49 protein-coding genes and 12 tRNA genes are annotated in these 50877 nt (G+C 38.1%); 54 read left to right on the forward strand and 7 right to left on the reverse strand.

Annotated features, from left to right (window positions below; translation table 11 throughout):
* The first annotated feature begins 21 nt into the window (after positions 1–21).
* Together POF52_RS27820 and rocF are read left to right on the forward strand one after the other, a co-directional pair.
* A tRNA-Ala gene (locus tag POF52_RS27820) sits at positions 22–97 on the forward strand.
* Between the two features lie 163 nt (positions 98–260).
* A complete protein-coding gene (gene rocF, locus POF52_RS27825; protein ID WP_013054967.1) occupies positions 261–1160 on the forward strand; it encodes an arginase in 900 nt (299 codons plus the stop codon).
* Between the two features lie 82 nt (positions 1161–1242).
* Here the strand turns inward: rocF and POF52_RS27830 are convergent, their stop codons facing one another.
* On the reverse strand, positions 1243–1404 hold the full coding sequence (locus POF52_RS27830; protein ID WP_013081390.1) for an aspartyl-phosphate phosphatase Spo0E family protein: 162 nt from the start codon (positions 1402–1404) through the stop codon (positions 1243–1245).
* Positions 1405–1568: 164 nt separating this feature from the next.
* Between POF52_RS27830 and sigW the strand changes: the two genes are divergently transcribed.
* The 12 genes from sigW to POF52_RS27890 all read left to right on the forward strand — a co-directional run bounded on the left by sigW (position 1569) and on the right by POF52_RS27890 (position 17950).
* Entirely contained in the window at positions 1569–2132 is a 564-nt protein-coding gene (gene sigW / locus POF52_RS27835; RefSeq protein WP_013054969.1) for an RNA polymerase sigma factor SigW, read from the forward strand.
* A 14-nt stretch (positions 2133–2146) separates the two neighbouring features.
* A complete protein-coding gene (locus POF52_RS27840; protein WP_013081391.1) occupies positions 2147–2752 on the forward strand; it encodes an anti-sigma factor family protein in 606 nt (201 codons plus the stop codon).
* 192 nt (positions 2753–2944) lie between these two features.
* A complete protein-coding gene (cdaA, locus tag POF52_RS27845) occupies positions 2945–3766 on the forward strand; it encodes a diadenylate cyclase CdaA (RefSeq protein ID WP_013054971.1) in 822 nt (273 codons plus the stop codon).
* Positions 3759–5321 (forward strand): CdaR family protein, encoded by a 1563-nt coding sequence (locus POF52_RS27850; RefSeq protein WP_271997003.1) that lies wholly within the window; start codon positions 3759–3761, stop codon positions 5319–5321. The genes cdaA and POF52_RS27850 overlap by 8 nt, the downstream gene beginning before the upstream one ends.
* Before the next feature lie 28 nt (positions 5322–5349).
* Entirely contained in the window at positions 5350–6696 is a 1347-nt protein-coding gene (gene glmM, locus POF52_RS27855; RefSeq protein WP_271997005.1) for a phosphoglucosamine mutase, read from the forward strand.
* A gap of 430 nt (positions 6697–7126) precedes the next feature.
* The gene (gene glmS / locus POF52_RS27860; RefSeq protein WP_271997007.1) at positions 7127–8929 is read left to right on the forward strand and encodes a glutamine--fructose-6-phosphate transaminase (isomerizing); all 1803 of its coding nucleotides are present in this window, start codon (positions 7127–7129) and stop codon (positions 8927–8929) included.
* Between the two features lie 893 nt (positions 8930–9822).
* A complete protein-coding gene (locus POF52_RS27865; protein WP_013054976.1) occupies positions 9823–10539 on the forward strand; it encodes a YebC/PmpR family DNA-binding transcriptional regulator in 717 nt (238 codons plus the stop codon).
* 143 nt (positions 10540–10682) lie between these two features.
* The gene (locus tag POF52_RS27870) at positions 10683–12023 is read left to right on the forward strand and encodes an SH3 domain-containing protein (RefSeq protein ID WP_334314420.1); all 1341 of its coding nucleotides are present in this window, start codon (positions 10683–10685) and stop codon (positions 12021–12023) included.
* Between the two features lie 160 nt (positions 12024–12183).
* Complete coding sequence (locus POF52_RS27875) at positions 12184–14076, forward strand: PTS mannitol transporter subunit IICBA (protein ID WP_271997013.1); 1893 nt, start codon at positions 12184–12186, stop codon at positions 14074–14076.
* 60 nt (positions 14077–14136) lie between these two features.
* Positions 14137–16227 carry a BglG family transcription antiterminator gene (locus POF52_RS27880; RefSeq protein WP_271997059.1) on the forward strand — a complete coding sequence of 697 codons (2091 nt, stop codon included), beginning with the start codon at positions 14137–14139 and terminating at the stop codon, positions 16225–16227.
* A gap of 5 nt (positions 16228–16232) precedes the next feature.
* Entirely contained in the window at positions 16233–17375 is a 1143-nt protein-coding gene (locus POF52_RS27885) for a mannitol-1-phosphate 5-dehydrogenase (protein ID WP_271997015.1), read from the forward strand.
* An 89-nt stretch (positions 17376–17464) separates the two neighbouring features.
* A complete protein-coding gene (locus tag POF52_RS27890) occupies positions 17465–17950 on the forward strand; it encodes a VOC family protein (protein ID WP_205662080.1) in 486 nt (161 codons plus the stop codon).
* A gap of 37 nt (positions 17951–17987) precedes the next feature.
* On the opposite strand, the gene POF52_RS27895 is transcribed toward POF52_RS27890, so the two are convergent.
* On the reverse strand, positions 17988–18521 hold the full coding sequence (locus tag POF52_RS27895) for a L,D-transpeptidase (protein WP_034654880.1): 534 nt from the start codon (positions 18519–18521) through the stop codon (positions 17988–17990).
* A 280-nt stretch (positions 18522–18801) separates the two neighbouring features.
* Between POF52_RS27895 and mscL the strand changes: the two genes are divergently transcribed.
* From mscL to POF52_RS27945, 10 genes are all read left to right on the forward strand, one after another.
* Positions 18802–19197 (forward strand): large conductance mechanosensitive channel protein MscL, encoded by a 396-nt coding sequence (gene mscL, locus POF52_RS27900; RefSeq protein WP_013081402.1) that lies wholly within the window; start codon positions 18802–18804, stop codon positions 19195–19197.
* A gap of 195 nt (positions 19198–19392) precedes the next feature.
* A complete protein-coding gene (locus tag POF52_RS27905; RefSeq protein ID WP_271997021.1) occupies positions 19393–21462 on the forward strand; it encodes an LTA synthase family protein in 2070 nt (689 codons plus the stop codon).
* Positions 21463–21657: 195 nt separating this feature from the next.
* Positions 21658–22200 carry a helix-turn-helix domain-containing protein gene (locus tag POF52_RS27910; RefSeq protein WP_013081404.1) on the forward strand — a complete coding sequence of 181 codons (543 nt, stop codon included), beginning with the start codon at positions 21658–21660 and terminating at the stop codon, positions 22198–22200.
* A 20-nt stretch (positions 22201–22220) separates the two neighbouring features.
* Positions 22221–23330, forward strand: coding sequence for an ABC transporter ATP-binding protein (locus tag POF52_RS27915; RefSeq protein WP_016762744.1), 1110 nt, complete (start codon positions 22221–22223; stop codon positions 23328–23330).
* Positions 23320–24120 (forward strand): ABC transporter permease, encoded by an 801-nt coding sequence (locus POF52_RS27920; protein ID WP_271997026.1) that lies wholly within the window; start codon positions 23320–23322, stop codon positions 24118–24120. Before POF52_RS27915 ends, POF52_RS27920 begins: the two co-directional genes overlap by 11 nt.
* Position 24121: 1 nt before the next feature.
* Positions 24122–24928, forward strand: a complete 807-nt coding sequence (locus POF52_RS27925; RefSeq protein WP_013054988.1) for an ABC transporter permease — start codon at positions 24122–24124, stop codon at positions 24926–24928.
* Positions 24925–25998, forward strand: a complete 1074-nt coding sequence (locus POF52_RS27930; protein WP_271997029.1) for an ABC transporter substrate-binding protein — start codon at positions 24925–24927, stop codon at positions 25996–25998. Before POF52_RS27925 ends, POF52_RS27930 begins: the two co-directional genes overlap by 4 nt.
* 218 nt (positions 25999–26216) lie before the next feature.
* Positions 26217–27329 (forward strand): acyltransferase, encoded by a 1113-nt coding sequence (locus POF52_RS27935; RefSeq protein ID WP_271997031.1) that lies wholly within the window; start codon positions 26217–26219, stop codon positions 27327–27329.
* Positions 27330–27474: 145 nt separating this feature from the next.
* Positions 27475–28152, forward strand: a complete 678-nt coding sequence (locus POF52_RS27940; RefSeq protein WP_013081410.1) for a response regulator transcription factor — start codon at positions 27475–27477, stop codon at positions 28150–28152.
* The gene (locus POF52_RS27945) at positions 28145–29380 is read left to right on the forward strand and encodes a sensor histidine kinase (RefSeq protein ID WP_074893811.1); all 1236 of its coding nucleotides are present in this window, start codon (positions 28145–28147) and stop codon (positions 29378–29380) included. Before POF52_RS27940 ends, POF52_RS27945 begins: the two co-directional genes overlap by 8 nt.
* A gap of 16 nt (positions 29381–29396) precedes the next feature.
* On the opposite strand, the gene POF52_RS27950 is transcribed toward POF52_RS27945, so the two are convergent.
* The 3 genes from POF52_RS27950 to POF52_RS27960 are packed head-to-tail and all read right to left on the reverse strand — an operon-like array spanning position 29397 to position 31724.
* Positions 29397–30284: an RnfABCDGE type electron transport complex subunit D gene (locus tag POF52_RS27950; protein WP_271997036.1), complete on the reverse strand. Its 888-nt coding sequence runs from the start codon at positions 30282–30284 to the stop codon at positions 29397–29399.
* On the reverse strand, positions 30268–31197 hold the full coding sequence (locus POF52_RS27955) for an FAD:protein FMN transferase (RefSeq protein ID WP_271997039.1): 930 nt from the start codon (positions 31195–31197) through the stop codon (positions 30268–30270). The genes POF52_RS27950 and POF52_RS27955 overlap by 17 nt, the downstream gene beginning before the upstream one ends.
* A gap of 14 nt (positions 31198–31211) precedes the next feature.
* Positions 31212–31724 carry an FMN-binding protein gene (locus POF52_RS27960; RefSeq protein WP_097825547.1) on the reverse strand — a complete coding sequence of 171 codons (513 nt, stop codon included), beginning with the start codon at positions 31722–31724 and terminating at the stop codon, positions 31212–31214.
* 293 nt (positions 31725–32017) lie between these two features.
* On the opposite strand from POF52_RS27960, the gene POF52_RS27965 reads away from it, so the two are divergent.
* The 4 genes from POF52_RS27965 (at position 32018) to uvsE (ending at position 37353) form a co-directional block, all read left to right on the forward strand.
* A complete protein-coding gene (locus tag POF52_RS27965; protein WP_013054995.1) occupies positions 32018–33100 on the forward strand; it encodes a D-alanine--D-alanine ligase in 1083 nt (360 codons plus the stop codon).
* Positions 33101–33196: 96 nt separating this feature from the next.
* Entirely contained in the window at positions 33197–34579 is a 1383-nt protein-coding gene (locus POF52_RS27970; RefSeq protein WP_016762752.1) for a UDP-N-acetylmuramoyl-tripeptide--D-alanyl-D-alanine ligase, read from the forward strand.
* A gap of 196 nt (positions 34580–34775) precedes the next feature.
* Positions 34776–36287: a DEAD/DEAH box helicase gene (locus POF52_RS27975; RefSeq protein WP_016762753.1), complete on the forward strand. Its 1512-nt coding sequence runs from the start codon at positions 34776–34778 to the stop codon at positions 36285–36287.
* Positions 36288–36381: 94 nt separating this feature from the next.
* A complete protein-coding gene (uvsE, locus tag POF52_RS27980; protein WP_176586356.1) occupies positions 36382–37353 on the forward strand; it encodes a UV DNA damage repair endonuclease UvsE in 972 nt (323 codons plus the stop codon).
* 8 nt (positions 37354–37361) lie between these two features.
* On the opposite strand, the gene POF52_RS27985 is transcribed toward uvsE, so the two are convergent.
* Positions 37362–37964, reverse strand: coding sequence for a rhomboid family intramembrane serine protease (locus POF52_RS27985; protein ID WP_013081417.1), 603 nt, complete (start codon positions 37962–37964; stop codon positions 37362–37364).
* Positions 37965–38028: 64 nt separating this feature from the next.
* On the opposite strand from POF52_RS27985, the gene acpS reads away from it, so the two are divergent.
* The 14 genes from acpS to POF52_RS28055 all read left to right on the forward strand — a co-directional run bounded on the left by acpS (position 38029) and on the right by POF52_RS28055 (position 48938).
* Positions 38029–38394, forward strand: coding sequence for a holo-ACP synthase (gene acpS, locus POF52_RS27990; protein WP_025753519.1), 366 nt, complete (start codon positions 38029–38031; stop codon positions 38392–38394).
* A gap of 58 nt (positions 38395–38452) precedes the next feature.
* Positions 38453–39511, forward strand: coding sequence for a LolA family protein (locus tag POF52_RS27995; RefSeq protein ID WP_016762756.1), 1059 nt, complete (start codon positions 38453–38455; stop codon positions 39509–39511).
* 143 nt (positions 39512–39654) lie between these two features.
* On the forward strand, positions 39655–40815 hold the full coding sequence (gene alr, locus POF52_RS28000; protein ID WP_412761895.1) for an alanine racemase: 1161 nt from the start codon (positions 39655–39657) through the stop codon (positions 40813–40815).
* Between the two features lie 200 nt (positions 40816–41015).
* On the forward strand, positions 41016–41297 hold the full coding sequence (locus tag POF52_RS28005) for a CopG family ribbon-helix-helix protein (protein WP_013055003.1): 282 nt from the start codon (positions 41016–41018) through the stop codon (positions 41295–41297).
* A gap of 4 nt (positions 41298–41301) precedes the next feature.
* Positions 41302–41652 carry a type II toxin-antitoxin system endoribonuclease NdoA gene (ndoA, locus tag POF52_RS28010; protein WP_013055004.1) on the forward strand — a complete coding sequence of 117 codons (351 nt, stop codon included), beginning with the start codon at positions 41302–41304 and terminating at the stop codon, positions 41650–41652.
* Positions 41653–41815: 163 nt separating this feature from the next.
* On the forward strand, positions 41816–42652 hold the full coding sequence (locus POF52_RS28015) for an RsbT co-antagonist protein RsbRA (protein ID WP_013055005.1): 837 nt from the start codon (positions 41816–41818) through the stop codon (positions 42650–42652).
* 2 nt (positions 42653–42654) lie between these two features.
* Complete coding sequence (locus POF52_RS28020; protein ID WP_013055006.1) at positions 42655–43011, forward strand: STAS domain-containing protein; 357 nt, start codon at positions 42655–42657, stop codon at positions 43009–43011.
* Positions 43012–43014: 3 nt separating this feature from the next.
* Entirely contained in the window at positions 43015–43416 is a 402-nt protein-coding gene (locus tag POF52_RS28025; RefSeq protein WP_013055007.1) for an anti-sigma regulatory factor, read from the forward strand.
* Positions 43417–43429: 13 nt separating this feature from the next.
* Positions 43430–44440 carry a PP2C family protein-serine/threonine phosphatase gene (locus POF52_RS28030; RefSeq protein ID WP_013055008.1) on the forward strand — a complete coding sequence of 337 codons (1011 nt, stop codon included), beginning with the start codon at positions 43430–43432 and terminating at the stop codon, positions 44438–44440.
* Between the two features lie 59 nt (positions 44441–44499).
* On the forward strand, positions 44500–44832 hold the full coding sequence (locus POF52_RS28035) for an anti-sigma factor antagonist (RefSeq protein WP_013055009.1): 333 nt from the start codon (positions 44500–44502) through the stop codon (positions 44830–44832).
* Positions 44829–45314, forward strand: coding sequence for an anti-sigma B factor RsbW (gene rsbW / locus POF52_RS28040; RefSeq protein ID WP_013055010.1), 486 nt, complete (start codon positions 44829–44831; stop codon positions 45312–45314). Before POF52_RS28035 ends, rsbW begins: the two co-directional genes overlap by 4 nt.
* Positions 45280–46074, forward strand: a complete 795-nt coding sequence (sigB, locus tag POF52_RS28045) for an RNA polymerase sigma factor SigB (RefSeq protein ID WP_013055011.1) — start codon at positions 45280–45282, stop codon at positions 46072–46074. Before rsbW ends, sigB begins: the two co-directional genes overlap by 35 nt.
* Positions 46074–46679, forward strand: coding sequence for a PP2C family serine/threonine-protein phosphatase (locus POF52_RS28050; RefSeq protein ID WP_013081423.1), 606 nt, complete (start codon positions 46074–46076; stop codon positions 46677–46679). The genes sigB and POF52_RS28050 overlap by 1 nt, the downstream gene beginning before the upstream one ends.
* A gap of 84 nt (positions 46680–46763) precedes the next feature.
* On the forward strand, positions 46764–48938 hold the full coding sequence (locus POF52_RS28055; RefSeq protein WP_271997053.1) for a Tex family protein: 2175 nt from the start codon (positions 46764–46766) through the stop codon (positions 48936–48938).
* 57 nt (positions 48939–48995) lie between these two features.
* Here POF52_RS28055 and cmpA read toward each other — a convergent pair whose 3' ends face one another.
* The gene (gene cmpA / locus POF52_RS28060; RefSeq protein WP_013055014.1) at positions 48996–49112 is read right to left on the reverse strand and encodes a cortex morphogenetic protein CmpA; all 117 of its coding nucleotides are present in this window, start codon (positions 49110–49112) and stop codon (positions 48996–48998) included.
* A 109-nt stretch (positions 49113–49221) separates the two neighbouring features.
* Between cmpA and POF52_RS28065 the strand changes: the two genes are divergently transcribed.
* From POF52_RS28065 to POF52_RS28120, 12 genes are all read left to right on the forward strand, one after another.
* The gene (locus POF52_RS28065; RefSeq protein ID WP_013081425.1) at positions 49222–49671 is read left to right on the forward strand and encodes a SprT family protein; all 450 of its coding nucleotides are present in this window, start codon (positions 49222–49224) and stop codon (positions 49669–49671) included.
* A gap of 134 nt (positions 49672–49805) precedes the next feature.
* Positions 49806–49880: transfer RNA gene (locus POF52_RS28070), tRNA-Asn, on the forward strand.
* Between the two features lie 3 nt (positions 49881–49883).
* Positions 49884–49974, forward strand: a tRNA-Ser gene (locus tag POF52_RS28075).
* Positions 49975–49983: 9 nt separating this feature from the next.
* A tRNA-Glu gene (locus POF52_RS28080) sits at positions 49984–50058 on the forward strand.
* A 24-nt stretch (positions 50059–50082) separates the two neighbouring features.
* Positions 50083–50158: transfer RNA gene (locus POF52_RS28085), tRNA-Val, on the forward strand.
* A gap of 28 nt (positions 50159–50186) precedes the next feature.
* A tRNA-Asp gene (locus POF52_RS28090) sits at positions 50187–50262 on the forward strand.
* Positions 50263–50273: 11 nt separating this feature from the next.
* Positions 50274–50348: transfer RNA gene (locus POF52_RS28095), tRNA-Gln, on the forward strand.
* Between the two features lie 4 nt (positions 50349–50352).
* Positions 50353–50425 (forward strand) — tRNA-Lys (locus POF52_RS28100).
* Between the two features lie 12 nt (positions 50426–50437).
* Positions 50438–50520: transfer RNA gene (locus POF52_RS28105), tRNA-Leu, on the forward strand.
* A 22-nt stretch (positions 50521–50542) separates the two neighbouring features.
* Positions 50543–50628, forward strand: a tRNA-Leu gene (locus POF52_RS28110).
* 90 nt (positions 50629–50718) lie between these two features.
* Positions 50719–50795: transfer RNA gene (locus POF52_RS28115), tRNA-Arg, on the forward strand.
* Positions 50796–50799: 4 nt separating this feature from the next.
* Positions 50800–50873 (forward strand) — tRNA-Gly (locus tag POF52_RS28120).
* Positions 50874–50877: the final 4 nt, after the last annotated feature.

A 50877-nucleotide genomic window follows, 5' to 3' on the forward strand; every position in this document is an offset into this window, starting at 1 on the left:
TTCTATATAAAAAAAGATATTGGGGCCTTAGCTCAGCTGGGAGAGCGCCTGCCTTGCACGCAGGAGGTCAGCGGTTCGATCCCGCTAGGCTCCACCATACATATAAACGTACAACCTTTAAGCAATTTGCTTAAAGGTTTTTTTGTGTAGTTTTTACAAATTAGAATTGTATATATATTCAAAAAAGTGTCGAGTTGAGCCATCGCTCATTTAGCCGTTACAATAGGAGAGTAGCAACATTTGTGATGGGGGGACATATTATGAATAAGCTTTCAATTATTGGAGTACCAATGGATTTAGGTCAAACACGCCGAGGGGTCGATATGGGGCCAAGTGCGATACGATATGCAGGTGTTATTGAACGCATCGAGAATATTGGATATAGTGTAGAAGATAAAGGGAATATTGAAATTGCCTTAGCTGAACGAGTACATAGTGATGAAAATACAAACTTAAAGAATTTAAAAGCTGTAGCAGATGCTAGCGAGAGGCTTGCTCAGACCGTAAGTGATGTTATTACAAATAAAAGGTTTCCTTTAGTGCTAGGGGGAGATCACAGCATCGCTATCGGAACACTAGCAGGAGTAAGTCGTCATTATAAAAACTTGGGCGTGATTTGGTATGATGCACACGGAGATTTGAATACAGCAGATACGTCTCCTTCAGGAAATATTCACGGTATGCCATTGGCGGCAAGTATAGGTATAGGAGACGACGCATTGACTCGAATTGGCGGTTACACACCTAAAGTCAAGCCTGAAAATATTGTGATTATCGGAGCACGTTCTTTAGATGAAGGAGAAAAAGAGTTAATAAAGGAAAAAGGGATTAAAGTGTATACGATGCATGAGATAGATCGAATGGGTATGACAAAAGTAATGGAAGAAACAATTTTATATTTGCGTGATAAAACAGATGGCGTTCATCTATCACTCGATTTAGATGGATTGGATCCACATGATGCACCTGGAGTAGGAACGCCGGTCATCGGTGGAATAAGCTACAGAGAAAGTCATTTAGCTATGGAGATGTTAGCAGAATCTCAGCTAATCACTTCTGCTGAGTTTGTGGAAGTGAATCCTATTTTAGATGAACGGAATAAAACAGCTACAGTAGCTGTTGCATTAATGGGCTCACTTTTAGGAGAGAAATTAGTATAAAACATTAGTACCTACCAAAAGGTACATGAAATATATATCAAGATAAAAAAAAGAAGCTCTTAGTTCGGATTCGAGAGCTTCTTTATATAGAGAAAAACTTTTCATATTCATTTAATAAACCATCTAGCTCTGAACTGACTCTCACTACTGTTAGTGATGATAAAGGGTTTTCTGCTGCAAGAGTGACCATGTTATTTCTGCATTCTTCAATTCGATTCAAAAGGTTCTCTTTTGTATGAGTCAAGCTTTCCACTCCTCTTCTTTTCATCTATACTAATTACATAACCTACGTACGATCTTTTTAAACGTATTTGACAAATTTTTGTTAAAATAATTAAGCATAAGTGAAACTTTATGATAAAGTACACGTATATATACTATCCCGCAATGGGCGGAGGTAACCGTTACATGGATTTATTATTAAAAAGAAAAATAAAAAAAGTAAAAAAAGGTGACCAGGATGCGTTTGCTGACATAGTAGAATATCACAAGGATAAACTTTTTCACCTATGTTATCGAATGTTAGGAAACCGGGAAGAAGCGCAAGACGCTGCCCAAGAAGCGTTTATTCGAGCCTATGTAAATATTCATAGCTATGACACGAGTAAAAAGTTTTCCACCTGGTTATATCGAATTGCTACAAATCTTTGTATTGATCGAATTCGTAAAAAAAAGCCAGACTATTATTTAGATGCAGAAGTAGCCGGGACCGACGGGTTAAATATGTACTCTCAAATAGCTGCCGATCAGGCCTTACCAGAGGAAGAACTAGAGCAAGTAGAATTGCAAGAATTCATTCAGTCGGAAATATTAAAGCTACCTGAGAAATATCGAACTGTCATTGTCCTAAAATATATAGATGAGCTGTCTTTAAAAGAAATCAGCGATATTTTAGACCTGCCTCTTGGCACGGTAAAGACTAGAATTCACAGAGGACGTGAAGCTTTAAGAAATCGACTTCGCCACTTGTAAGGAGTGAACTAAGAATGAAATGTCCAAAAATGTATGTAAATCTCATTCATGAGCATTTAGATGGAGATATTACAAAAGAAAATGAACTGTTATTAAAAGAGCATTTGCATCAATGTAAAGGTTGTCAGCAGCATATGCATCAGTTAAAAAGAACCATTGCATTTGTGCAAAGCACTTCTCATATAGAATTACCTATGAACTTTACAGCAGGTGTTATGGCTGGGTTACCACGTGAGAAGAATCGAATTCGAATGAATAGATGGTTTACAAACCACCCGATTCTTAGTGCAGCTGCTGTATTTGTGCTGTTAATGTCCGGCACCGTGTTTTCAGCTTGGGAAACGGATGAAGACTTTTCTGTTTCAAAGCAGCCGAACTTGGTCATTCACGATAAAACAGTCGTTGTACCAAAAGGTGAGACCGTCAAAGGTGATATTACTGTGAGAAATGGCGATATTAAAATTGAAGGAAAAGTAGATGGAAACGTTACTGTTATACATGGTGATAAGTATCTAGCTTCTGCAGGAGAAGTGACAGGCAATATTGAAGAGTTAGACAAGATTTTTGACTGGGTATGGTATAACGTCAAAACTCATGCCAAACAAGCTGTTGACTTTTAATAGTTGAAACATAAAACCGTCCGCTTATCTTGTTAGAGAGGAACAGTGGACGGTTTTATTTATATAAAAAGAAGGCTACATTATATAGGAACAAGGATTTAAAAATAAGATGTAATTTACAGTGTAATTTTGTTTTATGGTATAATAAAACGGTTATGTTATCTTTATTACATATATAGAGGAAGTGAGAAGATGCCTATTGGAGACCTGCCAATCCTCTCATATTTAGGAAAAATTGTTGATGTTCTCCTGGTATGGTTCGTCATATATAAATTAATTATGGTCATAAGAGGTACAAAAGCAGTACAGCTTTTAAAAGGAATCACGGTGATTTTAGTTGTTCGCTTTATAAGTAACTTCCTTGGACTAAATACGCTGCAATGGTTAATGGACCAAGCGTTAACGTATGGGTTTTTAGCTATCATTATTATCTTCCAGCCAGAGCTGCGCCGAGCGCTTGAACAGCTTGGGAGAGGACGTTTGTTTTCACGCAGTAATTTGCCTGAAGAAGATGAACGTACCGTTACGATTGAGGCGATTATAAAAGCAACGCATTATATGGCTAAAAGACGCATAGGTGCATTGATCTCAATCGAAAGAGAGACGGGTATGGGTGACTATATCGAAACAGGTATACCGCTCAACTCTAATATTTCTTCTGAATTATTAATCAACTTATTTATACCAAATACACCACTTCATGATGGAGCGGTTATTTTACAGCGGGATCAAGTAGCCGCTGCAGCATGTTACTTACCTTTATCTGAAAGTCCTTTTATTTCAAAAGAATTAGGTACTCGCCATCGTGCTGCTGTAGGAATAAGTGAAGTAACAGATAGTGTGACTGTCATTGTATCTGAAGAAACTGGAGGCATTTCCGTTACCAAAAATGGTGAATTGTATCGTGAATTGACAATTGATACATTGAGAGAAATGCTAGAAAAAGAATTAGTCACAACTTCTAAAGCAACTTCTTCCACTCGTTGGCAATGGAGGTTGAAGAAGAATGGATAAATTGATGAATCGATCGTGGGTTATGAAAATTATCGCGTTGCTGTTAGCCTTCATGTTATATTTATCTGTTAATTTAGATGATGGTACCAGTTCATCAAATAAGATTCTGAACCGAAGCAGTTCTGCCAACACTGGAGTAGAAACATTAACAGATGTTCCAGTTCAAGTATCCTATAATGAGAAGAACAGAATTGTAAGAGGTGTTCCGGATACGGTTATTATGACACTGGAAGGTCCTAAAAATATTTTGGCTCAAACAAAGCTACAAAAAGATTATCAAGCTTATATTGACCTTGATAATTTAAGCTTAGGGCAGCATAGAGTCAAAGTTCAGTATCGAAATATCTCTGATAATTTAAACGTAGTGGTTAAGCCTGATATTGTAAACGTAACAATTGAAGAACGCGATTCAAAACAGTTTTCAGTAGAGGCAAGCTATGATAAAAACAAGGTCAAGAATGGATATGAAGCAGGGGAAGCAACTGTTAGTCCAAGAGCCGTCACGGTAACGGGCGCATCAAGTCAATTGGACCAAGTTGCTTATGTGAAAGCTATTATTGATTTAGATAATGCTTCAAAAACAGTGACAAAACAAGCAACTGTTGTCGCACTAGACAAGAATTTAAATAAATTGAACGTAACAGTTCAACCAGAAACGGTCAATGTAACAATCCCAGTGAGAAATATTAGTAAAAAAGTGCCGATCGATGTGATTCAAGAAGGCACGCTAGGCGAAGGTGTCAACATTACGAAGCTAGAGCCTAAAACAGATACAGTAAAAATTATCGGTCCATCGGATTCTTTAGAAAAAATTGATAAAATTGATAATATTCCAGTCGATGTTACCGGTATTACGAAATCTAAAGATATTAAGGTGAACGTCCCTGTTCCAGACGGAATAGATAGTGTAAGTCCTAAACAAATTACCGTTCACGTGGAAGTAGACAAACAAGGTGATGAGAAAGACGCAGAAGAAACGGATGCAAGTGCAGCTGAGACTAAGTCATTTAAGAATTTACCGGTTTCTTTAACTGGTCAATCCTCAAAGTACACGTATGAACTGCTTTCTCCTACTTCAGTAGATGCGGATGTAAAAGGACCAAAATCTGATTTAGATAAGTTGACGAAAAGCGGCATTAGCTTGTCAGCGAATGTAGGGAATTTATCTGCCGGGGAGCACACGGTTCCTATTATGATAAATAGTCCCGACTCCGTTACATCAACTCTATCGACTAAACAGGCAAAAGTTCGTGTAACAGCGAAAAAACAATCAGGGACAAATGATGAGCAAACAGATAAAGAAACAAGTGGAAGTACGAGCGATAAAGAAACAAAGCCAGACACGGGAACTGGATCAGGAACAAATCCTGGGACGGGAAATTCAGGTGATTCAGCTGATAAACCAAGCGAAGAGACTAATACACCTGAAGACAATACAGATACACCAACAGATAGTACAGATAGTACAGAAACTGGTGACGACAGTAGTAATAATCAAAGTGATGAAAATTCTACACCCGTAGATGGACAGACAGATAATACAGCAGGAAACTAAATGTTTTGACATGAAGGAGAGAAAATTAATGGGTAAGTATTTTGGAACAGACGGAGTACGAGGAGTTGCCAATAGTGAATTAACTCCTGAGCTCGCTTTTAAAATTGGACGCTTAGGTGGTTACGTTCTAACAAAAGATTCAGAGCGACCAAAAGTATTAATCGGACGCGATACACGCGTTTCTGGTCATATGTTAGAAGGAGCGCTTGTTGCAGGATTGCTTTCAATTGGAGCAGAAGTTATGCGACTAGGTGTTATTTCAACTCCAGGGGTAGCGTACTTAACAAAAGCACTTGGCGCACAAGCAGGAGTCATGATCTCTGCTTCGCACAACCCAGTTCAAGATAACGGAATTAAATTCTTTGGTCCAGATGGATTTAAACTTTCAGATGCCCAAGAGAATGAAATTGAAGCGTTAATGGATAGTGACACAGATCAATTACCAAGACCTGTTGGGGGAGATTTAGGTCAGGTAAATGACTACTTCGAAGGTGGACAAAAATATCTTCAATACTTAAAACAAACGGTTGATGAAGACTTCTCAGGTATTCATGTGGCATTAGACTGTGCGCACGGGGCAACGTCATCTTTAGCAGCACATTTATTTGCAGATTTAGATGCAGATATCTCTACAATGGGTGCATCTCCAAACGGATTAAACATCAATGACGGTGTAGGATCTACACATCCGGAAGCATTAAGTGCCTTCTTAAAAGAAAAGGGAGCGGATGTTGGGTTAGCATTTGATGGAGACGGAGATCGTTTAATCGCAATCGATGAAAAAGGCGAGATTGTAGACGGTGATCAAATCATGTTCATTTGTGCAAAATACTTGTATGAACAAGGACGTTTAAAGAAAAACACGCTTGTTTCTACCGTTATGAGTAACTTAGGCTTTTATAAAGCACTAGAAGCTAGCGGGATTGAAAGTGCACAAACTGGTGTAGGTGACCGTTATGTAGTGGAAGAAATGAAAGCTAATCAATATAACCTAGGTGGAGAACAGTCAGGTCATATTATTTTCTTAGATTACAACACAACAGGTGACGGTATGCTTTCAGCTATTCAGCTTGTAAATATTATGCAAGCAACGAAAAAGTCTTTATCAGAATTAGCAGCTGAAATGAAGAAATATCCTCAGCTTCTTGTAAATGTAAAAGTAACAGATAAGCATCATGTTACAGATAACGAGAAGGTAAAAGTGGTTATTGAAGAAGTGGAAAAAGAAATGAACGGTAATGGCCGAGTACTTGTACGCCCTTCAGGAACAGAGCCGTTAGTACGTGTGATGGTTGAAGCACAAACACAAGAAGAATGTGAAACTTATGTAACGCGTATCGTAGAAGTAGTAAAAGAAGAAATGGGCTTAGAGTAATTCATTAATTATATGCATAAGCGGTGACGTTTCAAGCCGTTTATGCATATTTTTATATTGTTGAGAAAAATTCTTGGAAATTATCTGATGCTAAAGGCTGTTTTTACAGATAGTAAAGAAGATAATTGACGTTTTCTCACTTCTTATTGTAATATTAAATCTGTTCGTCTCTTAATTTATGTAAAGGAGTGAACAATCTAGTTTAAAAGTGAATACAAAGCGCCTGAACTAAGTAAAGGGACGGAAACGACTTAGTTGACGAGGAGGAGGTTTATCGAAGTATCGGCGGATGCCTCCCGGTTGTTGATTATCACGGCCGAAAACTTGATGTGAAAAACAATGAGGTGACTTATTGGACAAAAGCATTGAGATGATAATCATTGATGATGAAAAGAGACTCTCTTTTCATACATGAAGGAGGATTTTATCTATGTGCGGAATTGTAGGATATATTGGAACAGAAGATTCGAAAGAAATTTTATTACGTGGTCTTGAAAAGTTAGAATATCGTGGCTATGACTCAGCAGGTATTGCAGTTGTTAACAATGAAGGCGTACACGTATTCAAAGAAAAAGGCCGTATTGCAGAATTGCGTCAGGCAGTAGATAACAGTGTTGTAGCACCAGCAGGTATCGGTCATACGCGTTGGGCAACTCATGGTGTACCAAGCCAAGAAAATGCTCATCCGCATCAAAGTACATCTGGACGCTTCACACTTGTGCATAACGGTGTAATTGAAAACTATGCTATTTTGAAACGTGAATATTTACAAGATGTAACGTTCAAAAGCGAAACGGATACAGAAGTAATCGTTCAGTTAATTGAAAAAATCGCAGCAGAAGGCTTAGATGTAGAAGAAGCGTTCCGTAAGACAGTGAGCTTGCTTCACGGTTCTTATGCACTAGCTCTTGTCGATAACGAAGATAAAAATACAATCTACGTAGCTAAAAACAAAAGCCCGCTTCTTGTAGGTGTTGGCGAAGGATTTAACGTTGTAGCGAGCGATGCTATGGCAATGCTTCAAGTAACAGATCAGTACGTAGAATTAATGGATAAAGAAACAGTAATTGTTACAAAAGAAGGCGTAACAATTAAAACGCTTGATGGTGAAGTGGTAGAAAGAGCACCTTACACAGCAGAGCTTGATGCAAGTGATATTGAAAAAGGTACGTACCCTCACTATATGTTAAAAGAAATTGATGAGCAGCCTTTAGTTGTTCGTAAAATCATTCAAGAGTATCAAAATGAGAACAATGAACTGCACATTGATGCAGACATTTTAGGAGCAATGGATGAAGCAGACCGCATCTATATCGTAGCATGTGGAACAAGCTATCATGCAGGCCTAGTAGGTAAACAATTCATTGAAATGTGGGCGAAGGTTCCAGTAGAAGTGCACGTAGCAAGTGAATTCTCTTATAACATGCCGCTTTTATCTGAAAAGCCATTGTTTATCTTTATTTCTCAAAGTGGAGAAACAGCTGACAGCCGTGCAGTATTAGTTCAAATTAAAGAACTAGGTTACAAAGCGTTAACAATCACAAACGTTCCGGGATCAACATTATCTCGTGAATCTGATTATACGTTATTACTTCATGCAGGTCCGGAAATTGCTGTAGCATCAACAAAAGCTTATACAGCTCAATTAGCAGTGCTATCAATTCTAGCGGCTGTAACAGCAAAAACACGCGGCATTGAATTAGAATTTGATTTAGTTCAAGAGTTAGCAATCGTAGCAAACACAATGGAAGTACTTTGCGACGACAAAGAAGAAATGGAAAGCATTGCTCTTCAATTCTTAGCAACAACTCGCAACGCATTCTTTATTGGACGTTCTGTCGATTATTATGTAGGTTTAGAAGGTGCGTTAAAACTAAAAGAAATCTCTTACATCCAAGCAGAAGGATTTGCTGGAGGAGAGCTTAAGCACGGAACAATCGCTTTAATTGAAAACAATACGCCAATTATTGCATTAGCAACACAAGAGCATGTAAACTTAAGCATCCGTGGTAACGTAAAAGAAGTAGTAGCACGTGGAGCTAATCCTTGTATCATTTCAATGAAAGGATTAGAAACAGAAGAAGATCGCTACGTGATTCCGAAAGTTCACGAAACACTTTCACCATTAGCAGCGGTTATTCCTTTACAATTAATCTCTTACTACGCTGCATTGCACCGCGATTGCGATGTAGATAAACCGCGTAACTTAGCTAAATCAGTTACTGTAGAATAATAAGGTTCTAGACACCCTTCTATTATAGAAGGGTGTTTTTGTATGTCTGAGAAAGAGAACAAACACCGTTTATGCTAGAAGTTTCATTGAGCTAAAAAATATATTTGCTTGCTCCATTTATTTTATATAATGAAATAGGTAAAGGAACGAACCTCAGCTATTAAAAAGGATGTGGAAAGCATTAGTGGATTGGCTCAAAGTATAAAGTACGTGTTGCGAGGCATCTTTTTTGTCTTGTATTTTCCCTTTTATTTTGTATTTCAAATTTTGTGTAAGCTATGGATACATTTTATCGCTAAGCCCCTCATATGGATAGGAACAAGAATTATTCAACCTGTCATTGATTTCATTTGGAGATACATTATACGTTTCTTGTTCGTTTATCCTATTTCTTGGCTATGGAGTGTCCTCATCTATCCTTTTATTCTCTTCGTTTGGAAACGATGTTTTTTGCCTATAACTAGATTTATATGGAATTACGTTTTATACCCTGTGTTGTATCTAGTTTGTTACCCTGGTTATCTTTTCTGGAAATATGTTGTGCCGCCATTTTACAATGAAATTGTTATTCCTGTGGTTTCATTTTGTCAGCGTATATTCCTCTGTTTCTGGAAAGGAGTTAAGTGGATCGTAATTCATATGATCTACTATCCTTTACGGTGGATTTGGATGAGATGTATATACAAACCGCTTAAAAATGTATATACAAAAATCATTCAGCCGGTTATCAAATGGTTTTCTCATTTATTTAGTTAATGAAATATACCAAAAGATTGCTTGTCTTTTTTAGGTATTAAACTCGAAAGATAAGAGGGAATTGATGTATAATAAAGACGGATATATCATTGCCTATTTATTTTATTAGATTCAATTTTGAAAGAGAGTGAAACAATATGGGCCGTAAGTGGAACAATATTAAAGAAAAGAAAGCGTCAAAAGATGCTAATACAAGTCGTATATATGCCAAGTTTGGCCGTGAGATTTATGTGGCTGCGAAACAAGGCGAGCCAGATCCAGAATCAAACCAAGCGTTAAAAGTTGTATTAGAACGCGCGAAAACATACAATGTGCCAAAAGCAATTATTGACCGTGCGATTGAAAAAGCAAAAGGCGGATCAGAAGAAAATTACGATAATCTTCGTTACGAAGGTTTTGGACCAAATGGCTCAATGGTTATCGTAGATGCTCTTACGAATAACGTAAACAGAACAGCTTCAGACGTGCGTGCTGCTTTTGGTAAAAACGGCGGTAATATGGGAGTAAGCGGATCAGTAGCGTACATGTTTGATCCAACAGCTGTTATTGGTGTAGAAGGTAAGGATGAAGAAGAGACGCTAGAACTGTTAATGGAAGCAGATGTAGACGTGCGTGACATTTTAGAGGAAGAAGATTCTGTGATTGTTTATGCTGATCCGGATCAATTCCATGCAGTACAAAAAGCGTTCAACGATGCTGGTATTACGGAATTCACAGTAGCTGAGCAAACGATGCTTGCTCAAAATGATGTAACCCTTCCTGAAGATGCACAAGCTCAGTTTGAAAAAATGATTGATGCATTAGAGGACCTAGAAGATGTGCAGCAAGTATATCACAACGTTGATTTAGGATAATAGTGAAAGAGGCAGACCTATCAAAGAGGTCTGTCTTTTTTTATAGGCAGTGTGAAAAGCATCTATTGACCCTTTCCCTTCTTTTCGAATATGGTAAGATAATGAATTAAGAATAGAAAATAGTAGAATTTTATAAGAGATAAATGGAGGGAAAGCAGTTGAAAAAATTAATGGTGGGGATGGCGTTAACAGCTACACTTGCAACGGCTGTAACGCCTAGCTTTGGCTCAATCGGGGGAAATCAAGAAAAGGCATATGCATCGACGGTTACATATAAAGTGACGGCAAGCAAGCTAAATGTGAGAAGCGGAGCGGGAACGACTTATGGGATTATCGGCAGCGTAGTGAAAGGTCAAACGCTATCTGTGATGAGCAAAAGCGGAAGCTGGTACAAAATTAACTATAACGGCCGCACGGGCTATGTAAGCAGCGATTATGTACAAGCATCAGGAACAGCAACAGCAACTCCATCAGTAGAAAGCACAACGTACACAGTAACGGCAAGCACGCTGAATGTAAGAAGCGGAGCAGGTACCAATTATGCATCCATAGGAAGTGTGACAAAAGGCCAGAAGCTGTCCGTGGTGAGCAAAAGCGGAAGCTGGTACAAAATCAACTATAACGGCCGCACGGGCTACGTAAGCAGCGATTATGTACAAGCATCGGGAACAACAACGCCACCAGCAGAAAGCACAACGTACACAGTAACGGCAAGCACGCTGAATGTAAGAAGCGGAGCGGGCACCAATTATGCATCCATAGGAAGTGTGACAAAAGGCCAGAAGCTGTCTGTGGTGAGCAAAAGCGGAAGTTGGTACAAAATTAATTACAACGGCCGCACAGGCTATGTAAGCAGTGACTATGTACAGGCTTCAGCTACAGCGTCTCCAAAGCTCGTAGTCGATTCTTTTAAAACGTTAGGTAACGCTCAGCAAGTCATCTTGGTTACAGCAGATAACTACGATACGAAGTCTGCCAAAATTCAAACATTTGAAAAAGTTGATGGAAAATGGAAGCAAGTTTTAGCTGCGAACGGTGTACTTGGACAAAAAGGATTCGCTTTATCGAAAAAAGAAGGAGATATGGAATCTCCGACGGGGAAATATACAATTGGCACAGCATTCGGACGCTATGCAAACCCTGGAACTAAGCTTCCATATCGAAAGATTACAGCAAATGATGTGTGGGTAGACGATTCAAAAAGCTCTCTATATAATACGTGGCAGCAAAAGCCGGCTAATGGCCGCTGGACGAGCGCTGAGAACATGGACATCCCGGCTTACGACTATGGGTTTGTCATTAATTATAATGAATCTAGAACGCCAGGAAAGGGAAGTGCAATCTTCTTCCATGTAGGAACAAATTATACCGCAGGATGTACGGCTACTTCTAAAGAACAAGTTGTCTCTATTTTAAAATGGTTAAATCCAGAGAAAAATCCGGTTATTATTCAATCTCCTGTAAGTGAATTAGATAAATATTAAGTTAGAAAGCAGCTGAACTTTTGCAGTTCAGCTGCTTTTTTATGTAATTAAAAGCTTTGTCTGTCTATGGTACGACAAAGTTAGTTTTCCTATTTATTGAATGAAAGCGTTTAATCTCTTACGATTAAAGTATCATCACGTAGAGAAAGGAAGAGAGCAAATGGCTCAATCTAATATAAAAGTAGCTGTACAAAAGTTTGGGAACTTTCTAAGTTCAATGGTTATGCCAAATATCGGAGCATTTATTGCATGGGGACTTATTACTGCTTTATTTATTCCAACAGGCTTTTTTCCAAATGAAAGCCTTGCCAAACTAGTGGATCCAATGGTCAAGTATTTGCTTCCGTTGCTAATCGGCTACACAGGAGGAAAGCTTGTCCACGATCAGCGCGGAGGCGTTGTAGGTGCTATCGCCACCATGGGCGTCATCGTTGGATCTGATATTCCGATGTTTCTAGGCGCTATGATTATGGGGCCGCTTGGCGGTTATATCATCAAGAAGTTTGATCAGTTTATTGAAGGTAAAGTCAAAACAGGATTTGAGATGTTAATTAATAATTTCTCAGCAGGTATTCTTGGAGGAATTCTAGCAATTCTAGCCTTTTTAGGAGTTAGTCCAGCCGTGGACGGATTTACAGGCGCGCTTGTAGTGGGTGTAGATTGGATGGTTGCACATGGCCTTCTTCCACTTACAAGTATTCTAATTGAACCAGCTAAAATTTTATTCTTAAACAATGCTATTAATCACGGTATCTTATCTCCGATCGGAGCAGAACAAATTCGAACAAATGGACAGTCCATTCTATTGTTATTAGAAACAAACCCTGGTCCGGGGTTAGGAATTCTGTTAGCGTATTGCTTCTTTGGAAAAGGAACAGCAAAACAGTCAGCGCCGGGAGCGGCCATCATTCATTTTATTGGCGGAATTCACGAAATTTACTTCCCTTACGTTTTAATGCGTCCGCTTCTAATCATTGCGGCTATTTTAGGCGGAATGAGCGGCGTATTTACATTTGTTCTTTTAGGCGGAGGCTTACAAGCGGTTGCTTCACCAGGAAGTATTTTGGCTATTTTAGCTGCTACACCAGGTAATGCAGGCAGCTATGTTGCAAATATCTCCGGTGTTCTCGTTGCAGCCATCGTATCGTTTATTGTAGGTTCGTTAATTTTAAAAACGGGCAAGCAAACAGAAGATTTGGATGAAGCAGCTCGCAAAATGCAAGAGATGAAAGGCAAGAAGAGCTCTGTAGCAGGAAGCGTTACAAAACAGCAAGGTGAAGTACCAGCAAGCGTTCAGAAAATTGTTTTTGCCTGTGACGCAGGTATGGGATCGAGTGCGATGGGCGCCTCTCTTCTTCGCAAGAAAGTTAAACAAGCAAATTTAAATATTTCGGTAACGAATACAGCGATCAGTAATATTCCAAGTGATGCTCAAATCGTTATTACACAGAAAGAGCTGACGCCAAGAGCTCAAAATAAAGTTCCAGATACGTATCATATCTCGGTTGATAATTTTCTATCTAGTCCGGAATATGACAAACTAATTGATCAACTAAAAAATGATCATACTACTTCTAAAGTGGAAGAAGAAAAGAGAGTATCTGCAGAAAATAATACAGATAGTAATGATGGTTTATTAAAAGAAGAAAACGTTTTCCTGAATCAGCACTTTTCTTCTAAGGAAGAAGCAATTCGATTTGCAGGAAGTGTGTTAGTAAAAGGCGGATATGTAGAAGAAAACTACGTTGAAGCGATGATTGAGCGCGACAATATGACTTCTACTTATATGGGAAATGACGTGGCGATTCCGCACGGTACGGAAGAAGCGAAAAAGAACGTTTTAAGATCGGGTTTTACAGTGATTCAAGTGCCAGAAGGCGTTGATTTTGATGGTGAGAAAGTTCGTTTGATTTTTGGAATTGCCGGAAAAGACGGCACCCATTTAGAAATTTTATCTGGTATCGCGATTACATGTTCTGATATGGACAATATTGAAAAGATGGTTCATGCCAAATCAGTTAAAGAATTAATGGCTATTATTCAACGTAACTAACGGGATAGAAAGGCATGAAGATGCCTTTTTATCCTTTGTTTATAAATAAGAAAAGAGTTGATATTCTTGTTTATTACTTCAAGAGAAAAATCAATCATTGAGTTAATTATTAAAACGGCAGGAAAACATACAGCCCTTACACTTGCTACTTTTTTGAATGTAAGTGTAAGAACTGTTCACCGAGATTTGAAGGCAATTGAATCAATACTTGAAAAATTTGATTTGAAGCTGATTCGTACACAAGATGAAGGACTAATGATTGAAGGTAAAAATGAACAAATTTTTCGCCTTATTCAAGAGCTGATGAAGATTAAAACGACGGATCAGTCTCCACAGGAAAGAAAATTAATTCTTTTAATTCTTCTTCTAGAAGAAGGGGATTCATTTAAATTACAAACGCTGGCTAAAGACTTAGAAGTAAGTATCACTACACTAACTGCTTATTTAGATGAATTAACAGAGTGGTTAACCACATTTGACGTTCTCCTTCACCGAAAAAGAGGGGTGGGAGTAGAGGTTCAAGCTACTGAAGCCAATAAACGAAAAGCATTAGCTAATTATTTTCTTGTTCACTTTAATGAAGAGTTAATTGAGTGCTTGTTTTTAGCAGAAAATCAGCAGCATACGGATGAAACGATTTTGCACTATTTTTATCCGGATTATTTGGCAGAAGTAGACAGAATTGTACATCAAGCGATTAATCAGCATCATTCTAAGCTGGCTGACAGCGATTATATAGGGCTCATTGTTCATATTTGCATTATGATACAGCGAACGAAAAAGCAAATGTATCTAGAAGACGACGGCGGCCAAACGGAAGAACTGGCGAGTGAAATGTTTTTAATGAAGGATATTTGCCGCGAAATTGAACGGGTATTTTCTCTTTCTTTTACAGAAAAAGATATTCATTTCTTAGCAGTGCGGCTGCGTGCAGCAAAGTTCCAAACTACTAGAGACGTATATTACGACAGCGTAGTGGTTGGGCAGATTATTAAGAATATGATTGCTCACGTTTCTGTTCAGCTTAACACCGACTTAACTGGTGATTTTTCCCTTTACCAAGGGCTGCTTGCTCATATGGAACCGGCCATTTTTCGTCTTAAGCAAAAAATGGAGCTTTTTAATCCATTAACAGAAGAGATTAAGAAAAAGTACCCTGTTTTATTTATGGCTGTGAGAAACAGTATCGATCAAGAGCTGCCGGATTTAGTTTTTCCAGATGATGAAGTAGCATATCTTGTTTTGCATTTTGGTTCAACGCTAGTGCTAAAAGAAGAAGTCATGGAAATACAGGCGCTGATTGTCTGTCCAACTGGAATTGGTACCTCGAAAATGTTAGCTAGCCGTATTCGTAAAGAGATTCCGGAGATTAATTCAGTTGTCATTAAATCGGTAAAAGAAATCAAAGAAGCCGCGCTTGAAGGGTATGACGTAGTGATTTCAACAATAAGACTGCCTTTTTTAAATGTCGATTACATTTTAGTCAATCCACTCTTAACGGAAGAGGATATTCAATCCGTCCAGAATTTTTTACAGAAAAACATTCAAAAGTTAACCAAAGATAAGGACTATCGTTCGTTCCAATATAAAAATAAGACTGTTTCTACAGAAAAACCGTCTTTTGAGGAAACGATGAAGCAAATTAAAGATGTGCATGGAAGTATCGAATCAATTCTTCAAAACCTTAGGATGTATCGATTTTCGGATGAAGTGAGTCACGATCAAGTGATTTCGCACGTAGTACGCGCTGCTGAAAAAGAACGTTTAATAACCAATGCCAGCTGCGTTATTCATCAGCTTAAGGAACGAGAAAACAAAGGCGGTTTAGGCATTCCGCAAACGAGTATGGCACTGTTCCATTGCCGTGAACATCACGTGAAAGAGCTGATTTTTCAAGTTTCACATTTAGAACAGCCTTGCACAGTTAAAGGTATGGACGGAACAAACATGCAGGCGCGTAACCTTCTATTAATGCTCGCACCTGAAGAGTTAAGTGAAGCACAGCAAGAAATTTTAAGTTTAATTAGTACCAGTTTAATTGAAGACCATGAAGCAATGATGATTTTTTCGTCTTCGAACGAAGAGATAATTCGCAAAAAGCTAGAGGATACGTTTCATGAGTACCTTCGAAATAATTTGATAAAGGAATGATTTTTGTGAAGCAAGCAGTTCATTTTGGAGCAGGCAATATTGGTCGAGGATTCATTGGGGCATTGTTTTCTCAAAGCAACTATCACGTCACATTCGTAGATATTGCTGAAAAGGTTATTAATCAGTTAAACGCAGATAAAGGGTATAACGTAATAACAGCCGCAGAGCATCCCGAGACATTAGCTGTTCAAAACGTATCTGGTTTAAATAATCTGACACAAGAACAAGCAGTCATTAAAGCGATTAAAGAAGCAACGTACATTACGACGGCCATCGGACCGAACGTTCTGCCGCGAATTGCTCCTTTAATTGCTAAAGGTTTGGCTGAACGTGTAAAAGCAAGCGACGAAAATGTATATATTATTGCCTGTGAAAATCAAATCTCTGCAACAGATTTATTAAAAGGCTATATTTTTGACGCACTGGATGAAGAGACAAAAGCTCATATGATAAATAAGGTCTTTTTCTTCAATTCAGCTGTAGATCGTATCGTGCCTATTCAACATGACCAAGGTTCGCTTGATGTTTTAGTAGAATCCTATTATGAATGGGTAGTAGAGGCACCTGAAGATATTCCGTTTGTAGAAGGAATGACGATTGTGCCTGACCTTGCTCCTTTTATTGAAAGAAAGTTATTTACAGTGAATACGGGACACGCGGTAATTGCATATTTTGGCTATTTAAAAGGAAAAGAAACAATTGATCAAACGTTAAGAGATTCAGATATTTATGAACAAGTACAGCAAACGCTACAAGAAACAGGAAACTATCTAATTAAAAGATATGACTTAGATAGAGAGAAACACGAAGCCTATATTACTAAAATCATTGAGCGCTTTAAAAATCCTCATTTAAATGATTCAGTTAAAAGGGTAGGAAGAGCGCCAATTCGCAAGCTTGGACCTCAAGATCGTTTGATTCGTCCAGCGCTAGAAGCAAAAAAAGCGGGCCTTTCTTATACCTACTTAGCAAAGGCTGTCGCCGCTGCGCTTTTATTTGACCCGCAAGAAGATAAAGAGGCTATGAAGCTTCAAGCGAATATTCATGAGTATGGTATTGAGTATGTATTAAAAGAGATTAGTGGGTTAGAGGCAAGTAATGATTTAACAAAAGAAATCATTGCTCAATATAATGCTTTAAAATCGTGAATGAATTTAGTGCGTGTAAACAGTCCATTTTAAATGGGCTGTTTTTCTTTTAGCAGAAAGGGAATGTTTGTGTATAGGAGGGTGATAAAATGGTAGCCATTACGCACGTTGGATTAGCTGTACCTGATGTAGAAGAAGCTGTGCAGTGGTATGGAAAAGTTTTAGGTTTTAAGCTGATTGCCGGTCCTTATACGTTTAATGCGGAGGAAGAAAAAGCTGAAAATATGACTCAAGATTTACTGGGGTCTCATATCAAAAAAATGAAAAATGCTCACATGACAGCTGACAACCAGGTAGGCATTGAACTGTTTGAATTTAATAAGCCGCAAATGCCTCTTGTATTAAAAGACAGCGATGAGCAGTATCAAAGTTATTTTCACATGTGTTTAATAGCCGAGGACGTGGAAAAGTTAGCGGATAAAATCGAACAATCAGGTGGTAAAAAGCGAAGCCAAGTATGGAATACAAGACCTGGAAAACCTTATTACTTGGTTTATTGTGAAGATCCGTTTGGGAATATTATTGAGCTATATTCACACAGTACGGAGCTCATGTATGGGAATAGAGAAGGATAAAAGCTTATCCAGATTTCTTGGATAAGCTTTTATTTTTTCATAGCTGTCCGTAGCCGTATACTTTTGCCAGCTCTTCAAAGGTTTTGGATGAATACGTAATAGTTACAGATGTTCCTACTGCCACTTTATTGAATAATTCTTCGACATCCGCATTATGCATTCGTACGCAGCCGTGGCTTACATATTTGCCGATGCTATCTTCTGAGTTATTGCCGTGAATAGCGTATGTGTCGCCGGTTGTGCCGTTTGCATTAAGCCCTAGCCAGCGAGAGCCAAGAGGATTATTAGAAGCGCCTCCTGCAATATGCCCTGTATAGTAAGGGCGATTTTTAATTTTGTTAACAATCTTGAAAAAGCCTACCGGCGTATCGCTCCATGTTTTTCCCGTAGCTACTGAATACGTCTTTTCTAACTTTCCATTATGAAAATAAGCAAGCTGATTTGTTTTTTTATTAATAATTAAATCTCCACTTGCTGCGTTTTCACTTGCATTCGCCGCACTTGCTGTATAAGAAATGCTGATAATAGCTGCGAGGCATAAAGCAGCTGCTTGCAGTATAATTTTTCTCACGTTCTAGCCATCTCCTCTATTGTTCGTTTACATATTTAATGAATTACATGCTATTAGTGTATAAAAGGAAAATGGACTGAATATGAATCTTTCCTGAATGAAAACTGAAAGTGCATTTTATTTATAAGCGAATATAAAGTGAAAATCTGGGCAGAAATACAACTAAAGGTCTGGTACATACCTCATAAAAAAGAGAAAAATGAAAATGCACCTTGTCTGTTTAATTTAGGATGTATTATCATGAAAGTTTGAAATGAAGGGCAGGAGGTGAAAGAAACAGATGCTTAAAGAATTTAAAGAGTTTGCTTTACGTGGAAACGTATTAGATTTAGCTGTCGGAGTTATTATTGGAGCGGCATTTGGAAAAATTGTCACGTCTCTTGTAAATGATATTATTATGCCGCTGATTGGTTTGTTGTTAGCAGGGATAGACTTTAAAGATTTATCCTTCACAGTTGGAAAAGCTACGGTATTATATGGATCTTTTATTCAAACAATTGTTGATTTCTTAATTGTCGCATTCTCGATTTTCTTATTTATTCGTTTCTTTAATCGTTTTAAGAGAAAAGAAGAAGAGAAAGTAGAGGAAGAAGTGGCTGTTCTGTCAAAAGAAGAAGAGATCTTAACAGAAATTCGTGATCTGCTAAAAGCAGAAGCAGTGAAAGAGCGTTCATAACAGCAATTTTTACATACGTATAAAACGGCTAAGAGGCCCGTCTTTTCATAAGAAAAGCGGGCTTTTTTTGTGTGGAATTTCTCGGGAAATGTTAGTGATATGATTATGGGAAAATTAGGCGTGAAAGCGAGAGAGATAGGAATGTTAAAATCATATTAAAAGTGTTAAGATATTGTAAATAGGAGGCTTAAGGTTATGTTTAAACATTTGTATCGTTCTTTGCCAATGCTGGCAGCGTATGGCCTGCTTAGCGTTTTTTTATACAGTGTTGTTATGTTTAATGTATCAAATGACACAAAAATGTTGTTTGACTGGGCCCAAATCCATACAGCTGAGTTCGTAGTATTAATAGGGGGATGCTCACTTATCTTATGGGCGCTCACTTTCTATTTGCTACTTCAATTTAATCAGATAGAGAGAATACAAGGTTCACAGTGGTATGCCATTTTTACGGCAATTGTGTTTTCAATTGCCGTAGCAGCCGTTTCTGCTATGGTTTTTGTTATCTATCATATTGATATACATAATCCAGGCAAAACAATAGAGTGGATGCAAGTATATCCCGAACGCTATCTTTTTACGGTATTTTTACTTTCGCTGTTAACACTAGCGATCATTATGCTAGTAGGGGAAGCTTATTTAGGAGCTGGAATTACCTTTGTTCTGTATTTTATTTTAGCTCTTGTAAACTATTATAAAAAAATCTTTCGAAATGAACCGTTGTTCCCGAACGATTTTATTCAGGCCAGTCAGTTAAAAGAAGTTATTCCAATGATTAAAGATTCGATTTCAATTCCCATTGTAATAGGAGTTATTGGATCTATTGTCGTACTGATCGCTCTTTGGTTTTTCTTGCCGAAAATTAAAATTCGATGGTTTCTTCGAATTATTATGATTCTGCCGCTCATCTTTTTAATGAAATCATTTTTATTCTTTGAACACTCGTTTGCTCAAAAATATTATGATCAATATGCTGCGCTGATGCCGTGGAATCAGCAAAATAATTATTACTATAATGGACCTGTTATTGGCATGATTTCAAATGTTAAAACAGATGTGCTCCAAGAGCCAGATGACTACTCAGAAGAAGCTATGGCAAAAGTGGCAAAGCGCATTCAGTCAAAGGAAGAGAAAACACAAGAAAGCAAGGCTGAAGTCAAACCAAACGTCGTGTTTGTGATGAACGAAACGTTTTGGGATCCAACAAAGCTTAACGTGACATTCTCTGAAGATCCAATGAAAAATACAAGAGAACTTCAAAAGAAATATCCTTCCGGGTGGTCTTTAAGTCCTTCATTTGGCGGAGAGACAGCTAATGTGGAGTTTGAAGCGCTGACGAGCTACTCCTTGTCTTTCTTTAACCCTGGAGGCCTTCCTTATCAGCATATATTGAGTAAAAAAGAATATCCATCTTTTGTCTCTTATTTAGAAAAACAAGGCTATGCTACAACAGCTATGCATCCAAACAGCGGTATGCTTTATATGAGGCAAAATGTGTACCCAAATTTGGGATTTGATCAAGTGAAGTTTATTGATCAAATGAAGCATACGCAAAAAGATAACAAAGAATTCGTTTCCGATGAAGCGGTAGTTGATGAAGTGCTCGATACGCTTCGCCAGTCGAAAAAGCCTGCATTTGTGCATGCTGTAACGATTGCAAATCATCTTCCTTATTCAGCGGATAAGTATAATGGTCAGGAAACCATTAAAGTAACCGGTAAAGGGTTATCACCGGAAATGCAAAAGGAAATTGAAATTTATGCTGAAGGAATTAAACGTTCAGATGCTGCTTTAAAACGATTGAACGATGAAATTCAAAAGCTGGACGAGCCGACCATTGTAGTATTTTGGGGAGATCATTTGCCAGCACTTGGACAAAACCTTCAAGCTTACAAAGAAACGGGTTTTGGAAACGAGAAAACGCAGCAAACATCTCAAAAATTTTATGAGACGCCGCTCTTATTTTTATCTAATTACGATACGAAAATAGATAAAAATCTCGGTACGATGAGTCCTATTTATATTGCTCCGACGCTTGCTCAATCTCTTGGTTACAAAAGTAATCTGTTCTACGATCAGTTGAATCAAATGAAAACAGAAGTGCCGGCTTTTCGTTCAAATATGTATATAGATTCAAAAGGAAAGCTAGTGGATGATCCGGCAGCGCTATCTAAAAAAGCTGCAAAAGACCTTCAAGATTACCATGAAGTTGAGTTTGATACATTATCCGGGAAACAGTACGAAACGCATAAGTTGTATAAATGAAAATAAAAACTCCTTTTAAATAAAAGGAGTTTTTATTTTTTAAGTGTTTAAGGTTGTACTAAAAAATAATTCATGTATAATATTTTAAGGTTAAAAGTAAACTTTAAGTTAAGTAAAACAAAACTTGAGTTTGGAACAGCATGAACAATCATTCATGCTGTTTGCTAATTTTAAATACAGTTGAGGATCGAGAGTATGGAAATAGGAAAGAAAATTAAAAATTTACGATTAAAAAAAGGTTTAACACAAGAAGAGCTAGGAGAACGTACTGATTTAAGCAAAGGCTATATTTCGCAGCTAGAGCGCGATTTAAGTTCGCCGTCTTTAGAAACATTTTTTAGTATTTTGGAAGTGCTAGGATGCGAACCGAAAGAATTCTTCGAAATTGATACGCATGTTCAAAAAGTTGTATACAGAGAAGAAGACTACACTAGTTATTGCGAAGATGAGAAAGGTTACCATATTCAGTGGCTTGTGCATGAATCAAACGAAAAAGAAATGGAGCCAATTCGTCTTATTCTTCATGAAAAAGGTGCATTTAAGAGATTTGAGCCTTCCCTTTCAGAAACGTTTGGCTACATTTTGCGCGGGTGTGTGAAGGTGAAGCTTGGAGGCAGAACATATGAAGCCAAACAAGGAGAAACCATCTATTTTCAAGCTTCTGAAGAACATCAGATTTTAAATGCTCATAACGGAATAACAGAGTTAATTATCGTGGCGACAGAGTCTTATTTATAGAACAAAAGAGGTGAAGTGAAATGACATCTACGAATGCAATTATTCAATTTGAAAATGTGACCAAGCAATATGATAATGATTCAGTTGTATTGGATCATGTAAGCTTTGAAATTGAAAAAGGGAAATTTTATACCCTCTTAGGTCCATCGGGATGTGGAAAGACAACGATTTTACGATTAATTGCAGGCTTTACGGAAGCCTCAAGCGGAACGATTTATTTTAATGGGAAAAGAATTAATGATGTCCCGGCTAACAAACGTCAGGTTAATACGGTTTTTCAAGACTACGCGCTTTTCCCCCATTTGAATGTGTTTGAAAATGTAGCATTTGGTCTTCGAATCAAGAAGATGAAAAATGCTGATATTACAATAAAAGTTAAAGAAGCCCTTCGTTTTGTTAACTTAGAAGGATATGAAAACAGAGAAATGAAGGAAATGTCGGGCGGCCAAAGACAGCGCGTAGCAATTGCACGAGCAATTGTAAACCAGCCCGAAGTCATTTTGCTGGACGAGCCGCTTTCAGCTCTTGATCTAAAATTGCGTACGGAAATGCAATACGAGTTAAGAGAATTACAGCGTCGTCTAGGTATTACGTTCATTTTTGTTACGCACGATCAAGAAGAAGCGCTTGCGATGTCCGATGAAATCTTTGTTTTGAATAAAGGAAGAATTCAGCAGAGCGGGGAACCTACAGATATTTATGATGAGCCAATTAATCGTTTTGTTGCCGATTTTATTGGTGAATCAAATATTGTACCAGGTAAAATGATTGCTGACTTTTTAGTGGAGTTTGGCGGCCAGCAATTTGAATGTGTTGATCAAGGATTAAACCAAAATGAGCAGGTTGAAATTGTGATTCGCCCTGAAGATTTAGCCATTACAAGCTCCGATCAAGGAAAGCTGCAGGTTCGTGTAGATTCACAGCTGTTCAGAGGAGTCCATTATGAAATTTTAGGCTATGACCATGCAGGGAATGAGTGGCTCGTTCACTCTACGAAAAAGGCAACGGTTGGCGAAGAAATTGGTTTATATTTCGAACCTGAAGCTATTCATGTTATGCGATTTAATGAAACGGAAGAAGAATTCGATAAGCGACTCGAAGGTTATGAAGAGGATTACGATGCAAACTAAATCAAGAAATATTTACTTAGTCCCGTACGTGTTATGGATTTTGCTTTTTGTAGTTGCTCCCATTGTATTAGTTGTCTATTATTCTTTTTTCAACATCGATAATGAGCTGACGCTTGAAAACTATAAGAAATTTTTTACTCCAGTTTATTTACAGATGACGCTGAGTTCATTTTGGTATGCTTTTTTAATTACGTTATTTTCATTGGTTTTTTCTTATCCTACAGCTTATTTACTAACGAAGCTTAAGCACAAGCAGCTGTGGCTTCTACTGATTATTTTACCGACGTGGATTAACCTATTATTAAAAGCTTATGCTTTTTTAGGTATATTTGGCACGTATGGTACGGTTAATAAGTTTACTAAATTTATGGGACTTGGTACTCATCAAATTTTATTTACTGACTTTAGTTTTGTGTTTGTATCGGTGTATATTTTTATCCCCTTTATGATTTTACCGATCTTTAACTCTTTAGAAGAACTTAATCCCTCGCTTATCTACGCTTCGCGAGACTTGGGGGCATCTTCATGGGTGACATTTAAGCGCGTGGTATTTCCGCTAACGCTAGAAGGGGTTAAATCAGGTTGTCAGGCTGTTTTTATTCCAGCACTATCACTCTTTATGATTACGCGTTTAATTGCTGGAAACCGCGTCATTACACTGGGAACAGCGATTGAACAACATTTTTTAGTGACGCAGGATTGGGGCATGGGCGCCACAATAGCCGTCTTTTTAATAATTGCGATGGCCGTTATGATGCTCATAACAGGCACTGGAAAGAGAGGTGTGTAAAATGAAGAGAAAGTGGAAGTTCAGCCACCTTTATTTATTTTTTGTCTTTTTCATTTTATACGCGCCCATTTTTTATTTAATGTATTACTCTTTTAACAGCGGAGGAAACATGCGTGAATTTGAAGGGTTTACGTTAGATTGGTACAAAGAAGTGTTTCAAGATACACGTTTGCTTATTATTGTCTTAAATACACTTATTATTGCTCTATTGTCTTCGGTTATTTCAACTATTATTGGCGTGATAGGGGCACTTGCTATCGTATACGTGAAGCGCAGACGTGTTCAAAATACGCTGTTAACATTTAATAATGTGTTAATTGTGAGTCCAGATGTTATTATTGGCGCATCTTTTTTAATTCTATTTACCATTATCGGTGTAAAGCTCGGATTTATATCGGTATTATTAGCGCATATTGCATTCAGTGTACCGATTGTGGTCATCATGGTTCTGCCTAAGCTGCAGGAAATGAGTCCGACACTGCTCGATGCAGCCCGTGATTTGGGAGCAAGCCGCTTTGAAGTACTTTCGAAAGTGGTATTGCCATTTATTCGTCCTGGTATCTTTGCAGGCTTTTTTATGGCTTTAACTTACTCTTTGGATGACTTTGCGGTTACTTTCTTTGTGACCGGGAACGGTTTTTCCACGCTTTCAGTAGAAATTTACTCGTTAGCAAGAAGAGGGGTCTCGCTGAAAATCAATGCTCTTTCTACTCTTATTTTCATGTTTACCGTGCTGATTGTGATTGGTTATTACTTTATCAGTCAGCGATACAGCAATAAAGTGAAAGGGGTGGCGACTGGAAAATGAAGCAATTAGCAAAGCCGTTTATCTTCATCGTCATCCTTTCTTTCGTTCTTATGTATGTGGTTCATCATTTGAACAATGCCGAAGGATACTCTGGAGGAGATACGCTGACTGTCTATAATTGGGGAGATTATATTGATCCTGATTTAGTGAATCAGTTTGAAAAAGAAACCGGAATTAAAGTCATTTATCAGACCTTTGATTCGAATGAAGCAATGATGACCAAAATTGAACAAGGCGGTACAACATTTGATATTGCTGTGCCTTCTGAGTATGCGATTAGCAAGATGCGTGAAGAAAATTTACTATTGCCAATTGATCATTCGAAGCTGCCTAATTTAAAATACATTAATCCGCGTTTTTTAGACTTATCCTTTGATCCTGGCAATAAGTACTCTATTCCTTATTTTTGGGGAACTGTGGGTATTGTGTATAACTCTGATATGATTCATGGCAAGAAGATAAAAAGTTGGAATGATTTATGGGATCCTAAGCTGGAAAATCAAATTTTACTTGCAGATGGCGCTAGAGAAGTGATGGGAATGGGGCTAAACAGCTTAAATTATTCATTAAATGATACGAATAAAGCCCATCTTCAAGAAGCAAAAAGAAAGCTTGATACATTAACACCAAATGTCAAAGCCATTGTAGGAGACGAGATTAAGATGCTCCTAGCAAATGAAGAAGCGGCAGTTGGCGTTGTTTGGTCAGGTGATGCTTCTGAAATTATGAGTGAAAACGATAAGCTGAATTACGTTGTTCCAGAAGAAGGTTCGAATTTATGGTTCGATAACATGGTTATTCCAAAAACGGCTAAAAACGTAGAAAGTGCACATAAATTCATGAATTTTATGCTAGATCCTAAACACGCTGCTCAAAATGCAGAATATGTAGGGTATTCTACACCTAATAAAAAAGCGCTAGATTATTTGCCGAAAGAAGTAGCGGAAGATGAACGTTTTTATCCGGATGAAGAACTAACCAATAAGCTTGAAGTATATAATAACTTAGGCAAACGAATGCTTGCTTATTATAATGAGTTATTTTTAGAATTTAAAATGCACCGTAAATAAAAGGCACTTAATTAGGCCTTTATACTCAAGTTCTTTATTGTTTTTGTGAATTCAGTTGCGTGATAGCAAGAGGAAAGATAAAATACAAACGAGTAAAGCTAATAACATTTATTTTATGTTATTAGCTTTTTTATTTGTAAAACGGGAAAGATAAGAAAAAATTGAATGTTCTATTATTCATCTAGAATTTATATTTCACATTATATAGGAGAGAAAAAGTGAAGCAAAAACAAAAGCAGCATATTCAATCCATTTATTTTTTACGATTATTCGCTATGATGATGGTTGTGCTCGTACATGTAACAGCAGCTTATGCAACGGTACTGCCATTTGCAAGCGAAGCTTATCAGAAATATCATTTCCTTAACCGAATTGTTCGAATTGAAGCAGGGATCTTCATTGTGATCACAGGTTTAGTTTTCTTTTATAGTTATATTAACAAGCCGTTAACAAAGAATTTATGGAAAACATATTATGCTCGAAGGGTGACATATATTTTAGTTCCCTATGTTATTTGGGCACTTATTTATGAATTTTATTCGTACTATGTGGGAGCAACAGAATTAAATGCAGCTGATATTGTGAAACGTATTTTACGCGGAGAGTCTTACTATCAGCTTCATTTTATCTTTTTAATTGTACAAGTGTATCTCGTGCTGCCGATTTTTGTATGGCTAGCACAAAAAGTAACCATTTTTAAAAAATACATGTGGCTGTTTGGTATTATCATTCAGCTTGGTTATTTAATGCTTAACAATACGTATCATATCACTTCATTTAATTTATTTTTAAATACCATGGCTACGTTTTTACTCGGCGGTTGGATTGGTGTTTATTATCGCGAACAAGTGGATAAAAAGTATAGTCGTTCAAATATTGTATTATTTCTGGTGACGCTCGGATCGGGAATAGCTATTTCACTGTTAAATTATCACTTATACACAATGAAGACAATTCAAATTTCAGGCTTTACGTATGAGGCTGTTAATACAATTTATTTGGTGGTGGGAAGTTATTTCTTCTTCCGAATTGCAGAGATGTTAGCTGAAAAGCTTTCTGTGAAGTCCGTGACGGTTGTTAAAAATATTGCCATGTACTCGTTTGGATTTTACTTGATTCATCCAATGGTTTTAAACTTTGTGGCAAAAGCAGTACCAATACAAGGAGACTACATGTTTCACTTTGAAATCTTGGCACGCTATATTCTAACATTAGCGGGCTGTTACCTCATCATTTGGGGATGTCATCGTCTTTTACCGTTTGCTAGCTTTTTGTTTGGTAAACTGCCAAAAGAAGCGGTGTTCATTTACCGACGTCCTGATCATAAATAGCGTTTAGTTAAAAGTTATGTCTGCTTGCAGGCATAACTTTTTTTATAAAGTATAAGAGATGATAACACGCTAGTTTTAAAATGTTTTTAAAAGTGACATGCTAAGATAATGCTTACTTAGGTACTCACAAAAGGGGGAATTTGATATGCGTGTACTTGTGGTAGAAGATGATGCTTCATTATTACACGGTATCGTAGAAGGCTTAAAAGAAGAAGGATATGAAGTGGATTGTGCGTCTGAAGGAGATGAAGGTTTGTTTTTAGCAGAGCAGAATATTTATGATGCCTTGATTTTAGATATTATGCTGCCGGGTATGACAGGGCTTGACATACTAAAAAAGCTAAGAAAACAAAAGGTGCTGACGAAAGTTATTTTTCTTACTGCAAAAGATAGTGTAGAAGATCGAGTGAAAGGACTTGATTATGGAGCTGATGATTATTTGGTTAAGCCTTTTGCCATGGCTGAACTTTTTGCAAGGTTAAGAGTGATGCTCAGAGACTTGCAGGCAGAAGAAGGCATGATTTCATATGGTCCCATTTCTATACGAGAAGCCAATCATGAAGTTATGATAAATGAGAGTGCCCTAACGTTAACGATTAAAGAATTTCAGCTTTTGGAATACTTTATTCGAAATAAAGAACAAATCCTTATTCGAGATCAAATTTTTAATCGGGTATGGGGGTTTACATCTGACGTAGGAGTGGGTGTAGTAGATGTCTATGTTCACCATTTAAGAAAGAAGCTTCAGCCTTTTAATTGTGACGGTTATGTACGTACAGTGAGAGGCGTAGGCTTTATGTTAAAAGGGGAAGAGCATGTTTAAAAAGACGAGAATCAGGCTTGTGTTATTTAACACAATCGTGCTGATGGTTATTTTGAGCATTTTTAGTTTAGTTTTATATGTTTATATGCAGCATGTTATTTTTTTAAATCCAGACAATCGGTTAAGTGAGATGAGCGAGCAAGTAAAAAAAAGAAACTTACATGAGATCCAGGAAAACAATGAAAGAGAAACAGAAAGACGGGTTGCGTTTTTACTTTGGAGCAGTGATAAAAAACTAATCAAAATTACACCTAAAAAAGGGTTATATACAAACGATATTGATGACTTTAAGCCTGCGCTCTCAGAAGGAAAAGTCCAAACGTCGCAAGAGGTAAACGGTCATGCTTATCGAGTGATGAATGTGAAAAACGAAGGGTATATAAAAGACCAAGACGTTTCAACGATTCAACTTGTCTTAAACGTAGATTCAGAAACTCAAACCTTAGAGCACCTTGCTTTTCTTCTTATCATTTCAGCGTTTATTGGACTGCTTCTTTCGCTTGTAGCTGGCTTGTTTTTAGCTAATCGAGCGCTTGTACCTATACAAAAGTCGTGGAACAAACAGGTCGAATTTATTGCAGATGCTTCCCACGAGTTAAGAACGCCTCTTTCCGTGATGCAAACGCATCTCGAGCTATTGTTTAGACGACCAAATCATACGATTGAGCAAGAAAGCGAAAATATTTATCAAAGCTTAAACGAAGTGAAGCGGATGACGAAGCTGGTTAGCAACTTACTAACACTGGCTAGATCTGATTCAAGTGCACAGCTGCTAAACAAAACGGTCTTTAATATGCGTGAGCTGGTGGATAAAGTAGCTAATCAGTTTGAGCCTATATTTGAACTAAAAGAGCTGCACTTCACAAGGGAAATTGAATCGTTAATGTGCGGAGGAGATCAAGAACGGCTTCATCAGCTATGTATGATTTTATTAGACAACGCTTTTAAGTACACTCCACCTGGAGAAAGCATTCATATTAGTCTAAAGAAACATCACCACTCTATGACGCTAATTGTCAAAGACACAGGCATTGGAATTGAAGCGAAAGATCTTCCGTATGTGTTTGATCGTTTTTATCGAAGTGATAAGAGCCGAGCTCGTGCCGAAGGAGGGTCAGGACTAGGTCTCGCGATTGCCAAATGGATTGTACAAGCCCATGACGGAGAAATTAAGGTTTTTAGCCAAAAAAACGTGGGTACAGAATTTCATGTGAAAATTCCGCTATGAAAAAAGCTGCCTGTCATTAGGCAGCTTTTTTCATCACTTTTTTGTTGGCAGTCTTCCACGCTTTCCATGCATTAGCGATTAACAGGCCAATTAATAAATAGGCAAGGCCGCCAAAAGCTAAGTAATCTACGGCGCTAATCGCCCCTGCAAGCAGTCCGAATTTTATTTGGTCTTTATACTTGGCAGGAGAAGTTGGCGGATCCGTCACCATGAAGAAGGCTAAAAATAAAGCGGAATTAACAAAAGGAGCTCGTAAAGCATCTGCTACATCGCCTACTCCTATTAATGACATAATCGTGAAAATAGCAAAATACACGCCCAAAAACGCAAATACTTGAGGGAATTTATTTACCTTGCTTGTTACAAGGTACCCCGTCACAAACACGAATACAATGAGCCATACGGGTAGTAAAGATAAGCTTCCCCACCAGCTTTGGCCGCTTGAAAAGACAATAAGTGAAAAGAGAAGACCAAAAGCAGCAGGGTTAAAAATAGGCTTCTTTTTTACTTTTACGAAGTGCTTCGATAAAATCGCAACAGCTACAGTGCAAAATGTGACCCAAGCAGGTGTAGAGGTGCTGAGTACTAAGGCAATAATTAATCCAGTAATAATTCCGCCGTCAGGAAGCTGAATTTTCTTTTTATAAGCAAAAGAAAATCCTAAATCTAAGGCAGCCGCCGAGCATACGGCAAGCAGTAGGTGTCCTAATCCTTGAAAGGCAGAAGAGTTGAATTCACCTAATAAAGTTAAAAGCAGAAGCATAGCGATTACATATCTTTTAGGGGTTTTAACTAGCTGCACCCAAAGACTTATTTCTTTTGGTTTGTTTTCATCTACAGTAATATAACCTTTTGGTGTACTGATATATTTAACACCGCTTCTTCGTTCAGAACGTGTGGTCATAATTTATTAATTCCTCCATATCTGATGTGAAAAAAGGAGTGAAACTAGAGTCGAAGAGCACGCCGCGTATGTCGGCATCATTCAATAAATTTACTCCTTTTTCCGCTCCTAAAATAAAAGCTGGCGTAGATAATGCATCGGCCAGCATGGCAGAAGGAGCAATAGCTGTGCAACTCAACAGATTGCTTCGAGTGGATGGAGATAAGGGATTAACCAAATGATGCGTTGATGGATGTGTCTTATTTTTTCTAGCATAATTTCCTGATGTGCAGACAGCCGTATCTGTTACACGTAAAGTCAGTAGTGACTGCGTTTGAATCACAGGGTGCTGAATCCCAACTTTCCACAACTCTCCGTGTTGATTGCGTCCTTTAACTAGGATGTCTCCTCCTGCATTAATCATAAAATGCTGATAAGGAAGGGAGCGGGCAGCTAAATCAATCGCCAACCCTTTGGCGACCGCTCCAAGATCTATAATCATCGGTTTTTGTAAACAAACCGTTTTTTTATGTGTATCCAATACGATGTCTTTATAACTTCCAGAATCGACTGCTTCGTTCACTTGTACGGGATTTCCATATAAGTAATGTTCATTAAAACCGCGGTTTTCTAATTGCTTTCCTACCGTTGGGTCAAAGATTCCATGCGTTTCATTTGCTACTAAGACAGCGAAATGAAGGGCTTCAAATAATAGAGGACTAACAGAAACGGGTTCTTTGACATGTCTAATTAGTTTCATCACTTCGCTTTTCGCATCAAATCGACTGCACGTCGTTTCAACGGTTTTAAAAATAGTAAATGCCTTTGAAATATGGTGAAGGACATTTGCTTCCTCTGATTGCGGAGCAATTACTTGAAGTGAGACGGTTGTTCCCATACATAATACAGAGCGGCTATACGTTTTTATGGACATCGTTCGTTTCTCCTTTATGCATTGATTGCTTGCTGAAGTGCGTCGTCCACAGCATTTTGAAAATCTTCTGTACTAAGCGTTGCTCCGCTCACGACGTCGACATCTGAGCTTTGTCTTTGTACGACTTGAGCCGGAAGGCCCTCAATGTAACTTTGAGAATAGTGAGTATCTGCTTCTGTAATTTCAACTGTATCAATTCGGTCGTTTTTAATGGTCACGGATACGTAGACAGTTCCGATACGGTTGCTTCCTTGGCCAGAATACGTTCCATCTTTGTATTTTGTTTTAGGAGAAGAACTTTCGGCACTCGCTGATGAATGGTTCCGATTAGAAGAAGCTATATCTTCTCCCCAGCTGTCATTGACAATCGTTTGATTGTCTGTTTGATCCGTCGTTTTCTTCTGATGATGAGCCGGGGTGACTTGAACAGCTTGTGCATCAGATAGAGTGTTTATATAACCAGTTGCATAAATACTTCCAATGGCTACGCTGCATGCAGCAATCATCGTTTTTCCCATTTTACTCATGTTTGTTGAACCTCCTGATTTATACCAGAACTATAGTTTCGATTATTGATGGTGATCTTTAGCATAAATAAACTTTACAAATAAAATTTTAAAAAAGATTTAAAATCAAAAAAGTTTTTTCAAGAATAAATGAGCCAATGGGAAAGATGATTCTAAATAATAAAGGTAGGCGATAGAATTTCTTTCACAAGCCTAGCTATTTTGACATACGTAATAATAGTTAATATTTCTGTTTACTATCTAAACGTGCATGATAAAATAGAAAAGATGAATATGTGTTAGGAGGAACATCAGTGAAAATTAAGCTTGGCCTTTTATACGGAGGAAAATCCGCTGAACATAAAGTATCTTTACAAACAGCTCTAGCAGTTTCAAAAGCAATTAATCACGATAAATATGAAGTGCATCCAATTTACATTACAGAAACAGGAAAGTGGATTCGCGGCACACAGCTGACTGGTCCGCTTGAAACAGTTGCTCAATTAGAAATTCAAGATAACGGAACTGCTATTTCACCAGTTTCATTGAATACGGAAATGTTTGCATTAACAGATTCAAAAACAGATGATCAGCTAGATGTTATTTTCCCACTTCTTCATGGTCCAAATGGAGAAGATGGTACGGTACAAGGATTATTAGAATTATTGAATATTCCTTATGTTGGAAATGGCGTATTAGCTTCAGCAGCTGGTATGGATAAAGTTGTAATGAAGCAGCTGTTTGCACAGGCAGGTCTCCCTCAAGTAGAGTACGTATCATTTATCCGCCGCGAGTGGGAAGCAGATCGAACGGCTGCTTATGAAAAAGTAGAAACACTTGGATACCCTTGCTTTGTTAAACCAGCAAACTTAGGTTCAAGCGTTGGGATTAGCAAATGTGATAACCGCGAAGAGTTAGAAGCAGCATTTGTTGAAGCTTTCTTATTCGATCGGAAAATCATTGTAGAAGCAGCAGCAGTTGGTCGTGAAGTTGAAATTGGTGTGTTAGGTAATGATGAAGCAGCTTGTTCAGTAGTTGGAGAAATCTTACCTAAAAAAGCGTTTTACGATTACAAAGCCAAATATGAAGACGGCGATACAGGCCTTATTATTCCAGCTGAAATTACAGAAGAACAGCATCAAGAAATGTCAGCACTAGCAATCAAAGCATTTAAAGCAATTGATGGATCTGGTCTTGTACGTGCAGATTTCTTCTTAACATCAGAAGGTAAATTCATTATTAATGAAGTGAATACAATGCCTGGTTTTACACCTTTCAGTATGTTCCCATTATTGTGGAAACACGCAGGTGTTGAATATCCAGATTTAATCGAAAAACTTGTATCACTAGCAATTGAACGTCATACCGAAAAGCAGCAAATTAAACACACAATGTAACTCACACAACACTATTCATCATGAATAGTGTTTCTGTGTTTAGTTTCAATTAATGTTATCCATAGTTAACTTTATATCGAGAGGAGCAAACCAACAATGATTAAACGTACGCTTACACAGCTAGCTACAATGATTCCAGGAAGTGTATTTCATAGCGGAAACGAAGCAGCTGTAATTGAGGGAGTCTCAATTGATACGAGAACCATTCAGCAAGGTAATTTATATATCCCAATTAAAGGGGAACGTTTTAACGGGCATGCATTTGTTCATAAAGCAATTGAAAACGGAGCGCTCGCTACACTGTGGAACAAAGATGAAGAAAATCCACCGACAGACATTAGTGTTATTTTAGTCGATGATACGCTAGAAGCTCTTCAGCAATTAGCGAAATCCTATCGTCACGAGTTAGATATTAAAGTAGTGGGCATTACAGGAAGTAACGGAAAAACAACAGCAAAAGACATGGTGAAAGCTGTGCTCGATACAACTTACCGCGTTCTGAAAACAGATGGAAACTTTAATAATCATATTGGTATGCCGCTTACTATTTTGCGTTTAGATGAAACTCATGATATTGCAGTTTTAGAAATGGGCATGAGCAGCCGAGGGGAAATTGAGTTTCTTTCTAATTTAGCGGAGCCTGATGTGGCCATTATTACAAATATCGGAGAATCGCACCTTCAAGACTTAGGAAGCCGTGATGGAATTGCGGAGGCAAAATTAGAAATTACAAGCGGCTTAGCGCCAACAGGTCAGCTTGTCTATAATGGTGATGAGCCACTTTTAACGTCGCGCGTTGTTAATCCAGTATTTGAAACGGTGACATTTGGCAGCTCAGAACAAAACGATTTGTATCCAAGTGCTATTTCAGCTGAAGAGTTAGGCACAACATTCACTGTTTCACGTGAAACAACATATCCATTCTTTATCCCGGTATTAGGTAAACATAATGTTCACAATGCGCTTTCTGCTATTGCGGTAGGTCATTATTTTGGACTAGACAATGAAACAATCGCTAAGGGATTAAAAGAATTAAAGCTAACCAATATGCGTATGGAGCTCGTGAAACGAACAGATGGCCTGACCTTCATTAATGACGCATATAACGCAAGCCCAACGTCCGTTAAAGCTGCTATCACGTTGATGCATGATTTAGAAGGCTATAAGCAAAAAATTCTTGTTCTCGGGGATATGCTTGAATTAGGCGATCAGGAAAAAGAGTTCCACAAAGAAGTGGGAGAGTTTATTCAAGCAGAAAAAATTGATTATGTTCTAACATACGGCCCCTTATCTGTTGAAATTGAGCAAGGAGCAAAAAATAATTTTGCAGAAGATAAGGTAATGCACTTTGAGGAGAAAGATGAGCTTGTTAAAAAATTAACAGCGATTACAACAAGAGAAGATGTGGTTTTAGTGAAAGCATCTCGAGGGATGAAGCTTGAGGAAGTTATCTCAAAAATGATGCATAAATTACCGTGATATTAAAAAGAGTATAAGTAAGCTCTATTGCAAACGGAAAGCCATAGTGTTATGATGTAGTCTGAGTGTCTTGAGGCGCTTATACTCTAAACGTTGAATTTATTGAAGTAGTCGTTTAGAGCATTTTCCGTTTCCTCGGAGAATGCTTTTTTTTGTAAAATATAGATAGTCTAAATATAAAAGGAGTTTGAAAAACTTGGCATTATTTCAAGATTTAGGATTAAGTCAACAGCTTAATAAAGCTGTGAGTAAAATGGGTTTTGAAGAAGCAACACCAATTCAATCAGAAACTATCCCATTAGCACTAGAAGGTCACGATTTGATCGGACAAGCACAAACAGGAACAGGGAAAACAGCGGCATTTGGTATTCCTCTTATTGAAAAAGTTGATGTAAACGTAGATGCAATTCAAGGGTTAATTATTGCTCCTACTCGTGAACTTGCTGTACAGGTATCTGAAGAACTTTACAAAATTGGTCAAACAAAGCGCGTACGCGTGCTATCAATTTACGGTGGTCAAGATATCAGTCGTCAAATTCGTGCATTGAAAAAGCACCCTCATATCATCGTAGGGACACCAGGGCGTATGCTAGATCATATTAATCGTCGTACACTTCGTCTACAAGATGTTCATACAGTTATTTTAGATGAAGCAGATGAAATGTTAAACATGGGATTCATCGAAGACATTGAAAAAATCTTATCAAACGTACCTGAGAACCACCAAACACTTTTATTCTCAGCAACAATGCCTACTCCAATCCGTCGCATTGCTGAAAAATTCATGAACGAACCAAAAGTGGTAAAAGTACAAGCAAAAGAAGTAACGATGCCAAACATTACGCAGTATTATTTAGAAGTACAAGAAAAGCGTAAATTTGATATCCTTACTCGTCTTTTAGATATGCAATCACCTGAATTAGCTATCATCTTTGGTCGTACAAAGCGCCGTGTTGATGAGTTATCAGAAGCATTAAATATGCGTGGTTATTCTGCACAAGGTATCCATGGTGACTTGACGCAATCGAAACGTCTATCTGTACTACGTCAATTTAAAGAAGGTTCTATTGATGTATTAGTTGCAACGGACGTAGCTGCACGCGGACTTGATATTTCTGGTGTTACTCATGTATACAACTTTGATATCCCTCAAGATCCAGAGAGCTATGTACACCGTATCGGACGTACAGGACGTGCTGGTAAAATGGGTGCTGCTATGACATTTGTAACGCCAAGAGAAACTGGACAGTTACACAATATTGAGCGTACAACAAAACGTAAAATGGAGCGTCTTACTCCTCCAACGCTTGATGAAGCAATGGAAGGTCAACAGCGTATTGCAGCTGACAAATTAACAGAATCTGTGACACAAGGCAACTTATCTTACTACAAACAGTTGGCAGAAGAGTTACTTGAAGAGCACGATTCAGTTTCATTAGTGGCAGCAGCGATCAAATTATTTACAAAAGAACCAAACGAATCACCAATTCAATTAACTGCTGAACCACCAGTAATTGCAAAAGGTGATAAAAACAAACGTGGAAATGGCGGAGGTCGTTCACGTTCTAACTCTAAAAACTACTCACAGCAAAATCGTCGTGGAAACTCAAAGCGTTTTGGTGACAAGCGTCGCGGTGGAAGCAACGGCAGTGATAATAGAAATCGTAATAGCAGCAGTAATCGTAAAGATTCTCGCAGCAAAGCGTAAAATAAAAACGAGCCTTAACAGGCTCGTTTTTTTATGTGTTAATTGCTATTTTATTGGTGCACACTATGAATAAAATAAAATGGGGTGTTCACTGATGTCGACCATTGTTCGGTTAGGTTATGTGGCGATGAGCGTTCATTTGGAAAATAGTTCTCCTTCTCAAACAATGACTTTTGCACAATTTCAGCGTGTGAAAGACCATGAAGCGGCCATTCGCAAGCTCGAACGTATTGCAATATCCAACTTAGAAAACTGCTTACGTTTATTAAAACATAATGCGTGGAGTGAAATTGAGTTTTTTCGATTCAGTTCTAAGTTAATTCCATTAGCTAACCATGAGGCGCTAAAAGAGTGGAACTACATAGCTCCTTTAAAGGATGCTCTTCAGCGCATTTCTGTATTTTTGAAAGAACATCCAATGCGAGTAGATTTTCACCCGGATCATTTTGTTGTTTTAAACTCAACGGATAAAGAGGTTTTTAAGCATTCTATTCAAACTCTTCGCATGCATCAAAAGTTGCTAAAAGGAATGGATATTCCGCTTCAAAATCGCTGTGTTTTACATGTCGGAGGGGCTTATAATGATAAAGAAAAAGCATTGGAGCAGTTTATTCATAATTGGGGGCTTGTACCTCAATCCCTTCAGCAAATGATTATGTTAGAAAACGACGATACAACCTTTCATATAAAGGACGTCTTGTATTTATGTGAAAAACTAAATGTCCCAATCATTTTTGATCTTCATCATCATCAGGCAAACAACGATGAAACTTCATGGCAAGAGCATTGGGACCGTATCACTAGAACGTGGGAACAGGAAACGCTTCCTCTAAAAATGCATATATCTAGTCCTAAAAGTGATAAAGAATTTAGAGCCCATGCAGATTATATCGATGTTCATGGGTTTTACAGCTTTTTAAAAGAAGTAAATGGATCGATACCGCAAATTGATTGCATGATTGAAGCTAAGAAAAAAGATGAAGCGCTCTTTCAGTTAGTAAGAGACTTGAAGTCTTATGAAGATGTGGAATTTATTAACTCATCCACTTTTTATATTAAATCTTAAAGCAGGCCTCATATCTGTGGCTTGTTTTTCTGTTTGAACGCGAGAAAAGCGAGAAGAAATCCAGCAATACCTCCAACGAAATGAGCTGTGTTGTTGGTTCTTGGCGTTAGCAGACCTGAAAGTAATCCAATAATTAAGAAGACGACAATGATTTGCTGGTTACTTTGAGAAAGCATATGCTTTTGTTTTATTACAAGGTAGAGGTAAAACCCGAGCAGCCCGAAAATGGCACCGGATGCACCCACATGGCTGTAGAAAGAAGATTGGGTTAGAAATGTAACGATATTTCCAAGAAATCCACACGTAAGGTAGAATAGAAGAAACTTATAAGAAGAAAGAATACGCTCAGCACCTGGCCCTAACAAGAACAATGAAAATGAGTTAAAAAGAAGGTGTGAAAAGCTTAGATGCAAAAAGATAGGTGTGAAAAGTCGCCAGTAGTCTCCTTGAGAAATTAAGCTATTCACACCAATAAGCTGATGTATAAAAGATTCTGCAAGGTTTGAGGGAAGAGCGGCAAGTAACCATAGCGCAATGTGGATGCAGATAAGCGTGAAGGTAACAGGGTAAAAACGTTTAAATTCAGCTGCATTTTCTGTGCGTACGAACATATTTGTCACTCCTTTTTATAAAGGCATTTTTATATACTATTCTGTAAGAGAGGATTAAATGAAAATGATTATAGGAACTGGAATTGATATTACAGAGTTAGAGCGGATTGAAAAAATGGTGCAGCGTCAAAGCGCTTTTGTTACTCGGATTTTAACAAAAAATGAAAAAGAACGCTATGAAAAGCTATCAAGCCGACGTAAGGTCGAATTTTTAGCAGGAAGATTTGCTGTGAAGGAAGCATATTCGAAAGCTCTTGGAACAGGAATAGGAAAAGATTTCAGCTTCCAAGATATCGAAATCGTGAATGATGAAAGAGGAAAGCCCCACATTGTTACAAAACAACCACTGGACGCGTCCGTACACGTATCTATTTCCCACAGTGCGCACTATGCAATTGCTCAAGTAATTATTGAACGCTTGTCAAGCTAGTCTGCATATTCACTATTTCTTGTTCATATATTCATAGTGTGGATAGGGGAGACAAGATATGTTCTTGCTTCTCCGTTTAGCTGTGAATATACGAAATAAAGGAGTTGGGGAAATGCATAAAAAATGGATTGGCTTATTTGTTTGCGCCTTTTTTCTCTTAGCCTTATCAGCATGCGGTGAAAAAAGTCAGCAGGATGTAACAGATGCATTGGATGCCAAGGTACAAGAAATGGCGGGTTATAAATCAGATGCTAAGATGACATTAAATACAGGGAAAGATGCTCAAGTATATGATGTAGAGATTTGGCATAGTAAGCCTATGTATTATCGAGTGAATTTGAAAAATACAAAGAAAGATCAAAGCCAAATGATTTTGCGTAATGATGAAGGGGTTTTTGTTTTAACGCCTGCCTTAAATAAAAGCTTTCGTTTTCAAAGTGACTGGCCGCAAAATAGCAGTCAAGCTTATTTGTATGAATCCCTTGTCCAAGATATTGTGAAGGATGAAAAGGCAAGCTTTAAATCAACGGATAAGCATTATATTTTTGAAACAAAAACCAACTATCAAAATAGCACGATGCTTCCTAAACAAGAAATTACACTGAACAAAAGTGACTTAGCGCCTGTTTCGGTTAAAATTATGGATACGGATAATAAAGTGTTAATAAAAGTTGATTTCTCTAAGGTCAAATTCGATTCTAAGTTTGATAAAGGGGCTTTTGATACAAAAAGAAATATGACAAGTGCAAAGATTGACGTTCCGACATTAGCTCAGCAGAAATCATTTAGCGTCCTTTATCCTAAGGATGTTCCAAAAGGTACAAAGCTGTCCAAGGAAAAGAAAATTGAGACAGAAAATGGCGAAAGAGTCGTTTTAATGTACAAAGGAGAAAAGCCGTTTACGCTTGTACAAGAAAAAGCGCAAGTAGCAAAAACAACGACATCTACAGTTACTGCCGGAGAGCCATTTGATTTAGGTTTTACTGTGGGAGCTTTAACGGATAAAAGTCTATCTTGGACATATAATGGAGTAGACTTTATGCTGGCTTCTGATCAGCTAACACCAGATGAATTGAGTACAGTTGCTAGATCTGTGCAAAGTCAGATGGGAAAATAAGAGAAGCTTACAAGCCTGCATATATGTAGGCTTGTTCTTGCTTAATTTGAATAAAGATCGAGATGAAGTTTGGCTATAGATGTATTATACTAACAGAGGAAAGTACGTTTAGAATGGTTCTGAAAAAAGGAAGTGTCGTAGTAATGGATGCATTTTATAGAGAAACATGGGCAGAAATTGATGTAGAAGCCATTTTTCAAAATGTGAATCATGTAAGAGAACTAATACCGGGCCATAAAACGTTAATGGCCGTAGTGAAGGCGAATGCGTACGGGCATGGAGATAAAGAAGTAGCAGAGATTGCGCTTCAAGCTGGTGCTGATATGCTAGCTGTAGCTTTTTTGGATGAAGCTATTGCTCTTCGGAAAAAAGGAATAAAGGAATCCATTTTAGTATTAGGCGCCGTGCCTACCCTACACATTCAAACTGCATTGGAGTGGGATGTAACGGTCACTGCTTATAGCAAAGCTTGGATTGAAGAAGCGGCGTCCATTCTAGGTGAAAACAGTCAGCTGCATATGCATTTAAAAATAGATACAGGCATGGGTCGCTTGGGAGTTAGAACAAAAGAAGAATTACACGAAACGATGAAGATCATCGCTTCTCATTCGGGATTCGTGCTGGATGGAGTGTTTACACACTTTGCAACAGCAGACGAGCTAAACTCGTCTTATTTTGAAGAACAATACACATTCTTTGAAGAAATGGTTCGAATTGTGAAAGAATATAATTTTACACCTCCGATGATTCACTGTGCAAATAGCGCAGCCTTGCTTCGTCGTCCGAAAGATATCTTTAATGGCGTACGCTTAGGTATCGCTATGTATGGTTTGAGTCCTTCTGAGGAATTAAAAGAAGTCTTGCCAATTCCGTTAAAACAAGCTTTTTCGCTGCACAGCCGTATTGTGCATGTTAAAAAAGTCAAAAAAGGGAGTCATATCAGTTACGGAGCTACTTATGAAGCTAAAGAAGATGAATGGATTGCTACTATTCCAGTAGGATACGCAGACGGCTGGATTCGTAAATTAAGCAATTTTGAAGTATTAGTCGATGGAGTTAAAGTGCCAATTGTTGGTAGAATCTGCATGGATCAATTGATGATTAAATTACCTAAAATGTATAAAATGGGTACAAAAGTAACATTTATCGGAAAACAAAAAGGTGCTGAAATTACAATTGATGAAGTAGCGAAGCATCTTGAAACAATTAATTATGAAATCCCTTGCATGGTTGCAGCAAGGGTTCCGAGGGTTTATACAAGAGATTCGCAGCATATTGATGTTAATAATTATATCTTGCGCTGAATATACATCTTCCTGAGTCAACATAAAAAGTCTGCGAACAAAAGACAATAAAATAATAACTTCCATGCATAAAAGAGGGTATCAATTGACGATAATAGTGTAGAAATTGACAGAATTAACTTTCCATTAAAGCTAATCAATGTTATGATAAGGAAAGATGAGACTATTGGTGTGTGTATTGATGTTGGAGGTGTATGTTTGTGTCTGAAGCGAGCGCAACTACAGAAATCCTAGTAAGATTACCGAAAAATTTAGTATCGGAGCTCGATCTTATGGTTAAACAAGAAAATGGCAACCGAAGTGATTTTATTCACCAAGCAACAAAATTGTACCTTCGTGAGCGAAAAAAACGCCATATTCGCGAATCAATGAGACGTGGATATATGGAGATGGCAAAGATAAACTTAAATATTGCTTCCGAGGCTTTTCTAGCAGAGTATGAAGCTGATCATACTGTGGATCGTTTAGTAAGCGGGGGGTAATGACTTGGTAGTCAAACGTGGCGACGTTTATTTTGCTGACCTATCTCCTGTTGTTGGCTCAGAACAAGGAGGCGTTCGCCCTGTACTTGTCATTCAAAATGATATAGGCAATCGTTTTAGCCCAACTGTTATTGTAGCTGCGATCACTGCTCAAATTCAAAAGGCAAAGTTACCTACGCATGTTGAAATTGATGCAAAGCGCTATGGATTTGAGCGAGATTCAGTTATTTTACTAGAACAAATTCGTACTATTGATAAACAGAGGCTAACAGACAAGATTACCCATTTAGATGATGAAATGATGGACAGAGTGGATGAAGCCTTGCAAATCAGTGTAGGACTTATCGACTTTTAGAATTATACTTCCATTTATGCTAAGTTGCTCCTTTATGAGCAACTTTTTTAATTTGACTAGGAATAATCAGTAAACGTATATTGTAATAAGAAACGTTTTAAAAATGATAATATATATATATAGATAGATATAAATGAGTGTATTGACTCATAAGGAGGACCTCATGAATCAAGATTTATTCAATTATATACAAAATCATAAATCAGAAATTTTTGATCGATGGCTAGTGTTAATGAATGATGTGGAAACAGAGCGGATTAAAAACATTGTATCTGAGCAAGTGTACGTAAATGTAAGCTCTGATTTTGTAAATTTACTTTTGGCAAAAGCATTCCGTGATCAGGAAAATTTTGCAGAGGAACTAGAGGAAGTAGTAGGACGAGTTGTGAGTTTAGGATGGCCTCTTGCTTATTTGACACAGGGTGTACGTAACTTGGGTCACGTAGTGGTTGAAGGGTATGTAAACAGTGAACATGTAAAGGCTGACCAAACTCATTCTGAATTATTCTATCGGTTTGACAAGTGGTTAAGCCCTATTTATAACAAAATAGTAGAACAATACTCCAACTCGTGGGAAAATACAGTTATGTTGCAAAAAGTGGCACTTCAAGAATTGTCTGCTCCATTAATACCGGTATTTGATAAAATTACCGTAATGCCGCTTGTAGGCACAATTGACACTGATCGTGCAAAGAAAATTATGGAAAACTTACTGCAAGGTGTCGTAAAGCACCGATCAGAGGTCGTATTAATAGATATTACCGGAGTACCAGTAGTGGATACGATGGTGGCCCATCATATCATTCAAGCTGCTGAAGCCGTACGTTTGGTTGGAGCCAAGTGTTTGTTAGTAGGAATTCGTCCGGAAATTGCTCAGACTATTGTGAACTTAGGTATTAACTTAAATGAAATTATTACGAAAAACTCATTAAAAAAAGGCGTAGAGTTTGCGTTAGAAATGACTGAGCGGAAAATAGTTGATATAGAATCGGAGGAATAAACGTGAGAATACCCATTTTGAAATTGTACGACTATTTATTGGTATCCATTCAATGGGAGCTGGATGATCAAACGGCTATTCAATTCCAAGAAGATTTGCTAAGTAAAATTCATCAAACTGGAGCAAAAGGAGTGGTAATCGATTTAACTTCAATTGATATGATCGATTCATTCATCGCAAAAGTTTTAGGTGACGTGGTTAGCATGTCTAATTTGATGGGGGCTAGAGTAGTATTAACAGGTATCCAGCCTGCAGTAGCTATTACACTTGTTGAGTTAGGGATTGGCCTAAATGATGTTCTTACTGCACTCGATTTAGAAAAAGGTCTTGAGAAACTCCAATCGGAATTGGGGGATTAGTATATGGAATTCCAATCCAGCGTAAAAATCGTAACAGAATGGGACATCGTAGCGGCACGCCAATTAGGTAGAAATGTGTCGAAAGAGCTAGGGTTTGGAACAGTTGACCAAGCTCGTATTACAACCGCCATTTCTGAATTAGCTCGTAATATTTACCTATATGCGGGTAAGGGTCAAATCTATATTGAGAAATTAAATCGTGGAGGAAAAAACGGTCTTCTTGTCGTAGCAACAGATGAAGGGCCAGGTATCCCCGACGTTCGCAAAGTAATGGAAGATGGATACTCAACATCGGGTGGACTAGGAGCTGGGCTTCCTGGGGTAAAACGATTGATGGATGAGTTTGACATCGAAACAAATGTCGGAGAAGGTACTGAGATTAAAGCAGTTAAGTGGCTCCGGTAGGAGGAAATAGATAATGTCTTTTGATAAAGAGATGAGAGATTTATACAAAGATATTTTGGGGAACTATATCCAAACACAAAATGAACAAATTTTGTATCAAGGACAAAAACTAAGTAGAAAATCTTTAGAGAATGAAATATCGCCAGAAGATATTGTGAGCATTCATAAAGAAGTGATTGAAGAAATTTATTCTGATATTCCAGAAAAAGTGCTGCATTCTCTGGACTTTTTACTTGAGGTAATGATTAGCTACGGTCTTGCTCTTCGTGAGCATCAAACATTAAAAAATAAGCAGCGGGAACTTCGTTCTGAAATTGAAGTTGCCGCTAACGTCCAGCAGACGCTGTTGGGGACAAAGGTTCCGGCTAGTTCAACTTTAGAAATTGGTGCGATTAGCGTACCGGCTAAACAGATGAACGGAGATTATTTTCACTTTGTAGAAGAAGAGCACGGTGGGTTAAGTATTGCCATTGCCGATGTGATCGGCAAAGGAATTCCAGCTGCAATGTGTATGTCTATGATCAAATATGCAATGGACAGCTTACCGGACTCAAGAAAAAATCCAAGTTATGTATTAGAGAACTTGAATAATATTGTAGAGCGAAACGTAGATCCAAGTATGTTTATTACGATGTTCTACGGAAGCTATAATCCCGAGACAAACTTATTTGATTATGCATCTGCAGGGCATGAACCAGGTTTTTATTATGATGCCAAAGCTGATTCATTTGAAGATTTGGAAGCAAAAGGACTCGTGCTAGGAGTCGATCGCCATGTGAAATATCTTCAGTACGAGCAGCAGCTTTCAAAAGGCGATATGATTGTTCTGTTAACAGATGGCGTAACAGAATGCAGAACTGAAGAAGGATTTATTGAAAGATTGGACATCATAAAATTAATTCGAAAATACATGCATTTGTCTCCTCAAGAAATTGTAGAGTCTGTATATAAAGAGCTGGAAAAATTACAGCATTTTCAATTGAGGGATGACTTTACATTGATTATTTTGAAGAGTTTAGTTTAAGTATTCTAAATAAGGGTACAGAAAAGATAGCACAAAATTAGAGGGGGTCTACTAATACGATGAATTTAAAAATAGATATACAAAAGGACGGTCAAGCATATCGTATTAAGCTGGCTGGAGAGATTGACGCATATACAGCACCTAAGCTAAAAGAAAAGTTCATGGAAATTACTGAACATACTGAACCAGAAATTATAGTTGATTTAACCGATGTATCATACATGGATAGTACAGGACTAGGTGTATTTATTGCATTGTTAAAAGCCAATAAGAAAAATAACGGCTCTTTGAAATTTGTTGGTGTATCAGAGCGCATCAAGCGCTTATTTGATATTACGGGCCTCACAGACATTTTAAACGTGAATTCACAAGTAGAAGGTGGCGTAAAATGAAACAGCCTTATGACTTTGTTGAGATGAAGATTCCTGCTAAGCCAGACTACGTAGCGATTATTCGACTGACGCTGTCTGGTGTAGCGAACCGGATGGGTTTTTCTTATGATGAAATTGAAGATATGAAAATTGCTGTGAGTGAGGCATGTACAAATGCCGTACAGCATGCTTACAAGAATGAAGAAAATGGTGAAGTGAGAGTAGGTTTTGGTTTATTTGATGACCGTTTAGAAATCATGGTGGTCGATAAAGGTGAAAGCTTTAATTTTGAAGAGCTTAAGGAACATATAGGACCTTATGAAACATCAAAAGAAGTTGAATTTCTTCCTGAAGGTGGACTTGGTTTATATTTAATTGAAACACTAATGGACGAAGTGAAAATGGTCAATTCAAAAGGTGTAACGCTAATGATGACTAAGTATGTGCAAAGAGAGCAGGTGGAGAGTGATGAAAACACAGTCTCAACCTATGAAATTAACTAAAGAACAGGTTCAGGAACGAATTGAGCGCTTTCAAAAAACGCAGGATGAAGAAGCACAAAGTGATCTAGTAGTACATTACAAGAACCTTGTTGAATCTATTGCACGTCGCTATTCAAAAGGCAGAAGCTTACATGAAGATATTGTGCAGGTAGGGATGCTAGGACTGTTAGGAGCTATTAGAAGGTATGATGCTTCATTTGGAAGAAGCTTTGAATCGTTTGCTGTTCCTACAATCATTGGAGAGATTAAGCGATTTTTACGCGATAAAACGTGGAGTGTTCACGTACCGCGCCGCATCAAAGAATTAGGTCCTAAAATTAAAGCAGCTGTCGAAGAGCTAACAACCCGTTTACAGCGATCTCCTCAAGTGAAAGAAATTGCTGATCATATCGGAGTGACAGAGGAAGAAATTTTAGAAACGATGGAGATGGGGCAAAGTTATCAAGCGTTGTCTGTTGATCATTCCATTGAAGCAGACTCTGATGGAAGTACTGTTACAATCCTTGATTTAGTAGGTGAACAAGAGTCGGGTTATGAGAAAACTGATCAGCGCTTAGTGTTAGAAAAGATTCTTCATGTATTAAGCGATAGAGAAAAAGAAGTGATTCGCTATACATTTATTGAAAATCTGAGTCAAAAAGATGCCGGTGAGAAGTTAGGGATTTCTCAAATGCATGTATCTCGACTGCAAAGAAGAGCTCTTGATAAGCTAAGGACTGCAGCTCGCTCAGATTCTAACGATTCGGAGTATATGTCGTGATGACAGTAGACCCTAATACAAAGTTGATTCAAACTCATATATACCAAGAGCCAAAGCAAGGGAATGTATGTTGTGGAGATAGTTACTATGTCAAAGAAACGGATGACTATTTTCTATGTGCAGTGGCAGATGGATTAGGAAGCGGTGAACAAGCTAGAGCCGCTTCTGTAGCTGTTACGGATGTAGCGAAAGCTCATCATCATCTAGATGTGGATGAGATCATTTCTAAGTGTAACAAAGCTACTCGACATACAAGAGGCGCGGCAGTAGCTATTTTGAAAATTGATAAAAAACATAACGAATTTCATTATACAAATGTAGGTAATATCCGCTTTTATCTGTATTCTCCGGAGGGGAAATTAACGTACCCTCTGCCAATTCAAGGTTTTTTATCAGGGAAAATTCAAAAGTTCCGCACACAAACCTTCCCATATGACTCCGGTTCTAAATTTTTGATTCATACAGATGGCTTAGAATTAAAAGAGATTAAATCTGTTTTTGCTAACTCGATGAATGTAGATCAATTGTCGACACGGCTACAGGCAGCAATTCGATCTCATAATGACGATATTACGTATATCGCTGGTCATCTTCCAACTGCATAGCCTTTCTTTGTAGCTCACATGTGTTATTGCATGTGAGTTTTGTTACAATAAAGACAAAGTTTCATTTAGCTAGGAGGATAAGCTGTGTCTGTTGCAACGAAATTAGATAATCAAATTGTTCAACGTGTAAGTAAAGAGGTGGAGATTTCACAAAAGCAAGTACAAAACGTAATTGCTTTAGTAGAAGACGGTAATACAGTTCCCTTTATTGCTCGATATAGAAAAGAACAAACTGGTGCTTTGGATGAAGTCCAAATCCGGAATATTTTAGATTCCTGGAACTACTTAATGAATTTAGAAGAGCGTAAAGAGGAAGTTCTTCGATTAATTGAAGAGCAAGGGAAATTAACTGAGGAACTGGCTGCTCAAATTCATCAAGCGAAGAAATTGCAGCAAGTAGAAGATTTATACCGCCCTTTTAAGCAAAAACGACGTACAAAAGCAACTGTAGCAAAAGAAAAAGGTCTTGAACCATTAGCACAGTGGCTACTAAGTTTTCCACGTTCTGACGTGAAGAACGAAGCGAAAACGTACATAAATGAAGAAGCGGGAGTTCAATCTTCTGAAGAAGCTATTCAGGGAGCCCTAGACATTGTAGCGGAACAAATTTCTGACGAAGCATCTTACCGTCAATGGATTCGTACGACTACTGTAAAAGATGGCATAATTGTTACTTCAGTCAAAGATCCGGAAAAAGATGAAAAAAATATCTATGAAATGTACTATGAATATACAGAAGCGGTAAAGCGAATCGTTCCTCATCGTATCTTAGCCATGAATAGAGGAGAAAAAGACGGTATTTTAAAAGTGAGTATTGATGCGCCTACAGATCGTATTCTTTCATATTTACATAAACAAGTAATCAAAAAGAGGGATTCTTCAGCTGAAAGTTATATCGTCTCAGCTATAGAAGATGCTTATAAACGATTAATAGAACCATCTATTGAACGCGAAATTCGTAAAGAGCTATCAGAAAAAGCGGAAGAAAGAGCCATTCACATCTTTTCTGAAAACTTACGGAAACTTCTTCTCCAACCTCCATTGAAAGGGAAAGTGGTATTAGGAGTAGATCCAGCTTTTCGAACAGGCTGCAAATTAGCTGTAGTAGATGAAACAGGCAAGGTATTAAAAATTGATGTTATTTATCCACATCCTCCTGTGAGAAAAGCAGCTGAAGCGCAAAATAAATTAAAGAAAATGTTCGTTGAATACCCTATTGAAGTAGTAGCCGTTGGAAACGGAACGGCATCTCGCGAAACGGAGCAATTTGTAGCGGATGTTCTTAAAGAGATTGAAAACCCAGTTTATTATTTGATTGTGAATGAAGCGGGAGCAAGCGTGTATTCGGCTTCTGATGTTGCTAGAGAGGAATTTCCTGATTTTCAAGTAGAAGAGCGAAGCGCTGTATCGATTGCCAGAAGGCTGCAAGATCCGCTGGCTGAACTTGTGAAAATCGATCCTAAGTCGGTAGGAGTAGGGCAGTATCAGCATGATGTGTCTCAAAAGCAATTAAATGATTCACTGACTTTTATTGTAGAGACAGTAGTAAATCAGGTAGGAGTAAATGCAAACACGGCTTCTGCTTCGCTTCTACAATACGTTGCTGGTCTAAATAAGACAGTTGCTCAAAACATTGTAAAATATCGGGATGAAAACGGAAAATTCTCTAACCGAAAACAGTTGAAGAAAATTCCGCGTCTAGGCGCTAAAACGTATGAGCAGTGTATTGGTTTTTTACGTATTATAGAAGGTGAAGAACCTTTAGACAGAACGGGTATCCATCCTGAAACATATGGAGACGTTAAAAAGCTTTTAAAGAAAGCTGAAGTGAAAGAGACTGAGCTTGGAACGGAGAAAGTAAAAGAAGCATTAAAACATATTTCTTTACCCGAAATATCAGAAGAACTAAGGATAGGGGAGCTTACTTTAAAAGACATTATAGAAGCGCTCGTAAGACCGGAAAGAGATCCTCGTGATGAACTGCCAAAACCTTTACTCCGTCAGGATATTTTGAAACTAGAGGATCTTGCCAAAGGTATTCAGCTTGAAGGCACGGTGCGAAACGTCGTAGACTTCGGAGCGTTCATCGATATAGGAGTTAAGCAAGACGGTCTAGTCCATATTTCTAAATTAACAAATCGGTACGTTAAGCACCCCCTCGATGTCGTTTCAGTAGGAGATTTGGTGAATGTGTGGGTAGAAGACGTAGATATGAAAAAAGGAAGAGTCGCACTGACGATGATTCCGCCTCATCAATAATAAAATTGCCTTTTCAGAAAATCTGAAAAGGCAATTTTATTTGTAAAAAGAAGTGATTTAAGAAGCGGAGTTATTTTTTTGATAAAAAAACCAACATTGATTGAGCAATTTTATTTGTGCACGGTCTTTTTCAGAATAAGCGCGCCTCATTTGTTTTTGTAGCCACATTGGCATAAGGACAATCACTCCTTTTCATTTATGATAAGGTAAATAGTGAGTATGTAATGAAGTGTATGCCCAAAGAGCTAGTCAGGTGATTTCATACAGTAGAGGAGTATATAAGATGAATGATAAGGATTTACAAATACTTGTAGAAGAAATTTCATTGAAGCTGTTTCACAAACCATTTCGTCATGAAGCCACTTTTAATTCTCGTTTACGTACGACAGGTGGAAGGTATTTATTACGTACATCTAATATAGAAGTAAACTACAAATACTTTGAACAATATGGCACACAAGAAATAGTAGCAATCATTAAACATGAGCTCTGTCACTATCATTTGCATATTGAGGGGAAAGGGTATAAGCATGGAGATCAAGACTTTAAAAGCCTAATGAAAGAAGTAGGCGCCCCCCGGTTTTGTCAGGCATTGAAAAAAGAAAGTGATGGAAAGAAAAAAGAGCACATATATGTATGTATGCAGTGTGAGCAAAAATATGTTCGAAAAAGAAAAGTGAACACGGTTAAATATGTTTGTGGAAAGTGTAAAGGTAAATTAAAAAAAATGTAGAAGATGCTTGACTAAAATAGATTGATTATGATAAATTAATAAAGCCGTCTCAAATAAACGGCAAAGAAATCACAAAAACTTATTGACATTACATATAATGTCGATTACAATGTAAGAAGTCTGATAAATATTATTCCACAGTAGCTCAGTGGTAGAGCTATCGGCTGTTAACCGATCGGTCGTAGGTTCGAGTCCTACCTGTGGAGCCATATGGAGAAGTACTCAAGTGGCTGAAGAGGCGCCCCTGCTAAGGGTGTAGGTCGTGTAAGCGGCGCGAGGGTTCAAATCCCTCCTTCTCCGCCATTTTATAATGGCCCGTTGGTCAAGCGGTTAAGACACCGCCCTTTCACGGCGGTAACACGGGTTCGAATCCCGTACGGGTCACCATTGATTTTCATTTACATATTCTGTGGAGGATTAGCTCAGCTGGGAGAGCACCTGCCTTACAAGCAGGGGGTCGGCGGTTCGATCCCGTCATCCTCCACCATTTGACTGTTTTATACATAATTTTGGATGGTCCCGTGGTGTAGCGGTTAACATGCCTGCCTGTCACGCAGGAGATCGCGGGTTCGATTCCCGTCGGGACCGCCATTTTAAATTATTGGGCTATCGCCAAGCGGTAAGGCAACGGATTTTGATTCCGTCATGCGTTGGTTCGAATCCAGCTAGCCCAGCCATAAAGAGCCATTAGCTCAGTTGGTAGAGCATCTGACTTTTAATCAGAGGGTCGAAGGTTCGAGTCCTTCATGGCTCATTTTCATTTCTTGCGGGTGTGGCGGAATTGGCAGACGCGCTAGACTTAGGATCTAGTGTCTTTACGACGTGGGGGTTCAAGTCCCTTCACCCGCATCTTATTCATTTTATGTATTTAGCGGTCGTGGCGGAATGGCAGACGCGCTAGGTTGAGGGCCTAGTGGGGGCGACCCCGTGGAGGTTCAAGTCCTCTCGGCCGCACCAAAAAAACTTTTTAAAAAAGTGTTGACATAAGAAAATAGAAATGATATTATAATAAAGTCGCCAAAACAACGGCGGTAAACATCATAAGAAGCGCCCGTAGCTCAATTGGATAGAGCGTTTGACTACGGATCAAAAGGTTAGGGGTTCGACTCCTCTCGGGCGCGCCATATTGCGGGTGTAGTTTAGTGGTAAAACCTCAGCCTTCCAAGCTGATGTCGTGAGTTCGATTCTCATCACCCGCTCCAAATA

This window comes from Priestia sp. AB (assembly GCF_028369225.1).
Taxonomy (GTDB): domain Bacteria; phylum Bacillota; class Bacilli; order Bacillales; family Bacillaceae_H; genus Priestia; species Priestia megaterium.

Excerpts from the sequence above, each read along its gene's own strand:
- rocF (WP_013054967.1), top strand. The coding sequence starts at position 261 with ATGAATAAGCTTTCAATTATTGGAGTACCAATGGATTTAGGTCAAACA.
- sigW (WP_013054969.1), top strand. The coding sequence starts at position 1,569 with ATGGATTTATTATTAAAAAGAAAAATAAAAAAAGTAAAAAAAGGTGAC.
- POF52_RS27840 (WP_013081391.1), top strand. The coding sequence starts at position 2,147 with ATGAAATGTCCAAAAATGTATGTAAATCTCATTCATGAGCATTTAGAT.
- cdaA (WP_013054971.1), top strand. The coding sequence starts at position 2,945 with ATGCCTATTGGAGACCTGCCAATCCTCTCATATTTAGGAAAAATTGTT.
- POF52_RS27850 (WP_271997003.1), top strand. The coding sequence starts at position 3,759 with ATGGATAAATTGATGAATCGATCGTGGGTTATGAAAATTATCGCGTTG.
- glmM (WP_271997005.1), top strand. The coding sequence starts at position 5,350 with ATGGGTAAGTATTTTGGAACAGACGGAGTACGAGGAGTTGCCAATAGT.
- glmS (WP_271997007.1), top strand. The coding sequence starts at position 7,127 with ATGTGCGGAATTGTAGGATATATTGGAACAGAAGATTCGAAAGAAATT.
- POF52_RS27865 (WP_013054976.1), top strand. The coding sequence starts at position 9,823 with ATGGGCCGTAAGTGGAACAATATTAAAGAAAAGAAAGCGTCAAAAGAT.
- POF52_RS27870 (WP_334314420.1), top strand. The coding sequence starts at position 10,683 with ATGGAGGGAAAGCAGTTGAAAAAATTAATGGTGGGGATGGCGTTAACA.
- POF52_RS27875 (WP_271997013.1), top strand. The coding sequence starts at position 12,184 with ATGGCTCAATCTAATATAAAAGTAGCTGTACAAAAGTTTGGGAACTTT.
- POF52_RS27890 (WP_205662080.1), top strand. The coding sequence starts at position 17,465 with ATGGTAGCCATTACGCACGTTGGATTAGCTGTACCTGATGTAGAAGAA.
- mscL (WP_013081402.1), top strand. The coding sequence starts at position 18,802 with ATGCTTAAAGAATTTAAAGAGTTTGCTTTACGTGGAAACGTATTAGAT.
- POF52_RS27905 (WP_271997021.1), top strand. The coding sequence starts at position 19,393 with ATGTTTAAACATTTGTATCGTTCTTTGCCAATGCTGGCAGCGTATGGC.
- POF52_RS27910 (WP_013081404.1), top strand. The coding sequence starts at position 21,658 with ATGGAAATAGGAAAGAAAATTAAAAATTTACGATTAAAAAAAGGTTTA.
- POF52_RS27915 (WP_016762744.1), top strand. The coding sequence starts at position 22,221 with ATGACATCTACGAATGCAATTATTCAATTTGAAAATGTGACCAAGCAA.
- POF52_RS27920 (WP_271997026.1), top strand. The coding sequence starts at position 23,320 with ATGCAAACTAAATCAAGAAATATTTACTTAGTCCCGTACGTGTTATGG.
- POF52_RS27925 (WP_013054988.1), top strand. The coding sequence starts at position 24,122 with ATGAAGAGAAAGTGGAAGTTCAGCCACCTTTATTTATTTTTTGTCTTT.
- POF52_RS27930 (WP_271997029.1), top strand. The coding sequence starts at position 24,925 with ATGAAGCAATTAGCAAAGCCGTTTATCTTCATCGTCATCCTTTCTTTC.
- POF52_RS27940 (WP_013081410.1), top strand. The coding sequence starts at position 27,475 with ATGCGTGTACTTGTGGTAGAAGATGATGCTTCATTATTACACGGTATC.
- POF52_RS27945 (WP_074893811.1), top strand. The coding sequence starts at position 28,145 with ATGTTTAAAAAGACGAGAATCAGGCTTGTGTTATTTAACACAATCGTG.
- POF52_RS27950 (WP_271997036.1), bottom strand. The coding sequence starts at position 30,284 with ATGACCACACGTTCTGAACGAAGAAGCGGTGTTAAATATATCAGTACA.
- POF52_RS27955 (WP_271997039.1), bottom strand. The coding sequence starts at position 31,197 with ATGTCCATAAAAACGTATAGCCGCTCTGTATTATGTATGGGAACAACC.
- POF52_RS27960 (WP_097825547.1), bottom strand. The coding sequence starts at position 31,724 with ATGAGTAAAATGGGAAAAACGATGATTGCTGCATGCAGCGTAGCCATT.
- POF52_RS27970 (WP_016762752.1), top strand. The coding sequence starts at position 33,197 with ATGATTAAACGTACGCTTACACAGCTAGCTACAATGATTCCAGGAAGT.
- uvsE (WP_176586356.1), top strand. The coding sequence starts at position 36,382 with ATGTCGACCATTGTTCGGTTAGGTTATGTGGCGATGAGCGTTCATTTG.
- POF52_RS27985 (WP_013081417.1), bottom strand. The coding sequence starts at position 37,964 with ATGTTCGTACGCACAGAAAATGCAGCTGAATTTAAACGTTTTTACCCT.
- acpS (WP_025753519.1), top strand. The coding sequence starts at position 38,029 with ATGATTATAGGAACTGGAATTGATATTACAGAGTTAGAGCGGATTGAA.
- POF52_RS27995 (WP_016762756.1), top strand. The coding sequence starts at position 38,453 with ATGTTCTTGCTTCTCCGTTTAGCTGTGAATATACGAAATAAAGGAGTT.
- alr (WP_412761895.1), top strand. The coding sequence starts at position 39,655 with ATGGATGCATTTTATAGAGAAACATGGGCAGAAATTGATGTAGAAGCC.
- POF52_RS28015 (WP_013055005.1), top strand. The coding sequence starts at position 41,816 with ATGAATCAAGATTTATTCAATTATATACAAAATCATAAATCAGAAATT.
- POF52_RS28025 (WP_013055007.1), top strand. The coding sequence starts at position 43,015 with ATGGAATTCCAATCCAGCGTAAAAATCGTAACAGAATGGGACATCGTA.
- POF52_RS28030 (WP_013055008.1), top strand. The coding sequence starts at position 43,430 with ATGTCTTTTGATAAAGAGATGAGAGATTTATACAAAGATATTTTGGGG.
- POF52_RS28035 (WP_013055009.1), top strand. The coding sequence starts at position 44,500 with ATGAATTTAAAAATAGATATACAAAAGGACGGTCAAGCATATCGTATT.
- rsbW (WP_013055010.1), top strand. The coding sequence starts at position 44,829 with ATGAAACAGCCTTATGACTTTGTTGAGATGAAGATTCCTGCTAAGCCA.
- sigB (WP_013055011.1), top strand. The coding sequence starts at position 45,280 with ATGAAAACACAGTCTCAACCTATGAAATTAACTAAAGAACAGGTTCAG.
- POF52_RS28050 (WP_013081423.1), top strand. The coding sequence starts at position 46,074 with ATGACAGTAGACCCTAATACAAAGTTGATTCAAACTCATATATACCAA.
- cmpA (WP_013055014.1), bottom strand. The coding sequence starts at position 49,112 with ATGCCAATGTGGCTACAAAAACAAATGAGGCGCGCTTATTCTGAAAAA.
- POF52_RS28065 (WP_013081425.1), top strand. The coding sequence starts at position 49,222 with ATGAATGATAAGGATTTACAAATACTTGTAGAAGAAATTTCATTGAAG.